Source organism: Sphingobacteriaceae bacterium (assembly GCA_002319075.1).
Taxonomy (GTDB): Bacteria; Bacteroidota; Bacteroidia; order B-17B0; family Aurantibacillaceae; genus Aurantibacillus.
Map to the genome: position 1 here is coordinate 1,899,391 of NVQB01000001.1, position 57,671 is coordinate 1,957,061.

Here is a 57,671-nt window from a genome sequence, read left to right on the forward strand (position 1 = left end):
AAGGAGCTTTATGGTTTATGGGTGCCCGCGAAGAGACTCGAACTCTCAAGGTAATTACACCAACGGCTTCTGAGACCGCAACGTTTGCCAATTTCGCCACACGGGCAGGCTCGTAAAGTTAAGGTTTTTGAAGACTTACAATCATGTTATTGAGAGGAAATGCGTTTTGTTCACTTCTCAACTACGCACAAGCCAGCTTTAAATTCCACTGGATGTTAATTCTGCCCGAAGTGACATCTGAAAGGCGATGGGAATCTTAAGCTGTATATGAAGGTACTCCCCCTCATTCGCTATGCTGCGACGGGACCCCTTAACCCCACAAAAAAACCCGCTGTAAAAGCGGGTTTGTAAAAGTGCGGATGAAGGGACTCGAACCCCCACGCCTCGCGGCGCCAGATCCTAAGTCTGGTGCGGCTGCCATTACGCCACATCCGCAAATTTAGGAGGTCAAATATATGAAATCTTTACCATCTGACAAAATAAATTTTTAGCCTAAATTGTTATAACGAGGCGTTTTGTGCCTGAAATTTCCATATTCCAGGCAGATTCCACTTCTTTTAAGGGCACTGACAGTGTATCTATTTTTATTTTACCTTCCGCTGCAAGATGAAACATTTGGGGCAAAACTTCTGTGGTATAACGTCGCATATCCTCTTGCGAAAGACTTCCAATGCCTGAACCTAACAGTTCAATAGCAGAACTCCTTAAAATGCCTGAATCTAATTTAATACTGGCACCTGCCATTTCTCCCACGGTTACAATACGTACCGGACGGGTAAATTTGCTGGTTCCTGTACTTTTAAAAACTTCCAACAGTAGCTCTACCGGTCGGCCCCATAAATAGTCAATTACCAGGTCGATGGGAGTTGCTGCATGAATTTCCTTTAAATTTTTTAAAACCTGGTCTTCTTCCTGCTTCAGTGAAATAATAGTATCTGCGCCTAAACCTAAAGACTGTTGAAGTGCATCCGCATTTCTTCCGGTAACAATAATTTTAGAAGCCCCGTAAAACTTCGCGACCTGAACCGCCAGTTTACCCGTAACACCTGTTGCACCGTTGATAAGCACTACGTCACCCACCTTAATTTTTGCGCGACCCACAAAGGCCATCGCCGAACCAATAAGTGCATTCGGCAGCGCGGCCGCAGTAGCATCGTCCAGGTTATCTGGCAGCACTGTATAACTGTTCTGTTGAATCAGGGCTTTTTCGGCTATCATTCCGGTTAATCCTGATGCATAAACTCTGATCCCATTCTCTAAAGTGCCCACACCGTCTATACCCACAGCTGTTGGAAAATCGGAATAGTTGGCATAATGCGTTCCAGCCACACGCATTTTATCTATATTCTTAACCGACGCTGCGGTTATGTTCATTAAAATTTGTGTTTCGTTTTGCGGAACCGGATCTGCAATGTCTTCGTATTTTGGAATACTTCCCAGTTTATGGATTACTGCTGCTTTCATAATCAGATAGTGTTGTTTTGTTTGGCTACAATTACATTCATAAGTAGATTTTCAACCTGCAAAGTTAAACTTCGGGTTTTAAAAGCCTGATAAGATTTGTTAAGAAAAGTAAGAATAAATGATTACTCAGGGCCGAAGAGCACTGTAAGACTTGAAGCAGGATCTTCTTCCATTTCTTCAAAACTATTTTGCGCAAGAAAATAATTTAGAGAAATGCGATTTGTGGTTTTTACATAAAAGAAGTTTTCATCGTGATACAGATTAATTTTCGCAAGGCTTTTACCTTCTCTTAAAACATCTTTAATCGTCTCCTGCAGACTAAATTTATTTTCAGCTGTTACAGGATGTTTTTCACTTTTATACCACCAGTCCATTACTATGTAATGTAGGTATTAAGAACGAGCAAAAACATTTTTGAATGTTAAATATAGCTTATCCTCAAATTACTAAGCTCTTTTCCGTTTCTGCTTTTTCAAAACAGGAATACTGAGGGGATCGGCAATGATGCCGAAGCTTAGAACCCGAAGTGCATTTACATAATACAGGTTATAATAATCAGGACCAAAGTAAGCGCGCGTAAACACAGAAAAATCGGATAGCTTATGAAACGGCTTTATCGCTAAATAAAGATCAACCGAATGACGTGTTCCAAATTTTTTAGTTCCAAACATAAAACCATAGTTAATGTATGCTTTTATTTTCTGAGAGTAAATGATATGACTTTCCAGCGTAATCTTATTGTAGTAATAAGTGTTTTTTAAATTCTCTTCCCGCAGGAAATCGAGTTGCCGTTCGTAAGCTATACGTCCATTCATAAATGCTTTACCAATGCTTCCCGAATCTATTGTTGACCAGCTAAAAGCCACTTCAAGTGCGTTGGTGGAAAAATTTCCATTGGTAAAGTTTACACTATCTCTGTTAACCGTGTAATAATTGCCGTTTTGCCCATTCGAATGGTGACTTACTCTATAAGTTATAAATGCCAGCTGATCTTCTGATTTAAAAAACTTAAAAATTTTTCTGGTAAAAGGTGATTTTATCTGGTGATAAAAAAGCAAGCTGGGCATATAACTTGGAGTCTTCACCGGAAAACTTTTCTCATTGTACATGCGCACAACGATCTTAGGAAAAAATGCAAAACCCGTCGTTCTGTTTTTAGAAGTTAATAAAAAGTCGGGAGATATTTGTCCTTCAAAAAGTAATGGATTTAATTTTTTAATTCCTGAAGCGGTTTTATAATTGCCAAAACCTTGTCCGAATGAAACATACGTTCTATCCGAAGTTGAAAAGATGGCTTCGTCAATATTAGCTAAGGCTGAAGGAATTTGGGAATGAACACAAACAGAACAAATAAGAAGAAAAAAGAAACTAAGAACTCGTGAAAAAGAAAAACACTTCATTATTTTATAATAACCTCAATACACCCCGTTTAAATGCGAGGCATCAAATATAAAGCTTCTTGGTTAATTCTGATGCATACATCCTTTTTTGACACGCGCTTTTTAAAAGAAAAAACCCCGATCAAATTGATCAGGGTATACTCTTTATTCTTGAAATTGCTTTTTAGTTCCAGCCACCACCAAGAGCTCTGTAGATATTAACCCTTGCGGTCATCTGTTGTTTTTTAGTTTCAATCAGTTCAAATTTAGATTCCAGAGCATCACGTTGTGTTAAGAGAACCTCCATGTAATCTGCCCTTGCCGATTTAAATAAATTTGTAGAGATGGTGATAGATTGATTTAAAGCCTCCACTTGTTGCGTTTTTAAATCGTAGCTTTTTTTCAGATTACTAATATTAGAAACTTCATTAGCCACTTCGATGTAAGCATTTAGAATCGTTCGCTCATAGTCGTAAACAGCCTGTATTTGCTTCGCGTTAGCGCTGTAATAAGTGGCTTTGATCGCGTTTCTGTTAATTAACGGGGCAATTAAATCTCCAGCTAAAGTGTAGATCAGCGATTGTGGAGACTTAATAAGATAAGCCGCGTTAAATGCTTGATAACCTATACCACCACTGATATTCAAAGAAGGATAAAACCTTGCCTTTGCCACTTTTACATCTAGCTTAGCGGCTGCGAGATTACGTTCTGCCCGTTTAATATCGGTACGATTCTGCAATAATTGCGCCGGAACCCCTACGTAAACAGTGTCGTTTGGTAAGTCTACAAAAGTCTGCGAAGTTCTTTGAACCGGCTGCGGAAATCTACCCACAAGAAAATTAATCTTATTTTCTGTCTCCGTAATTTTTTGCTGAATGTCAAACTGCAAACTCCTTGTATGATATACCTCCGCTTCAAACCTGCGCACTGCCAGCTCTGTAACACGTGTTGCGTCTTTTTCCAACCTTACGATTTTTAACGCGTTGGTTTGAATATCAATATTTTGTTTGACGATCTCCAGTTGATTGTCGAGAGCAAGCAGTTCATAATAAGAGTTTGCGATCTCAGAAATCAGTTTCGTTACCATAAAGTTTTTTCCTTCAATGCTTCCCAGAAACCTGTTAAAGGCTGACCTTTTAGCGTTACGTAACTTTTGCCAGATATCTACTTCCCACGAAGCGTAAACGCCAAACATATAATTTGGCAGCACCTCCGGAGTTGGTTTTCCGGGCGCGATATAAGTTATAGCGTCACTTGCACCCTGCGAAGTATTTCTTCCAACCTTGTCTACACCAGCATTAGCACGCGCACCAATAAATGGAAGGTATTCTCCTTTGCGGGCTCTTACTTCATTTTTGGCCACCTGAATTTCCTGCAACATAATATTGAGCTCTTGGTTATTCTTTAGAGCAGTATCAATGAGCGTATTCAGGTTAGCGTCAGTGAAGTAACGTTTCCAGGTGATTTTAGCAGTATTAGAACTGTCCTGCGAATTATAATAACCTGCAGGAAGCGTTTTATTTTCTTTTTTCTGAGTCACAGAAGAGCCGATACAACTCGTATAGAAAAGGGCAACAGCAGTTATCCCAAGTCCAATAACTATTTTTTTAGTGCGCATGATCTTCATTGTCTTGTTGTGGAAAATTATCTATTTGATGAACGATTTGTTCTGTCAGTGAACCCTCTTCTTCGTTCTTAATGAGCTTGCGTCCTTTAGCCAGACTTCCGAAAATATAATATAAACCTGGCACGATGATTACTCCGAACAGCGTTCCAAAAAGCATCCCACCTAAAGAGGATGAACCAATGGTACGGTTACCAAGGGCGCCGGCCCCATGAGCAAACACCAGTGGAATTAAACCCGCTATAAAAGCGAACGAAGTCATTAAGATAGGCCTGAAACGCACTTTTGCTCCTTCAATCGCAGCTTCCAAAACGCTGAAGCCTTGTTTCTGTTTTTGAACGGCAAACTCCACGATCAACACTGCGTTCTTACCCAGCAGCCCGACGAGCATTACCAGCCCTACCTGTGCGTAAATATCATTCGCAAGACCCATTCCTTTAATCATCAGAAACGATCCGAAAACCCCTGCCGGTAGCGAGAATACAACTGCCAAAGGAATAATGAAACTTTCGTATTGTGCGGCTAGAACAAAATACACGAACACCAGCACAATAATGAAAATATAGATAGCTTCATTACCACGACGTGTTTCATCATAAGAAAGTGCAGCCCAATCAATATCAAACCCATGAGGTAATGTTTTTGCTGCCACTTCACGCACAGCTTCAATTGCTTCTCCACTGCTGTATCCTTTTGCCGGTGCGCCACGAATACCTGCCGTGTTGTACATGTTGTAACGGTTGATTTCATTGGCTCCTTGTTTTTTTACAATTTTCATGAAAGCAGAAAACGGAACCATTTCGTCACGGTTATTTTTCACATACAAATTCATAATATCGGTTGGAAGCCTTCTGAATTCAGGAGCTGCCTGCACAAACACTTTAAAGAAACGCTGGTATTTAATAAACCCTAACTCGTAGGTACTACCCACAAAAATAGAAAGCGTATTCATAGCATTACCAATGGTAACACCTTTTTGCATGGCAAGTTCATTATCAATTTCAATTTCGTACTGAGGATAGTTTGCACTGAAAAAAGTGAACAAACCACTTAGCTCTTTACGTTTACCAAGGTCGCGCATAAAGTCTTTTGTAACTCTATCCAACTGATTGTAATCTCCCGAATTGGTCTTATCCAGTAACTGTAATGCAAAACCACCAGCCGCTCCAAATCCCGGTACTGCAGGAGGATCAAAGAATTCAATAGTAGCGCCTGGAATGGCTTTTGATTTTTCCTCGAGCTCATAAATGATTTCCTGCACCGTATGTTTACGTTTCGACCAGGGCTTAAGGTTAATTAAACAAGTTCCCGCATTCGAACCACGACCCTCTGTCAACACCTCATAACCAGCAATAGAAGAAACCGATTGCACGCCTTCTACTTCCTGGATAATCCCCACCAGTTTATTAGATAGATCATTTGTTCTCTCCAAAGTTGAACCAGGAGGAGTTTGAATGATGGCGTAAAGCATCCCCTGATCTTCACTTGGAATAAATCCGGAAGGAAGGTTGTTGCTTATAAGCACGATGCCGACAGAAAACGCAACGAACATGGCAATGGTAACAGTTTTGCGATGAGCTATTAATCTCAACAGTGAAACGTATCTGGCAGTAAGTTTTTCAAAGCCTCTGTTAAACCAATCTATAAACCGGTTTAATAAATGTTTCTTCCTCACTTTTCCATGATTATTTTTTAAGATCATTGCGCAAAGCACAGGAGTAACGGTTAGAGCCACAATACCCGACAGTACAATGGCCGACGCCATCGTTATAGAGAACTGCCTGTAAAACGTTCCTACGGGTCCCGACATAAAAGAAACCGGAACAAACACCGACACCATGAGTAAAGTAATGGCGATTACGGCTCCGCTGATCTCACCAATTACTTTTCGTACAGCGTTATAAGGCGAAAGATGTTCTTCCTCCATTTTAGCGTGTACGGCCTCCACGACGACTATCGCATCATCGACGACTATACCAATCGCCAACACCAACGCAAACAAAGTAATCATGTTAATCGTTAATCCGAATATCTGGATAAAAATAAACGCGCCAATCAAAGAGATAGGAACTGCCAGTGTTGGAATAAGCGTTGAACGCCAATCGCCAAGAAAAATAAATACAACGAGGGCCACTAAGATAAAGGCATCTCTTAAAGTGTCGATTACATTTTCGATAGAAGCATCAAGGAAATTAGAAACGTCGTAACTGATTTCATAATCCATTCCAGGAGGAAAAGTTTTTTTCAATTCATCCATTTTCTCTTTCACTTTTTCGATAACCGCACTCGCATTACTTCCATAGGTTTGTTTAATTACCATGGCAGCAGAGGGATGTCCGTTCATACTGGAATAAATATCGTAATATTCACTTCCCAACGAAACGGTTGCAATATCTTTCAAACGAAGCATTTCACCATTGGGATTTGCTTTGATAATAACATTCTCGTATTGTTTCGGATCGTTAAACCGGTCAGAATAAGCCAATACATATTCTAAAGCCTCAGCTTGTTTACTGTCACCACGACCAATACGTCCGGGTTTACCAATAATACTTTGATCGCTTAAAGCCTCCATAACCTCATCTGGTGAAATCTGGTAAGCCCGCATACGGTCTGGATTTAACCATACACGCATCGCATACTGACGACTTCCTAAAATTCTTACCTGACCAATGCCGTTGATACGCTGCAGTTCAGGTACCATATTAATACCGGCATAGTTAAAAAGAAATTTCATGTTGGCATTTTTATCTTTACTATAAAGATTTACATACATCAACATACTTGGAATAACCGGAGTAATGATAACCCCTTCTCTTTGTACCAGAATTGGCAACCTGTTTGTAACCTGCTGCACACGATTAGAAACCTGAACCAAAGCCTGGTTAATATCCGTGCCCGGATTAAATACTACCTGGATATTTGCTTCGCCCGCGCTGGTAGCATCGGAGGTCATATAACGCATTCCCCAGGCGCCATTAATAGACTGCTCGAGAGGAATGATAACTGACTCAGCAAGTGATTTTGCACTTGCCCCTGGATAGGATGCACTCACCATTACTACAGGTGGCGCCACCTCAGGGAATTGAGATGTAGGCAGCGTTTTGATCGCTAACACACCCATAAATAAAATTACGAGCGAGATAACAATGGCAAGTACGGGCCTTTGAATGAATTTACTAAACATCTTTTTTTGATTTAAATTTTAAATTACTCAACGTATACTCTTAATTTAGGAAGTACCAGTTTTGGATCTTCATAGGTATACTCAATTTTATCTCCGTCTTTTACTTTTCTTATTCCTTCAAGAAGTATTCTTTCGTTTTCGTTAACACCGTCTTTGATAATATACAGATCGGGCATTTCAGAAGCGATATTAATTTCTCTTGATCTTACCACATTATCTTTACCTACCACAAAAACATATTTCTTTTCAAGGATTTCATAAGTGGCTTTTTGAGGAATGATAACGGCATTTCTAAGGGGAATAGTCATTTGAATGTTACCTGTTTCACCGTGACGAAGAAGTCCTTTCGGATTTGGAAATGTTGCCCTGAAAGCGATGTTGCCCGTTTCATTATTAAAATCGGCTTCAATCGCTTTTACCACACCCGACTGATCAAAGAGTTGATTGTTGGCCATCATCAGATTTACATTTAAATTTTCTTCTGTGGCGTGTGTTTTATAATTCAGGTATTCTGCTTCAGGTACATTAAAATAAACCCACATTTCGCTATTGTCAGAAAGTGTAGTGAGCAGATCGCCTTCGTTTACAAGACTTCCCAACCTTACCTGGAAATGATCCATAATTCCATTGAACGGCGCCCTGATCTCCGTAAATCCAAGATGCACCTGCGCCAAAGACAATTCTGCTTTTGCTCTATCTAATTTAGCTTTGGCCAGAGCCAGTTCATTTTTAGACACCACGTTACTATCTGTAAGTCTTCTTGTGTTTTGATATTCAATCTCCGCAAAATTAGCTTCTGCCTGAGCTTTTTGTTGCTCTGCCTGATACATCATAGGCATAATCTGGAACATCATCTGCCCTTCTTTCACCGACTGACCTTCATCTACAAAGATTTTTTGCAAATACCCTTTTTCCAGTGCCCTCAGCTCAATGTGGCTGATGGCATGGATCTGGCAAACATATTCTCGTGTAATTACTGTATCTTTTCTCAAAGGACTTGTAACCAGGAATTTTGTTTCTTTCTCTTTTTCTTCTTTTTTAGAATCACAGCTTGTCGTGCAAAGCACCGCAAACAAACTAATAAACATGAGCGACTTCCTCATCATAATGTTATTCTTTTTAAACGATTTTTTGTTGTTGATTTTTTGGGTCTTTGGCATGCAAAGTACCCGGTTGTAGCTTAAGCTAACACGAATAAAAGATCACAAGATTAAGAGCTTAAGATTTAAGCTCCTTTTGTATCCTTTAATAAAATAAAAATCAGATTCTGAAAACCTGTAAGGCTATATACCTGTTGGATTCTGTAAAAGAAAAATTCCGCTGCAAGGGCAGAATTTTTTGAAGCTCACTAACTACATTTATTCCTATTAAAGAATAAAGCACATTAACAAGAAGAAAGGGATTGCTTTTTAATTGAGTTTCCTCGTTCGAATCTTCCTCGCAAATTTCTGCCGAATATTCAGCATTATCGCACGAACCGGAACTTTGCACGCTCGTGGTTTTGGTTTCAAAAGACGCCTGGGTTTTTGCTAAAGGATTTGTCTTGCCGTTTAAAGAAATTACAGCATTTACTACCAATAATTTTAAGATAAATGCTGCGCAGATAAGAATAGCCGTATTTACTTTAAAACTCTTGAACATGGTCTGGATTAGAAGAACAAAAGTACTCAGCTTTTACAGATTACGAAACACTTTTGTTAAAATTAACAATTAAAAACGTTAAGCTTTAGGAAAAGATTTGCTGCGGCACCTGCGCAAGCTTTGCTAATTCAAGATTCATCCTTCATTCCACGAATCAGGCCAATTCCCGAACCAAAGAAGAGAAGCCCCAAAATGCCATAGATTATGATCGCCTTTATATCCTGCTTTCCGCCCTGCGTGTCTGCGAATAAAACTGCGCAATAAATCAATCCTATAATGCCTAGCACTGTGAGTATTGAACCGAAAATCCTTTTGATGTTCATGCTTCTTTTTTGATAGTAGTTACACTCTAAATCTATGCCAGCAGTGGCACTAATATTAAAAACAAAAAAAAGACGCTTTACTACTCAACAATTAACTTACCACTTGCGTGGGTCGAATTATTTAAGGTAAGCCTGTAAAAATAGATTCCGCTTTGTTGGTTAAGTTCCACCACGTTACTTAGCTGCATTATTTTTTGTTCAGAAACAATTTGTCCTAATTGATTGAAGATTACAAAAGTCAAATCGCCTTCAGGCAGCACCGGCAATTCTAAAATGAATTTTTCTTTGCCCGGATTTGGGAACACTTTAAATGCTGATAGGGGGAAATTATCAGAAGCGAGTGAAGTACACAAAGAGACTGTAATTGTTTTCACAGCTGTTGTCGAACAATTATTTACATCCTTACCGGTTACAGAATATACGGTGTTGGACGAAGGGGTAACAACTATGCTCGTGCTGGTAAATTGTCCTACACTCCAACTATAGGAAGCAGCTCCGGATACTGTTAAAGTAGCAGAATGGCCTTTGCAAATTACGTTTGAAGCAGTTAAGAGCGTTAAAGTAGGGGTGTTAAAAACCTGAATAGAAACTGTAGCGGTGCCGGTGCAATTAAATTCATTACTCCCCTGAACAGTATAAACAGTTGTTGTTTGTGGGTTTACAGTGTAGCTGTCGTTAACCGGACCTCCCGTCCATGAATACGTTATGGCGCCAGACGCTGTAAGGGTGCCAGAGCTAGCTTTACATTGAGCTGTAGGACCAGAAACCGCGATAGTGGGATTAGGATTTACTATAAGGGTAACAACAGTGGTGTCGGTACAATTCAATAAACTAGTGCCTACAACCGTGTAATCCGTTGTTGTTTGTGGGGTTACTGTATAGGTATTTCCAACAGGTCCGCCCGTCCACGAATAACTCGCTGCCCCGTTTGCCACGAAAATACCAGAATTGGAGATGCATAAATCTGTTGGTCCCGCCACGGTGATTGTTGGTGAAGGATTTACGGTAACATCAATACTGGCACGTGGCGACAAACTGCAAGAAGAAACCTCAGCATAATACGTATAAACTGTAGGAGTAGTTCCAGTATACAAATTAGATGTGTTCAAAGTTGTTCCTGTTGCTACTGCCGAGCCCAAACTTGCAGTTAGGTACCAGTTAACAGATGAGTTTATACGGTGAAAAGCTGTTAGGGTGGCCGTTTGGCCATTGCAAATACTGGCTTGTGGAGCAGCAACGAGACTATCTACGGTACAAGGCAAAGAGATTCTCCAAAGGTCTTGCATATTATCAGTCAGAGAATTCGACGTACTGTCCAGCCCTTCGCCGCCAAGTAACCAGCCTTCACCCTTTGAAGTCGTCCAGTAAGTATTATAGGTTCTCGCCCCCGGAATAGTTGAAGGAGAAGACAAACCCATGGTGCCATTTGTTCCATCAATATAGGGAAGGTTTGGACCTTTCACCCAGGTAAATTGATTGGTTGACAAATTATATTTAAAAACATCATTTAATAGGCCGATGGTAGTTGATGAAAATCCATCACCACCAAATATCCACAAATCACCCGAAAGATCTTTCCAACACGCTGCAGCCTGCCTGCATCCAGGCAGAACAGTTGAACCGGCTACACCGAGGGTTCCGTAATGTCCGAGCTGATTTGTAAGATTTGAACCTGCAATCCACGTCCAAACACCTGTAGTGGGATCGTACTTCCACATATCATTCAGCCAGCCAACCGAGGTTAACGAACAATACCCTTTACCGCCAAACATGTAAAACATGCCATTGTGCTCCCATGCACTGGCAAACTCCGCAGCCCCCGGCCTGTTTGTACTTGCTGGCACATTTAGTGTGCCATTAACAGCATTTTGATTCCCGAAATTTGCTCCACCCATCCAGGTCCATTGATTTGTGCCGATATCAAATTTCCAAAGATCATTCAAATATACAAGTGACGTTGTTGTTGCGGCATATCCATGCCCACCAAACATCCATAAGTTACCATTGGCATCAACCCAACTGGCAGAAGCACGTCGCGCTCCCGGCATGTTACTAGACGAAGAAACTCCCAAAGTGCCATAAGATCCCGCGGTTACTGTAGCTGTAGTTCCCTTTACAAAGGTCCATTCGCTGGTAACAGGGTCAAATTTCCAAAGATCAGCAAGGCATTGTGCATTAACCTGCGGTGAAGTATTACCAAAACCATCACCTCCAAACAGCCAGAACTTGCCCTGTGCGTCTACCCACGAAAAAGAAAATTCACGTGCACCAGGATTATTTGTAGGTGAAGCAACACCTTGAGTGCCGTAAATGCTAAACTGGTTTGGAGACGTGCCTCCTTTTATAAAGGTCCATTCGTTAGTACTTACTGTGTACTTCCACAAATCTGAATGCCAGTACTGGCCTGGTCCTTCACCACCAAACATCCATAAATCACCATTGCTATCAACCCAGGTGTTAGCTCCATGCCTGGTACCCGGTTCATTTGTCGGTGCAGAAACTCCAGGCGTACCAAAAACGCTTGCTATAGACGCGTTCAGGGCGCTTCCTCGCATCCAGGTAAAATCCTGAGCCAACAGGTTTGTATTAATTACAATAAATGTACAAGCAACCAGCGTTCTGAAAATGTTTTGCTGAAAGAATAATGTCAGGGTGAATGTTCTTTTCATCTTATATTTTTTAGGTATAAGATAAATGTAGTAATTTTTTAAAGAGATTAGTGTGGAAATGATGTATTAGAACCGCATTGTAAGTCCATTACAACTAAATATTCCATAGCACAGTCATTTTTATTTTGGCAAAAGAATGCCAGCAATTTCTTCTTGCCTGTTTAACACCATCCAGTGCTGTGCATCTTTAATTAATACAATTTCAGTTTGCGGGCATAATTCTTTAAACGCATAAGCATGACTAATAGAAAAATGTTTTCCCTTTTCAGCCCAAATTAAACTAACCGGGCATTTTATATTTTTGTAATACTCCGGAAGCTTTTTTAACTGCGCACCATAGCCTGCACACATGCGAACGATATATTGCCTCACTTCCCTTTTTTTGAAATGTAACCATAAATCGTTTTCCAATTCAGTGTCAATCACCGAAATATTGCCTTCAACAAAAGTGCGCTTTGCTCTTTGGAAAACCAATTGCGGCAGATAGTTCAACACAAATTCATTAAACCTGAATTTTCGCAGCAATGTTATTTCCCACGATGTTTTTTCGCTCCACATTAACAGCGAATTCATCACACAAACAGATTGCGTATCTTCTGGATAGAGTGAAGCGAAGACCAGTGCCGCTTGACCGCCCATATCCTGCGCGAGTATATTTATTTTTTTTAAGCGAAAGTGCTCTGCTATTTTTTTTAGGCGGTTCGCCATTACCACTGGTGTCGCCCCTCCTGCCCATGCTTCGCTGTTGCCCATGCCGGGCCAGTCGAAACCAACAACATAGTAGGTCTTTGCTAAAAGAGGAGCTAATTTATGCCAGATTTGCAGATTGTCAGGATAGCCATGCAACAAAACAAACACGCTGTTCTTTTTATCACCCAGTTCAAAGTAACGCAGCCTTTTGGTCTCTATAACACTATAGTTTGTTTTAAGAAGCACTTACAGATCTTTTATGAGTTGATTGGAAGCTAATATTCCTGATATAGCGCAAAAGCTTACCCATTGCCCGGGATGCGTTGAACTGCCGCAAAAATACAAACCTTTAAAATACGGGCTTTTGTGATGCATCCTTCCCATGCGCATAAACTTACTGGTCATAACAGGGTTCATACTTTTGTTGTATAAAACAAATTTTTCAGACCAGGTGCGCGGGGTATTGTAATCCAATACTTCAAAATCTGTAATACCAGCCTTCCACCAACTTTCTTCTAAAACCGCAGCAATCATTTTTTTACAATCCGTATCGCTCAATGTCAAAGTAAGTTCGTGCGGCAGAGGAAAAACCAAACGCGCGTTCATCCATCCATCCATGTTTTTTTGAGTAATACTATCCGGCAAAATAAAAGACTTACAGTTCGGAATATCTTTTTCTAATTTAAACTTTATATAACTTCCTTGGGGCTGTCCTTTAACTCTTAAAAACACGCAAATTCCCGGAGATTGCAGAGGCAATGTTTTTATTTTGTTTTTGAAAGCAACAGGCGTCTCTTCAATTAAATTCAGGTAGGTATCTATAGCACTGTTATTGGAGATCACATGCGTGCATTCTAAAAAATCGTTATCGTTATACTCAATACCGCTTACGCACTTATTCTGAATGCGGATCTTTTTTACTTTAGTGTTAAACATAAATTTTACTTTATGCTGAACACATTCCTGAAAGAGTTTATCCGCAATACTACCAATTCCCTTTTCCGGATAATAAGCACCAATATGATGGATCAAGCTGGGAACAAAAGACATTGGACTCGGAGCTTTGTCAAGAGACTGCGCGGCAATATGTGTCCAGATCCCAATTCCGTTTTTTATGGGATCATTTAACGCAAACCTATTTAATACTTTTCCTAACGAACTTAGCAGAAAAGGAATGAGGCTTAGTTTGCCACTTTTAATAATTTTTAAAGGGCCGGGAGTAGAAAAAGTAAAAGGAATAAGTTGCCTGTATTTTTTGTAAGTCTTAGTTACGAAATCAGCGTAACGTTCACCCTGCTTATCCCATTTCGTATTTATTTCGGCTATTGTTTTATTAAAATCTGAATAAATAGTAAAAACACTTTCATCCGTTTCAACAGAATAAACATTTTCAATACGCATTAAATTTAAAGATCGTAAATCCAATCCTACTTGCTCGAATGCCCATTCAAGACCCGGTTTGTCAAGCAGAATGTAGGGACCTGCATCAAACGTATTTCCTGACACGGACACACTTTTTGCTAAGCCCCCCGGTTTATCAGTGGCTTCAAAAACAGTTACCTCAAATCCTTTTTTGGCCAAATTTAAAGCCGCAGATAAGCCACCAATGCCGGAACCGATTATTGAAATAGTCATGATGAGATAAAGTGTTTGTCTTTTTTATACGCCATACCTGGATAATCTTTTGTGGGAAGCGTTCCGAAAATTCTATCCCAAAATAATGAACTGGTTCCGAAAACTTTATCGGTTTCAACAAAGTGATGAATGTAGTGATACCTGGTTAGTTTTGGAAAATACTTAGACAATCTTTGATGATGAATAAAATAGTGAACGGTTATATACTGAATAACACCAATTTCTAATCCGAAAAAAAGCAGAAAGGCATAGTGAGTAAAAAAAAATTTAAAAACCACCAGTGTGACTACTTGCACACCTACACGTAAAAGCAGAGGCACAAACAATGTTTTGGCAGGTTCATGATGATGAACACCATGTAAAATGTACTTTATAAATACTATATTTTTATTGTTAGTTTCAAGATGAAAAACAAAACGATGCATCATGTATTCGCTAAATCCCCAGATAAACCAACCGGTTAAAGGCAACGTTAAAATCAGGATAAGGGAATGATTGTAAAAGGATTCGAAATACAAACATACACCGAGCAGTGTAACACTCAGTATGTAAGAAAGCAGTGGGGATGTTTTTGAAACCCAATTCAAATATTTTTTTTGTAAAAAACTTAAAATCAAATTCTTACTATTAAATAAGTGTAAATTTAGGGTAATTAACGTAAGCTTTATAAATAATGGGGAAGATTTATGATGAGTTCGTAAATGAACTAAATCAAATTGCCACAAAATATAAAAGTCAACCCGACCGGGAACTGGACAAACTCTTGCAACTAGCATTGGAAAGAGAAGAACTCGTAACTACGGCTTACCGCGCAAGTTTTTTACACAAAAATATTGAAAGACTCCACGTAGATGAAGATTTAAAAACAATTTTCAGACAAGCATTCATCTGGATATGGAAGGACGAAGACATGCACACTATTTATACCCGCGGCGCTCTTCTTAAATCCGGTAATTATTCACACAAATTTAAAACATTCATTAGCCAGTTCCAGGGCTTTATTGGAGGCTGGTCGGGCTCCATCATTCAACATCTCAGTTGGAAAGAGGCTCCCGTTTCTTTAGCCCTGGCCAAATGCATCCTCTCCTTCGGAAAAATATCAGGAAAAATTCCCAAAGAAATACGAAATGAATTAAAACACGGATCATTTAAAAACTTCTGCGCGTTTAATATGGATGCAGAAAATACAGCCCGCGTTTGTTGGGAAAGAATTATCGCCCTGGCAAAAAAAGATCCGCGTTATGGTGAGGAGCATCTTAAAGATTTTCAACGTATTATTTTTGACGAAACCAGGCACGAAAATGTTTTCCGAATTATTTTCGAGAATCTAACACAAGAAGATAAATTAATTGAGGGCTCCGTTAAAGAAGATATTATTTCTCAACTCAAAAATGTCAGCGATTATTTTTTACCAATCAAGTTTCGCAATAAAACCAGCAATCCTGTTGGCAGCGGAGGCAAAGTATGGGTAGCAGAAAATAATAGTAGCCGCAACAAATACGATTTTTTTATTGACGAATTAAAAAAAACAGAATTAGTATCTGCATTAACACAGAAAGCAAAGGCCAATAACCAGGCTATTGAAAACTTAAAAATAGTGATTAAAGTTTCTTTCTCAATGGGGTACAACAAAGAAGACTTATCTCCGATAGCGGATGCTGTTTTGCTTAAAAAGTTTGCAGAATATATTTACAACCTTGGATTCAAAACCATTAAGGTAATTGACATAGACTCTATCTACACTAATTTTTATTATAACAGATCCGTTGCTGAGCTTGCCAGGTATTTTCAGTTTGAATCTGAATATTATCAAATTGTAAATGCTACAGAAGAATTGGAAGAACACCATTTTACACGTGGTATCGGAAATTATAGAGTTTCAAAAACCTGGAAGGACTCAGAGTTTAGAATAAATTTCGCCAAGATCAAAAGCCATCCCAGCGAATTGGCTCTTTTATCCATAAGCAATTTAGAATGGTTAACGGGCAGCGCCAGGGAATTTGTTTTTGTTGATCGCACTGTAAATAGAGAAACTACTACTTGCATGTTATTGGATGATTTTCCACCAAACTTCACATTGGTAGAAGCCTATGATTTAGTACCTATTGGCATCTTAGGGGTTATGGGCTGCAAAAGGCCTATAAATCCCAGGAGGTTTTATTTTGGAACAGATCTACTATCGGTAGATCTGGCACTTGCCAAACATTTAAAAATAGTTCCGATTCCTGAAAAAACATCTCTGCGAAATACGCTCTACTGGTTTGGCATAGAAAGCCTGGACTATAAAATTGAAGGAGAAGACTCTGTCATAAAAGAATGGAAGTCTCCCACCAAAAATTATTTTTGGGCTTTTTTAGGTCTTATATCATTACCGGTTTATCAGCTACTAAGCAATAAAGGACAGTTGTTTGTACCAAAAATGGATACTGCAAATTTTCCAGCCAAAAACAAGCCTGGTATAATTTCAGTCCTCAGGCTGGTAAATAGAAAAATAACTAATCTTCCTTAGGTAAGGTTGCAAGATAAAAAAGATTGAACTTCTCTTTCATAGGCGAATTTGCCTTTTTTATTCAACTGGCCTTATTATCTTTCCTTTCGTTACTAAGTTTTTTGCTTGTGCTAGCGTGCTTGGTTCTCCCTCATCAGTTAACATAAAACCACCTTTCACAAGCCATGCAATTCCAAAAGGAACTAAAGCAGAAACTTCAAGCCAATACGTCGATTTAGGAGGGATCTGTATGTGACAGGCCTCCATAATAGCAAGCGCAGCAACTGTAAGGATACTTAGAAATGTAATTACGCCGCACCAGATGTAAACCTGATTTCGCCTTACTTTCCATTTATTCTCTCTCCAGTTTTTATCATTAGTTCTCGTAAAAATGCAAACACTCATGTATGAAAATATTATCAGCATACTTGCCGCTGAAAAATAATGTATACCTGCTCTTATATTAGAATCGGAATACTGAAAAATTGCACAAGAGTCTGTACTATTTGAATTAGTAGGAATAAGAGAAACACAAATAGCAAATATGCCTGAAATGCTCGTTAAAGTGCCGTCAAGTTTTGGCCTAAAGACTCTGCAAATACGCCATGAACATGCGGAAACAGGATTGCTTTTGGGTTTTGGTGTCGGATAAAAAATAAGAACTAATCCTAGTCCCCACAAGATACCAATGAACCATGGCGCGGAAACCGTAAAATAATAATGACTTATTGAGTCTTGTAAGCAATCGCATTGCCCGACAAGGCGTGCCTGAATAACAACAAGGGATGGTAATGCAAGGCCAAAGAGACCAATACAATGTCTTAGACTCTTAAATTTTATGTCTGCTATATCGTCTCTGTTTTCCATTTGATATGAGAATTATTTATCAAATATAAAATATCAAATTGGATAATAAAGGCCGGTAAACCGCCCTTTTTTTGTGCTGAAATTCTTCTACTTTTATCTAATAAAGAATCAGAAAACTAAAAGTATGAAAAAAACAGTATTCTCAGTATTTACACAGGATCATAATAACTGCGTACCTATAGCTCTAATAAAGGCTGCCGTAGATAAATTCGGTTTATATGGCGTTTTTAAAAAGGTGCATTACCAGAACAACAGTATTAGGGTACTAATGAGAAACAACCGCAGCATAACTATCGCTAATCAGGAGTATAGCAAGATTATTGAAGGCTCCTTTATAAAATGGTTAATCAAAGCAGCCGACATTAAACCAGCTACCGTTGCAATGATGAACCAGGTTTTACTGCTCTATGCCGTGATGATTAAGTGCGGAACTAAAATCGGATTCATATATGAAAATGGGGAAGTGGAATCGATGACCCTGAAAGAATCTCTTTACTGCATTACTAAAGAGGGTCTCTGTGCTGACCATGCGCACCGCTATCTGGGATTAAAGAGGAAAAAGATCGAAGATTTTGATAAAAATTCAATCGGAAAAATTCCTGCCAAAGGAGTATTGGCTTATAACGAACACCATACTGTAGCCGTTAGAAATCGGTGTTTCGATCATTACGGGAGCTTGAGTTCCCTCAAAAAAGATCCTAACGATGAGGCTCTTTGTTGGTATTATCAACTTATATGATAAAATAGCTACTTTTTGTGGTTAAACAAGCGTTCAAAGTCTATTGGATTAAAGTACAGGGCAATATATAGCTTAAACGCTTCAAGGCGTTCTTTTTCATGAGGGGCATAATTGGTCCTTTGATAATTGATTTTCTGGAGGTAATAATCAAAATAAGAGAGCTCTTTAACCGAAATCAATCCATTATTAAAATAATACGACAATCGTGAAAAAAAATCAAGTATTTTGTCAGCCTCACGCCTTAACATTAGCTCATCATCGTCAACTATTGCAGCAGTTTTATGATCTCGGAAAGTCTGTTTGAGATTATAACAAGGTAGAGCATCAATTTGACTGTCAATGAAGTTTTTTATAACAGCATTAGGTCGTTTGCTTACTATGAAATCATCTAGTAGCCGTTTAGACCTGAAATATGTTTTAGAATCAAATTCGCTTGCCAAAGATTTTAGAAACTCTGCTCGCTTCGTTTTGTTTGCAGCCGAATACTCCCAGACCCCCTTCGTAAATACAATAACTCCACCGATAAAGCTGCCTACCTCTAAATAGTCTTTTACATCCTGATCCATATTGTCGATTTTTAATTATTTTTGACTGTTCAGTCTACTGTTAGACAAAGTACACCTTCAAAAATAAATAATTTTATTTACAAAAATGGGGCGGTAAACCGACCTATTTAGGAACAATTCATAATTTATAAATCGCTTGTAGGTGCATTCCGGTCTCTTAATGTTTGAAATTAATTAAACTACTTCTTCCCCAAAAGGGCCAGAATTTTCTATCGAAATTCCGGAAGAGTTTTAAAATTATAAAGGTTCCGCGCTGTTAATAAAGTTTTAACACCTTCTTTAACAATGCGGACAGGTGTTCCAATAAATCGTTTATCTTTCGCCTACCTAAAGCAGAACTTCCTAAAAGCAGAAATTAATTAGCTTTAGGAATGATATTCCCTTCAGGTCAGGCAAAAATGAAAACGGCATTATCACACCTTCCAGAACACAAGCAGGCTGAGCTAAAGGCCATTAAGGAGGCATTGATCCCACGCTATGCGGAGATTGAAATGATCATCCTGTTTGGAAGCTACGCGCGTGGAACTTTTGTGGAGGATAAATACGTAGAAAAAGGCATTACTTACGAATACAAATCAGATTACGATTTGTTGATTATGATGAGTAAGAATGGCCATGCTAACAGCGACACCTTAACTTCATCTATTACAGGAAGGATCGAAGAACTAAATCTGCCTACGCCGGTAAATCCAATTTTTCACGGGGTGGAATTTGTAAACCATGAACTACGTGAGGGAAATTATTTCTTTGACGAGATCAAGCGTGATGGTGTTTTACTATTTACGACTAACCGTTACCAACTTGAAGAGAAGCGAGAATTTAGTGCGGAAGAAGCTCAGAGCAAAGCAAACGAATATTTTAATGGGTGGTTTGAAAGTGCCAACAACTTTTTCAAAGGTTATAATTTCTATTTAAGTGAAGGAAATAATAAGGAGGCTGCATTTTCACTTCACCAAGCGACAGAAAGGTTCTATGGTTCAGTTCAATTAGTATTCACGGGCTACAAACCAAAAACACACGATATTGAAATTTTAGGCAAGCTGGCAAAAGCAGTTGATATGGAGTTTGGGAAGGTATTTCCTCGTGCCACTGTACAAGAGCGCCAGCGCTTTTCTTTGCTCAAAAAAGCTTATGTTGAAGCGCGTTACAATATGGATTACACCATTAGCAAAGCCGACCTGGAATATTTAAGTGAACGTGTGCAATTGCTTCGTGATTTAACAGAGAAGATCTGTAAACAAAAAATAGAGAGCTTTACAAAATAATAAATGGCAGGCAGTGCCTGCCGAATTAAGAAATAACAGAAAAAACAAACCATAGCTTATAATTGAATCGGGTTGATCAAGAAGATTTTTAAATCTAAAAATCAACTCCATGAAATCAACAGTAAAACAACTCTCAAAATTAAAAGGCCTGGGCGATATTGAAACGCCTGAAAACAATCCAATACTACTTCATTTCCTTAGCCCATTGGAGCTTGCGGCCTATAAAAACAAATTCCAACCATTCAAATACAACCTCGATGGCGTGATTCTCGACATTGAGCCAAACATGAGTAAAGAGCTATACTGGCAATCGAAACGGCGCGCCACAGCCATTCGCCAGCTTTTACAAAAAAGTAAACAAAAAATTCTGAAGCAAGATCCCGAACTCAAACGTTTCTTACACAAACCTCTCAAACATCATAATCTTCCCACACGCATTTATCACGTTTTAAAAGGCAACGGCTGCTATAACATGGCGGAAGTAGCTCAGAAAGGTGAAGCAGGACTAAAACGGATGCGCGGCATGGGTAAAGTTCAAATCGCCCACATCATGAAGCTGTTTATGGATAACGGGTGCGGAGATCTGTTTTTATAGCGATCATTTTACCAATATCAGGAAAATACTTTTTAAGCTATTGAAACTTAAATCCGTCAAAACGTTTTGACGTTTTAGGTACTCGGTATTCTACTGGATGAGGCTAAAAAGCGGTGGTGTAAAACTCACCAGCTTTATACCCGCTCCCTGGTTCCTTGCACAATACTCCCTACTTACCCCGTACATATCCCGTCTTTTAGTACGAAACACATCCATTCACTCAGCTTCTCATACACCTTCCCTCAGAGGTCAATACACTCTTACTCATTCGTCAAATTTTCCGTCCAATTATGAGGTATCTTTGTATATGGCATTTCAGGTTGGTGATATAAAACTCTCAGGTACTGTAAATGGTATTTCTTTCTACCACAGTGTCTTTGGCTGGCTGGCCAGGTGCAAAGGCGGGCCAAAGCGGAAACAATTCAAAACCTCACCGGTATTTGTCCGATCAAGAGAGAACAGCGAGGAATTCACAACTTGTGCACGGGCTGCTGCTGCTCTGCGCCGCCTGGTAATAGCACACACTGCTCAAAAAGACAAAAGCCTTTACCACCGCCTCATGAAGTTGATGCGCCTGCTCGCAGATAACGATAAAGACTCCCTTCGTGGAAAGCGCGATCCAATGAAAGGGATGCAGACAATCGAAGCCCTGGCACTTTTAAAGGAATTCAAAATAACCCAAGATCTTTGCCTGTACGATCTTCTGCTCATAAAAGGGCTGATTAAAAAATCTCATGAAAAAGTGAACGCATGCAACCCACCTATTATACTTTCAGCTGCTATAAAACGAAGACGAACCAGAAAGCCATCGCCTTTTTATCCTCTTCCCAAAGCCCTGCCGCCACACTTATCTTTAAGCCAGAAACAAATACAGGTTAACACCGCTTTCGGTTAAAGGGGCAGATAGAAAGCTATTTATAGGTTTAGCATCTGCACTACAATCAAACTTTATTTTCTTTCCCACAGCTTTTGAGCATGATCCGAAATCACTTCGTGCTTTCACTTCGGGACACCACTGAAGTGAAAAACCCCTCCCGAAATAAATCGAAAGGGGTTTTCTACTTCAGTGGTCCCAGTGGGAACTATGTCGAACTTTGACCCTGAGGATTTAATTAAGATTTTTGAGTTTTTGGAAATGGTCGAATTAAATGTCGAACTTTAATAACATACTGTGTTTTTAATCTGAAATGATATCTTCGATAATATCTAAAGGCTTAAGAGTTCCTTTATAACCCAATTTATCCAGAGTCCCTATCAACATTAGCTTTATTGCTTTTTTGCCCATTGTAGTTTTAAAATATAATTCTCGCTTCTTTGCATCTTCTTTAAAAAGGTAAAACTCACAAAAAATTAATTCCAATGGGCCTCGGTATGATGTACTCTTCGTCCCGCCGGAGTTGTGATCTTTAATTCTCGCTTCCAGATTTGAAGTATATCCTACATATAATTCAAAATCTTTCTTACTAAAAAGTATATAAACACAATACGGTAGAGGCATAGTTATAAAAATAAGGAAAATTCTAAAGTGGCCCCGAAGTAGCAATCACTTCGTGCTTTCACTTCGGGACACCACTGAAGTGAAAAACCCCTCCCGAAATAAATCGAAAGGGGTTTTCTACTTCAGTGGTCCCACTTGGAATCGAACCAAGCACCTACTGATTATGAGTCAGTTGCTCTAACCGAATGAGCTATAGGACCAATATTTTTCCTCACAGAGGATTGCAAAAATAGATAATTACCCCATATTTGCAAAATAAATGCGGGAAATTAAAAATATCATCTTCGATCTGGGCGGCGTGATCATTAATCTTGACACAAGCCTTACTATTCATGAGTTTAATAAAATCAGCGCTATTCCTTTTGAAGAGGTTTACACACAGGCAAAACAAAGCGAGCTCTTTAACAGTTTCGATAAAGGTTTAATTTCCGATTTTGAGTTTTTTTCGCAACTCAGAAAAGAAATTCGCTATGAAGGTCAGGAAGCAGATTTACTCTTTGCCTGGAATGCTATGTTGTTGGACGTTCCGGAAAAAAGACTGGATTTGCTCGTAGAAATGAAACAAAATTACAACACCTATTTATTGAGTAACACCTGCGAGCCACATATTGCAGCTTTTGAAAATGACCTGTACCTGGAACACGGTGTGAAAAATTTCAACGACTATTTCGATAAAGTTTATTATTCCTGCAGAATGGGCATGCGTAAACCTGACAAAGAAATTTTTGAATTGGTATTAAAGGAAAATGATCTTGTGCCTGAAGAAACCGTTTTTATTGATGATTCAGCACAACATGTAAAAGGCGCGGGTGAATGCGGGATTAACGCCTACCTGCTTCCAAAAAACATGGAAGTTGGTGACCTGCTAAAAGAACTTAAGTTGTTGTAAACTGAACAACCGTCTCAAAAAACTCTTTTGGTTTTTCTGCATGTACCCAATGCCCTGCTCCATTTAAGATAACAAGAGTTGAATGCGGGAATCTTTTTTTAAGATCATCTTTATCTTCATCACTAATGTATTTTGACAACTCCCCTTTAACAATGAGTGCTGTTGTTTCACTTACAAATTCAGGAACACCCACACAAACATTTTCATACTTTTCTGAAATAACTTTTAAGTTAAAGCGCCAATCCATAAGATCTTCGCTATTATCTTTCCAATAAATATTTTTCAGGAGAAATTGTTTGGTTCCAAAATCTTTGATGTGTTCGTTCAAAATGGCCTCAGCTTCTTTACGTGTTTTGATTTTAGAAAAATCTACAGCGTTTAATGCAGCTAACACATCCTGGTGATGAGGGGGATAAGCCCTTGCGGAGATATCAGCTATAATAATTTTAGAAGCAATACCTGCATACTTCAACTCAAAATACATCACCGTTTTACCACCCATGCTATGTCCCAGCAAGATGGGATCTTTTAATTGGTGATCGTCGATAAACTCTTTAAGATCTTCCGCCATTGCTTCATAAGTCCATTCATCGCTGTGCGGCGATAAACCATGATTGCGCTGATCTATAGTAAAAACACGAAAGCCTTTTTCTGCAAAGCCTTTTGCATGTGTATTCCAATTATCGCTTTGTCCGAATAATCCGTGTAATATAACAAGCGGCGGCCCTTCGCCAAATTCTCTGAATGCTAATTTCATATAGTTTTTTTAGATCATTTCGAAAACGAAATGATCGTTTAGATTATTTTAATTGTTTCAAATAAAGTTGAACGGTATTTTCTAATCCAAAATACAAAGCATTACTTATCAATGCGTGACCGATAGAAACTTCTAACAATCCGGGAACATTTTCCTTAAAATATTTTAAATTTTCAAGACTCAAATCGTGTCCGGCATTCACCCCTAAACCCAGTTCAGATGCACGTTGCGCTGCCTTCATAAAAGGAAGGATGATTTTTTCTTTTTCTGTAGAAAACAAACGTGCGTATTCTTCTGTATATAATTCAATACGATCAGTTCCGGTCTCCTTCGCCCCTTCTACCATCTCTATACTTGCGTCTACAAAAATAGAAGTCCTGATTCCCTGCGCTTTAAAAACTGAAATGATTTCTTTCAGGTAGTCTTTATTTGCAACAGTGTCCCAACCGTGATCACTGGTTATTTGTCCTTGTACATCGGGCACCAGGGTTACCTGTGCTGGTTTTATAGCGAGAACCAGATCTACAAATTTTTTTTCTTTAGGATTGCCTTCTATATTAAATTCTGTTTTTAAAACTGGTTTTAAATCGTAAACATCCTTGTAGGTAATATGTCTTTCATCGGGGCGTGGATGAACCGTGATTCCCTGAGCACCAAAGCGTTCGAGATCCATCGCCGCTTTTACAAGATCAGGAATATTTCCACCTCGTGCATTACGAAGAGTAGCAATTTTATTGATGTTTACACTTAACTTAGTCATATCCTTTTAAACAAAAATTATGTTTTGTTTTTACAAGGTAAAGCTAATTATTTTACTACTTTTGAGAAAATTAAATGTTAGCAGGTGATTTAATAACAGATGAGATCCCGCCGTTAAAAGTAACGGACACTGTAGAAGTGGCGCTGGATTGGATGGAACAATTTAAAGTTTCACATCTCGCTGTGGTAAATAACAGGGAATTGATTGGTGTTGTTTCTGAAACAGACTTGCTCGATTACGAACATCCAGACGAGCAAATTAATGTAAGTAAATTGCATTTATCACGCCCCGCTATCCATCACTACCAGCACGCTTACGATGTGGTGCGTTTGATGAGTAGTTTAAATCTCACACTTATTCCGGTTATAGACGAAAAAGAATTGTACAAAGGATGTATTACCTTAAAAGGAATGGTACAGAATCTAAGTACGATGATGTCAGTACAAAATCCCGGAGGTGTTATTGTTCTTGAATTAAATCCAAACGATTATTCCATCACACAAATTGGAAACATTATTGAAAGTAACGACACCAAAATTCTAAGTCTGCACGTTTCTTCAGAACCTGAAAGCACTAAGATGGAGGTTACCATTAAAGTAAACCGTGAAGACCTTTCCGGAATTTTGCAAACCTTTAACCGCTACAACTATTCTGTAAAGGCCAGCTTTCAAAACGGCGATTTTAACAAAGGCATGGACGATCGTTTAAACGAATTTCTGCATTTTCTCAATATTTAGTTCTGGTTTTTCATAGTTTCACGAGGCTGTTAAATTCGGCTTAGTTTTTGTATTAACGATTTTTAATACTTAATTTAATTCGCTCGAAAATCCAACAACCTATGAAAAAAACCGCGTACCTGTTAGCTCTCTTATTTGCCAGTTCTTCACTGGTGTCTGGAAACTGGAATCCATCCGAAACTGTTAAGTCAACAAACCCTTTTACGGCAAATCTTGGAACGGCAAGCGCTCCATTTGAAAACCCAAAGGCTTTTAAAAGTCCTGCTACTCCGTCTTATAAAAGTAAAATAGGATTTGAAGAAAACAAAGGACAGTGGCCGAACCAGGTACAGTTTAAATCAGATCTTGGAGATGGGAAACGCGTGTTTTTCGAAAAAAACAAATTCACTTACACCCTTTATAATTCTGAAGAAATACATCAGCAACACGAAGACTCACATACAAAAAATAAAAAACAAGCCACTACTTTTAAGTCGCATGCTTTTGAAATGGTTTTTATAAACTCCAGCCTTTACACAGAATTACAAGGCAGCGAGGTAAATGATTTTCATTACAACTATTATATAGGAAACGATCCTTCTAAATGGGCGTCAAACGTTTCTGTTTACAAAAAACTTACTTATAAAAATCTTTATGAAGGAATTGATCTTGTAGCTTACGAGCATGAGAATAATTTTAAATATGATTACATTGTTAGAGCAGGCGCTAAAGCGGCAGATATTCAATTAAAATTTAACAGCGTCAACAAACTTGAAATTCACGGAAAGAACTTGAGTATTTTCACTTCAGTTGGAGAAGTTGTGGAAAGTGTTCCTTATGCTTACCAAAAAATTGATGGAAAAGAAGTAGCTGTGGCGTGTGAATACAAACTTTTAAGAGACGGTCAAACCGTAGTTTTCAGTTTTCCTGAGGGCTACGACGAGCGTTACGAATTGATAATAGATCCTGTTTTAGTTGCTGCAACTTATTCAGGCTCCACTACCTCCAATTACGGTCACTGTGCTACCTATGACAATAGCGGAAATATTTATACAGGCGGAAGAGCATTTGGAAACGGATATCCTGTTACAAGTGGAGCAGCGCAATCCACTTTTGGAGGGAATACAGATATTTGTATCAGTAAGTTAAATCCCACAGGAACTACATTACTGTATGCTACCTATGTAGGAGGTACAGATGCCGACTACCCTCATAGCATGTTTGTAAATAGCAATGGAGAACTTTATGTTTACGGAAGTACAACCAGTACAAATTACCCTGTAAGCAGCGGTGCCTATGACAATTCATTTAACGGTGGATCTTATGATATGGTCGTTACAAAATTTAATTCTACCGGAACATCGATGCTTGGGTCTACTTATCTCGGTGGTTCTGGTGACGATGGTATCAACCTGGGGGCAACAACTAACTTTAATTATGGAGATAATTATAGAGGTGAAATTATCGTTGGCCCTGCAGGTGATGTGTTCATTGCCGGCACCACTACATCAACCAATTTCCCTGTGAGCAGCGGGGCTTACGATGTAACTCATAATGGTAATCAGGATGCAGTAGTTATAAAAATGAACAGTGCACTGACTTCATTAACATGGGCGACTTATTTAGGTGGCACCGGCGAGGAAACGGGATGTAGTCTTCGCTTAAGCCAGGCCGGTGACGTTTATGCTGTTGGACTTACGGAAGGCGGTTTTCCGATCGTATCCGGAGCCCTAACCTCTACTTACCAGGGTGGAACCAGTGATGGTTTTATTGCGCGTTTAAATTCAAGCGGAACCAGTCTTGTTAATTCAACTTATATTGGCACAGGTTCCACGGATATCATTTACTTTTTAGACATCGATGTTTTTGGGGACATCTATATTTATGGTATTAGCCAGGGTACTTTTCCTTTAAGTTTTGGTACTTATTCTAATCCCAATAGTTTAAATTTTCTTCAAAAAATTAATCCAGCTTTAGGTTCATTAATCTATAGTACCATGCTTGGAAACGGAACAAAAAACAATTTTTCTCCAACGGCCTTGATGGTTGACCTTTGTCAGAATGTATACATGGCTGGCTGGGGAAGCTGCACTGGTTATACAGTTACTACAAGCGCTATTCAGGCTACTACTACCGGAAGCGGTTTTCACCTTATGGTACTTGGGCCGGGCGCCAGTAGTTGCGTGTATGGTACTTTCTTTGGGCCGGGTGGTGAACACGTAGATGGCGGCACAAGTCGTTTCGATCCCACGGGAGTAGTTTACCAGTCTATTTGTGAAGGTAGTGCAAGCTTTCCAACAACTTCCAACGCTTACTCTCCCACAAAACTTTCCGGTGGTTATGATATAGCTGTTTTTAAAATAGATTTCCAGTTAAATTGTAATCCGCTTTTTACCAATACAATCATGTGCCTGGGCAAAACGGCTACTATTAGTATTGTGAATGTTAATACGCTTTTAAATCCTACCTATTCTATTCAACCCGGAGGAACGGTTTCAAGCTCACCTTTCTTTACCGTATCGCCTTCTACTACTACTTCATATTCTGTATACGTTACTGGCACCAATGGTTTTAATGCTATTGTTACAAATTCAGGAGTTTCAACAGTTAGTATTGCTCCTTCGCCTCAGGTTATACCAAGTGTTACACAGGCGGTTTGTTCGAGCACCTTTAATGCGTTTAATCTCAACCTCAGCTGGATACCAACCGCAAGCACTCCAAGCTACGCTATCTTTTGGCAACCTATTCCAAATGCTGTTTCAAATGTTACTCAAACGTCAGCCACTGGCATAACGCCCGGAGTTTACAACGCCACTATTACCTCTCTCCCCTGGGGCTGTAAAACCAACACCAGCTTTACCATTAATCCTATCCCCACTTCGGTGTCCTTTAGTTTGACCGGGCCAACGATGATAAATTGTTTTAATTCCTCGGTTACAAGAAGTGCGTCACCGGCCACCTACTCTTACACATGGCTGGGACTCACAGGAAATTACTCCGGCAGCTCAGCTACATTTACACTTGGCCAGGCAGGCAGCTGGACTGTGAATGCGACCGATCCAAGTACCGGTTGCTCAGGTACCCAAACCTTTGCAATCACACAGGACATTACTCCTTCAACTTCTACTGTTACGCCATTGACACAAAACATTACTTGTTCAGTCACGTCTATCATAACCGTAACGGCAACCAGTAACCCTTCTGTAAATATCAGTCATTATTGGATTGCGCCTTCCGGGGGAACTTTAACAATGAATAATAATCCTGCTACTTTTGTCCCAGGATTTCCGGGAACCTACACACACGTTACCGTTAACAACATAAACGGTTGTTTGGTTTCAAAAGAATTTACGGTTTCATCCACCGCTGGCTTCCCTACGTTTAATGTAACGAGTCCGCAAAACTTTACCTTAGGCTGTAGTTCAAAAAGCCTGGCTGTTATTAATATTGTAAATGCGCAAACTGCACCTACACCAGGTGGTTCTGTATCGTATACACTCTTAGCTCCTAACGCAACTACAAATTATATTACGTCTATTCAGGTAACGTATACTGTAAGCGTACCAGGAACTTATACAGTGATAACAAAAGACAATACCAATTTATGTGAAAGTAGATTGCAGGTATCAGTGTTGCAAAACACCATTGGGCCAAATATTAGCGCCAATGTGCCATTAACAAGACTTACCTGCTACACTCCAAGCGTTGTACTCGAGGGTATTAGCACAAATACAACGCCAACTTCTTTTGTGTGGTCTTTCCCGGGTAATCCTGGAAATGTGGCAAGTAACACCATTGCGGTAATCTCTAATTCAGTAGCGGTAACCACTACGTTAATAGCTAATTACACGCTAACGATTACTGACGATAATAACTCTTGTAAATCCACCAGCGTCATTGCCATGGAACAAAATCTCTTCCCTCCCGTTCCACTTATCTCAGGCGCCAGCAGCATTACTTGTAACACACCTACTCTGGTACTTACAAATCAAAGTACAAGCAGCATCCCGGCAATTTTCCCGCATCCCTTATTTGTTCAGGGTTACACTTGGGACGGTCCTAGTCCGCAAGAAGAGCAACAGCTTACAACCACCTATGTAGCCGCAACACCCGGCACATACACGCTAATTGCGCGCGATCTTAACAATGGATGTTTTGCCGTTGGCACAAAAACAATAGATGACTTCAGAGATTATCCGGAAGTAACAAGAACGGTAGATCCCTTCATTTTAGATTGCGGCGATAATGCGCGCCCTATTTTTCCTGATGTTATTACGCAACCAGGCTTAACTTACAGCTGGACAACAGTGCAAGGTTCAACAGTTAGCTCTACAGGTTCAAAAACACTTTCTGTTAACAGATCAGGACAATACAGTATCGTCATTACAAACTCTCTCAATGGATGCTCCACAAGCGCAGTTGTTGAAGTAATAAGCGGCTCATTACAAGCGGCCTTTGTATCAGATCCTATTACAGGCTATGCGCCACTTGCTGTTACGTTTACAAACACTTCTTTCTCTTCTTCAACGCTTACACCAAATGAAAACATTACAACTTACTGGAACTTTGGAAATGCAACTTCTGCTTCGAGCGTGACGCAAAACGTTGTAGGGCCGGTTGTGTATACTCAGCCAGGTACTTATACCACTACCATGTACGCAAGAAAAGGAGAGTGTCTTGACAGCAGTATGGTGCGAATTTCAGTGGAAATTCCTTCAACTTTAGAAATACCAAACATTTTCAGTCCTAACGGTGATGGCAGTAACGACTTGTTCTTTTTAAGAGCCAGCAATCTTTCAGCAATAGATATAATGATCACCGATCGTTGGGGAAATGCGGTTTACGAACTCAAGAGTTCAACAGGAAATGTTGCCTGGGACGGAAAAAACCTTTACGGAAAAGAAGCTGCTAGTGGCGTTTACCTTTATACGCTAAAAGCAACAGGTACCGATGGCTCTAAATACGATAAGAAAGGAACCATCACCCTGGTTAGATAAGTTGAGAATCTAAAAACAAAAAAAGGTCCGGTTCATATAGAGCTGGACCTTTTTTTTAAATTGCTTTTATCCTAAATCGTCAGAAAATTTTTGAGGTGTTACAGCATCCTTTAAATTAAAAGAACCTATACGGGTGCGGCACAAGTTAGTGAGGTGCGCACCGCTTTTTAAAGCTAAACCGAAATCACGCGCTATGCTGCGTATATAGGTGCCTTTGCTACACACAATTCGGAAATCTATTTCGGGAAAACGTATGGCGGTTATTTCAAATTCTTTTAGTTCAATTTCGCGGGATTTTAATTCCGTCTCCACACCTGCCCGTGCCAGTTCGTATGCGCGTTTGCCATCTACCATCACCGCACTGAATAATGGCGGCACTTGCTGCTGAATACCCATGAAACTTTTTGCAGTTTCGAGAATAGCTTCTGTGGTAATATGCTCTGTGGGATAAGTATGATCAACCGGCTTCTCCAGATCATAACAAGGAGTTGTGGCACCTAAAAGAAAAGTTCCTGTGTATTCTTTCTCCATTCCCATCAGGTCGTTGATGGTTTTTGTTTTTTTTCCCGTACAAACAATCAATAAGCCTGTAGCCAGGGGATCCAGCGTACCTGCATGACCGATCTTAGGTTTTATCTTTTGTCCATCAACCATAAACGAAGGATGGTTCTTAATAGCATGCTTGAGTTTGTTAACCGCCTGAAAGCTGCTCCAGGTGTAGGGCTTGTCGATAAGCAACACTTCACCACTATAAAAATTGTAAGTCATTAACAGATCAGAACACTGCTTTAGCCACAGCTTTAGTGGTTTCAGAAGCACCCATGGTATAAAAGTGTAAACAAGGCACATTGGCTTTTACCAGTTCTTTACTTTGCTCAATACACCATTTTACTCCTATTTCTTTAATTTGTTTATCGTCTGTACATTTTTCAAGCTCCTCATAAAAAGGTTGGGGAATATCACACTGAAAAATTTTAGGAAGTGCCGTAATTTGTTTTTTACTGGTTAAGATTTTTAATCCTGGTATAATGGGAACCGTTATGCCGTGTTCTCTGCACAGGGCTACAAATTCAAAATATTTTTTATTTTCGAAAAACATCTGTGTTACCACATATTCAGCACCAGCATCTACTTTCGCTTTCAGATTTTTTAAATCAGTAATGATATTCGGTGCTTCAAAATGTTTTTCGGGATAGGCCGCAACTCCAATACAAAAATCAGTAGGGGCTGCATCCGTCATGTCATTATCGATATAATGACCTCTATTCATTTCTCCAATTTGTTTTACAAGATCCAGTGCATACTCGTTCCCTCCCGGTTCTGGCACAAACGACGCTTCTGTTTTTATGCTATCGCCACGTAATGCCAAAACATTATCAATTCCTAAAAACTGAAGATCTATCAAAGCATTTTCGGTTTCTTCTTTCGTGAAGCCACCACAAATTATATGAGGCACCGCGTCAACATTGTATTTATTCATAATCGCAGCACAAATTCCAACAGTGCCGGGGCGCTTACGAATACTCACTTTTTCAAGATAACCGCCCTCGCGCTTTTTATAAATGTACTCTTCCCTATGATAAGTTACATCTACAAATGCCGGGTTAAATTCCATTAAAGGATCAATACCGTCGTAAATACTTTGAATACTTTTACCTTTTAATGGTGGCAAAATTTCGATCGAAAAAAGAGTTCTTTCAGTTTGACTCAGTTTCTGCGTTAATTTCATAATTCTTCTGTATGCTGAATGTGCCGTCTCTAGGGAAGACCGCAGGAGGATTAATTTACGGAAATAATACTTTTAATTTCTGGAACGGCACGCCTGATGGTTTCTTCAATGCCTGATTTCATAGTCATGTGACTCATGTTACAAGTTTTGCAGGCACCCTTTAATTCTATCCTCAATATCTGATCAGATGTAATCTCAATAATTTCCACATTGCCTCCATCTGCTTCCAGGTAGGGACGAATGGTATCCAGCGCATCTTCAACTTTACGGTACAGCGTATCCATCTTTCTAAATTTAGGCTTAAAGATACGAGATAAGAGGGACTTAACAAAAAGCTGTAAAATCCTTTCAATAATAGGACACCGAGGCCTTATAAACCTTTTTAAGCTTCGATTTTTTGTAATGGTTGATTGTAAATTCCGTGTCTTTGGAAAATACATACTCTATTTTACCATACTCTTTGTTGTTCTTGCCGGTTTGCAAACAAAAATGGGGTAAACCACGATCATCAAACGATTCCGTGCGCGCGTAAGTGCTCTTACCGGCTTTGTCTAAATACCGGGTTTCTTTATTTTTTATAAGTTTTCGCGTGCTGCCGTATACCGAATAACCGATAATTTCCTGATGTACGAGATTTCCCTTTTTGCCGTAGATCTTAAAACTTCTGTAGGCCTCCAGGCTATCGGGCTCATGAACAGAATAAAGAAGTACTTCGGCTCCTTTTTTTATGCTGTACATGTGATATTCACTTAGTACATCTTCACCAGTCGTCTGATGATAATAACTCACCCTTTTAGTAACCTCCTTATCCGATCCGGTATTATATTTCGTAACAATCTTTCTTCCTTTATTATCATAGCCTTCAGACGTGCAAATGGTTGTTGTGTCTTTCTTAGCGATCTTTCCCCGCTCGTCACAGCTATAGTTCCAGGTATACTTTAATTTGTCTTTTTTATAAAATCTGGCGCTCGCTAATTTTTTATCTTCAGTATAAGAATAGAGATAGTACGACTTTAATTTTTTAATACCCTTTTCAAAATAAAAATTCTCATTTTTTGCTAGTGTAGAATCTTTGTTGTAAGAATAAATTGTTTCCCGCTCGGGCCTGCCCTTACTACTACTTTTTACTGAACTGAATTGCCTGGAATTGTAGTAAGTCCAGCTCTGTGAATACATCAACTTATTTTTAGGGTTAAAGTGTTTGGTTTCTACTAAATTATCCTTTGCATCGTAAGCATACTCATGAAGATAAGATTTGTTTGTGCGATACACAGCTTTGGTAACTAAACCCTTTTCATTAAAATAAAACGCGTCCTCTTGTTTTCCTTTGAGAACTTCCGTAAATGTTATCTGCTTGAGTTTTTTTGTTTCTGTAAAGTTCTCTAACCATGGATACGTCCATCTTAAATAACTTATGTGCGTAAAATCGCCAACGGTTGCGGCATTCTGTTTTTCCTGGCTTTTTGTAAAACCAAATGAAATCAGGCTGATAAAAAGAATAAGTTTCTTCATATTATGGGTTTGTGCCGTTATAATTCAAGGTTATTAAAATGGTTACAAAAAAAAGCATTTTTTTCTATTTGTTTAATGGCTAAAATTTGATGTACTTTGTTTTAATGGAAGAAGAGAATTTAATATTTGGCACGCGCGCAGTTATTGAAGCCGTGGAAGCAGGAAAAGACATTGAAAAGATTTATATTCAAAAAGGATTATCCAACGAACTATATCATCAGTTAAGAAGTGCCCTTAAGGGGCAGGCGGTTCCAATTCAAATCGTTCCTCCTGAAAAATTAAAACGCATTACCGATAAAAATCATCAGGGTGTAGTGGCATATTTAACGGAGATAACCTATTACAGTGCAGAAGAGCTTTTGTCAACAGTTTTTGAAAAAGGAAAAATACCACTAGTTCTGATTCTTGACAGAGTTACGGATGTACGAAATTTCGGCGCTATAGCCAGGGGAGCAGAATGTGCCGGTGTAGATTTTATTATTATTCCAAGCCGTGGTGCCGCGCTGATAAATGGCGATGCTATTAAAACAAGCGCCGGAGCTTTGCACCGTTTAAAAGTTTGCAGAGAAGATAATTTAAAAGTGACTTTGGAATTTCTAAAAGAAGCAGGTCTTCAAATCATTTCCTGTCACGAAAAAACAGACACTCTTATTTACGATGCTGATTTCACAAAACCTACCGCAGTTATTATGGGCAGCGAGGAGAATGGAATTAGCAACGAATATTTAAAACGCAGCGACATGCAGGTAAAAATTCCAATGATCGGAAAAATTGCCTCCCTAAATGTTTCCGTAGCCTCAGGCATTGTTTTATTTGAAGCAGTGAAGCAGCGATTGTAAATTCAACTTTCTTAATCTACCTTATTGGCTGCCCTCTCTGTCTCAACGTACCTTTATACAGCGATTTTTCACAGATCTTGTGAAGAATCAGAAAGGAAAAAATACAATGAAAACTTATAGAGAAGTAAAAGCAAGTATCATGGCACCTGAGGTTCAAATGGGCTCAACAACCTTACGTCAGGCTTTCCCGGTTAATAGTTTAGAGCAGGTAGATCCTTTTATTCTATTACACCATTTTGATTACACAAAAGGTCCTCACGAACATGATTTTAGTGTTCCGCCTCACCCACATCGTGGTTTTTCGCCTATTACTTTTATTTACGAAGGAGCAGTGCAACACACCGATTCGTTAGGAAATGATCGTGTTATTAATGACAACGAAGTACAGTGGATAAACGCCGCGAGGGGGATCATTCATGGCGAAAAAATAGGAAAAGAGTTTGCTGAAAAAGGCGGCAGATTTCAGGGCATTCAACTGTGGATCAATACACCAAAGGCTCATAAAATGGATCCGCCGTCTTATCAACCCATTACCAAAGACGAAATAGTATTGGTTGAAAAAGAAGGGGTTGAATTCAGAATTGTGTCTGGTACCTATGAAGGAAAAAAAGGTCCTGCCAAATCGGATGTTTTCACTGCTATGTTGCGTATGAAAGCAGGCAGCAACTTCAACCTAAAATTTCCTGCTACTAACAACGTTGCTATTTATGTTTTAGAAGGACAATTAAGAATCAACGAAGAACGTTTTGCTGCGCAACACCAGTTACTTCTTTTTAAAAATACAGAAGGCGAAATTTTAGTGCAGGCCAATGAAAATGCAAAATTATTAATCATGGCTGCAGATCCAATTAATGAACCCCTGGTAACACACGGACCTTTTGTGATGAATACACAAACAGAAATTTTGGAAGCCATGCGTGATTATCAAAACGGTAAAATGGGGTTTCTGTATTAGCTAGTGTTTGCCGAATAATTAAGGCGCCACGATCACTTAGAAATTATTGGACGTAGAACCAATTTAGTTGAAAGTAAACTAAAATAAGCGTTCCAACTGTCCTTATTGGCTAAGTGTCTAAACTTTCGTTACAACACTATTACCCTTTCAGCCACCCTGTAATACTCAGGCGTGGCTGATTGGTTTTAAGAACTTCATGAATGAGCTCATTACTTTTAAAAAAAACTGTTTTACCCTGTGTTGGCGAAATACTTTGATTTGTTTCTGATTGTTGAATGACTAATTCTCCCCCGTCTTCTTTTTGCCAGTTAGCATTTAAATAAGAAATCATAGAATATTTTCTGCCTGAATTATTTAAAAACTGATCGCGGTGTTTACTGTAAAATGCACCTGGAGCGTAGAGCGAATAATGAAATTCGTAACTGGTAATTCCCGCGTAACAACTTCTGTTTAGAAATTCAACAAAATCTTCCACCAGATCAAAAAACTCATTCTCGTAAATATTGTTGTGGTCGCGGTCAAGCCAGTAAATTCTGTCGCTCCGCGTGTTTAAGTTGTGCTGAAGCGTTTTGCTATGCCCGGTTGCTGCCGCGGCCAATAGATTGTCCCTTTCCAATAAAAGCAGGTTTGCCTTTAAATTGTTTGCAAGGGCTGCACTTAGAAAACTCTCCGAGATTCCAATATTGGTTTCAATAAAACTTGTGATCAGGTTTTCAAAATCTGTTTCCATGGCGCGCGGCCTGAAATGACAGACAGTTAAAGGTAGTCTAATTAACGGTTATAACACTTCGAAAATTCCCTTCCTTTCTATTTATCGCAGGTAAATCAAGTAAAAGAAAGAAACTCAAAAAGCGTAACAGGAATATAGCGCTCTAAAACCTCACCCGGTAAACGTCCATGGAATTACGCTTTATTCCCTTTACTTCAAAACCACCTTCCTGCGGAATTATCTCTTTAAGGTCGAAAGCCGTGCAACCTCTGCTCAATCCTTCAAAAATGAGTGTAAATCCTTTACCATCATTGAGTGTCCATTGGGGTGCAAATGAAATATTAAAAGCTGTAATTAATTGAGCGCGTTTACCTGTTCCTTGTTCTATTAAGAAAGTAGAGGGCCATACTCTGTAGGCGTAATCGTCTCCGCAAGTGCAGTGTACAATGGTTTGACGTTCCTCGTCCTGTAGTGTTTTTACTTCAACTAATTCCTCTGTTTCTGTCATCAATGCAAAATTACAAATTAAGTAGTGATAGAATTAACAGAGAAGCTATAAAAAACGTTCAGGGGAAAAACAATTTAAAAACATTTTCTTAGAAATTTCCGGAGCTCTTTATTCACAATTTTAGAGGATTCTAAAAAGCCAAAATGGCCGTCGTGCTCGAGGTACAGAACACTTTTATTTTTGATGAGATGGGTTTGTTCCAGCAATTGTGCATAAGGTAACACATTATCTTGTTCACCAATCACCATCATAATGGGATATTCTACCAAACCCAAAATAATGTCTCTGCCTGGTCTATCACGCATACCGTGCAGTGCTGCCACTATCCCTCTTTTTGTTGTTTCTTTAGCGATTTTTGTTGCAAAAGAAATTTCTTCGCCAAGGTATTTTAAGTTTCTGGTAGCAAATAAATTACGGATGCTAGTCTTGGTATATACTGTTTTATTCGAGCGAACTAAATTTATGGCGCGTAAACGGTCTGCTTTTTTTTCTTCACTATCTGCGTAAGCCGTGCTGTGAAATAAACAAAGTCCTTTTAAATTATCAGGAAAGAGATCGGCGAAGGCAAGTCCCACATATCCTCCCATACTATGACCAACAATCACATACTTTTTTAATTTTAAACTATCCATCACCACTTTCACGCATTTGGCCATGAGCTCCATGCTGTGCACATAGCCGTAGCACGGACTATTACCGTGACCGGGCAGATCGATTGCTATAACACGGTAAGACTTTGTAAGATCATCTGCTGTCGTTTTCCAGATTTCATGTGAGCCTAAAAACCCATGCAGGAGAATGACCACTCTGCCCTTTCCTCTATCGGAAAAGGTTATTTTTTCTTTCTTAAAAAAAGCGGTTTTAAGCACAAAGATCTTCTTAATTCTTGCCTTAAAGTAATAAAGAAAAATTTATCCCATAAAAAATCTTTACAAACTATTAAGATGCCGGAAGGCAATGATCAATAGCAGCACCAGGGGTTGCCCCAGATATACTGATGAACCTGGCCAGCTAGGTTCTCTGAAATAAGGCAAAAAAAGCTCTTAAAGAACCGTTTTTTATCTATAAATCAAGCTTTTTCAGCTTTTAAGCCTATACACTTCTATAAATTAGGCTTAAGCTGCATACCTTATTTAGGGTATACTTGACTTTTTATTAATTCCTTAACTTTGAGGTATATGATATTATCCCTCGCAGATCTAAAAAAAGGACAAAAGGCTATGGTGAAATCCTTCACCAATGATGCTTTGAGTTCAAAATTGATTGAAATGGGCTGTATGCCCGGCGAATCTTTTATTCTTTCAAGGATAGCACCCCTGGGTTGCCCGCTTGCGATTAACATTGCGGGTTACGAATTGAGCTTACGCAAAGAAGAAGCAGCCTCGGTGTTGATTGAATTAGTCGCTTAATCATTTTTGCCTCCTTTAAAACAAAATACTCATCTAAAGATTGCTCTTTTGGGTAATCCCAATGCAGGTAAGTCCAGCTTATTTAACGGACTTACAGGTTTAAATCAAAAAACAGGAAATTACGCCGGTGTAACTGTAGACCGCCAGGAAGGGACCACAAGCTTTTCGCTGAGTGATCGGAAATTTACTTTTTCCATAATTGACTTGCCAGGCATATACAGCTTGTTCCCAAAATCCAATGACGAGGAAATAGCTTGCAAGACCTTACTTGACCCGAAAGAAAAAATTGATGTGATTGTGATTGTTGCCGATGCTACAAATTTAAAACGCAATCTTTTACTGGCCACGCAACTTATCGATCTTAAATTTAAAACAGTTGTTGCTTTGAGTATGATGGATGAGGCAGAGAGCCAGCATGTTCTTATTGACATTAAAGGTCTTGGTGAAACCCTTGGCGTGGAGGTATTACCCGTGGATTCACGTCACCACGTTGGTTTTTCTAAGTTAAAGGAAGCCATTGTTTCTGCTCAGGCAAGTAATAGTTTTTTTTATGATTTAAATGCCCCTTTTTTACAGAAAGAACATACTTACAAGGAATTTATTGAGGCCTCTTTAAAAGATAAAACCGGCACTCAGGCGCTTGAAAATGCTGATAAGATCTATCGCTTCAACACCATTAATTACATGGTGGCGCGTTATGTAAAAAGTCCCGAGCAATTATCACGTAAAGAAATTACTTCCAAGATCGATGCAATTACCACGCACAGAGTTTTTGGTTATGTTATTTTACTTGCCGTTTTATTCTTAGTTTTTCAGTTTATATTTTTCATTTCAGAAACACCTATGAATTGGATTGAAAGTGTGTTTCTGAATTTTGCCGATTATGTAAAAAACCACTTGCCACCCGGCCAATTAAATGACCTGCTTGTAAATGGCGTTATCGTTGGCATTAGTGGTGTAGTGATGTTTGTTCCACAAATTGCATTTCTGTTTCTATTTATTGGTTTTCTCGAAGACTCAGGCTATATGGCGCGTGCGAGCTTTATCATGGACAAGGTGATGCGTCGTTTTGGATTAAATGGAAAATCCGTCATCCCACTGATCAGTGGAACAGCCTGCGCAGTGCCATCTATTATGGCAACACGTTCTATCTCGAATTTAAAAGAAAGGCTGATCACCATTTTTATTTTACCACTCATTAGCTGTTCGGCGCGACTTCCGGTTTACACTTTACTTATTGCAGTGCTTTACCCGGACAGTAAATTTTTAGGCGTTTTTAATTCGAAAGGCTTAGTACTCTTTTTATTATACATGCTTGGCTTTGTCGTAACCCTTTTAACCGCCTGGGTTTTAAAGCGTGTTGTGAAGATTAAAGAAACATCTTTTTTTGTAATGGAACTTCCTGTATACAGATGGCCTCAGCCTAAAAATATTGGGATTATGGTTTACACGAAAGTGAAAGTTTTTATCAGGGAAGCAGGAAAAATAATCCTGGCGATCTCTATAGTGCTATGGTTTTTAAGTTCGCATGGCATAAGCAAAACTTACAAAGCATTAGAGGCGCAAAAAACAGCTTTGGAAAATTCTGCGCCATCACAAGAAAACACAACTCTTTTAAAGAAAATTGAAACTCAAAAATTAGAACATTCATTTATTGGAAATCTCGGTCATGTAATAGAACCTGTTATTCGTCCACTTGGTTTTGACTGGAAAATTGGCATTGCTCTTATTACTTCCTTTGCAGCCCGCGAAGTTTTTGTAGGAACAATGGCAACCATCTATCAAAATGAAGATGATCAAAATACAGAGGGTATCAAACAAAAATTGCTTAACGAAAGAGATGAATATGGCCATGTAAAATACACAGCTGCTGTATGCTGGTCTTTACTTTTGTTCTATGCTTTTGCTATGCAGTGCATGAGTACTATCGCCGTTGTTAAACGCGAAACCAAAAGCTGGAAATGGGTTTTTGCTCAACTTGCATTTATGTCAATACTCGCCTATTCCTCTGCATTCGCGGCGTACCAGCTTCTTTCTTAAATTGTTTCACAACAACCGTCTTGTAAAGGATCACCTGTTAATGCAGGATCATCATTTAATGTTAAGTTAACATTGATTTGGCTTAGGCTTAAACTTAAAAGTTAAACTTTACTTTCTGTGATGAGTGTGAACCGGTCAGCCATAATTTTTGTAGATAATTCTATTAACGGAATTTTTAAAACCGTGGAGGGCCTAAAGCGCAGCTTCGAATCAATTTCTATTTTTAACCAGGAAAAAGATTTCCTGGAATTTCTCGAAACCAACCGGGCAGATGTTATTTTTTTAAATCTTGATCTTCAACCCAACGATGCCGTTGCGCTTTGTAAAGAGATCCGCCAACGTAATTTTGAAGCTAATCCGTTCATTGTTATTTATACGGATAAGCAGGATGACTTCGTACAAGAACTTGCCTTTAATTCGGGTGTGGATTCTTTTATTAATTTCCACAACAAAGTTTCGGTAATGGAATTGTTTCTCAAAAATCTGTTACGGAGACGCGTAAAAATTAAGGACGATCTTAAAAGAGAAGTTGTTATAGATAACGAACGCTACCTGATTTTTAAAAATGGTGTAGCTTTCCAATTGCCCCGCAAAGAATTTAAACTCTTCGAATTACTTTATAACAGCTCTGAGAAGTTCTTCAGTAAAACTGAAATTGCCTCCAGCATCTGGAACGATGAAACCATAGCCAACAAACGTACAATCGACGTTCACGTTTATAATATCCGTCAATTTTTCGGCAAACGCATCATTCAATCACAAAAGGGAAAAGGTTACAGGATCAACAAAAAACTTATAGGTTAAACACCAAGTTTTATTCCTAATCCAATACGTGTAAAAAAATATTGTGTTGGCCAGAACATGGTTCTATCATAGCTTATATTCATACCTGCCTGAACATTCATATAAAACTTTGTTCCAAAAAAATTCTTTGCAAAAAAACAAGGTTCAAAAGAAGTGTTTTGCTCAAATCCAGAAAAATCGTTGATTTGTTTCTTTGCGGAACTTAAACTAACATATTGATCCCAGAAAAAGTTCTCCTTTAAAGAAATGCCAGCCATCCAGGAGGGGTCGGATGAATCATTCGTAAAAGCGAAATACACCTGCACCATTAATTTTTGAAAATTACCGTTAGTTCGCAGTGTTAGGGCTACCGAATCTACAAACTGCATATAGTCCCAGTTGTAAGCACCCATGCCATAACCGGTATTAAATCCATAAACGCATTTTTTCCTGGAACCGTAAGTGCCTAAAGCCAATTCACAATTACGCTGAAAATTACTCTTGTTGTTTGTATATGGAAGAACCTGCACATTAGCCATAAGACTAAAGCGGTTGAATGGAGAATACGCTATACTGGCACTTGCAGACTTTAATCCAACAGCTGTTTCTCCTTCAAAATGTTTAGCTTTTGTTATAGAGGGAACAAAATGAGGTGAGGGCGTGTGGAGCGACGCGCAGGAGTATAGAAAAAAGGATGCTAGCAGTCCCAGATATTTTCTCATGCTTAGCCTAATGTATAGATATCTTTTCTACTAACTCCAGCTCAGGGGTTTTATTGTGCAGAACTTTATTTTTGATTGATAATGAGCTTTTTCAGGACCACAGACGCCTCCGAATAAATTTTCACAAGATAAAGTCCACTTTTAAAGGCTGAGAGATCCAGGACATAATTACCCTCCCACGCCTTTGGAAATTCCTCGCGAAGAAGTTTTCCTTCTGAAGAAAACAACTCCATTTTTTGAGTATTATTGGTCTTTTGCAGGATAAATTTTCCATCCTCTGATGGATTTGGATAAAGATTTATGCTCGGGTTTTTTTGTTCAGACAAGACTCCCACTGTTGAAACAGAATTGGTTAGCGAACCTATAAAAGAAAAATTATCTATCGCGAAACTTCCCCCGGAGGACTCTGCATTCCAGGCGTAAATACGAAACGTAACTTTATTAGTAAGCGCATTAAAAGCCGTTCCAAACTTAATTTCACTGCCTCTCTGGTCTGACGACGCAGAAACTGAATCATAATTCCAGGAAAAAATATCCCCTGGAATAACAGAGAGTTTTGTTGTTGTTCCAGTGAAAGCTGCGAGATTATTGATATAATTATCCTGATCTGACCGCATGCAATAGTGCCTGATTCCCGTTCCTGATCTACGGATGGTAAAAGTTGCCGAATTCAAACTTAAAGTATAGCCTTGATCGGGCGTTAAAGTTACTTCATAATAAACAGTAGGAGAAAGCGCTCCAGTAAAATTCGAATAGTCATCTGTTGCGTTAATTCCTCCCAGGGGCCAACCGGTAAAAGAAAAACGCCCCGAGGCACTCGGATTTAACGAAGTTCCATTGGCCGAAAAAGAACCACAACTTAAACCGCTAAGTGTTGGCGTAAAACTTGGATCCACTGTTCCACTGCTGGTAGTTACTTCCGGAAAGCCATACGACACCACAAAATTTTGAGCCAGTGTAGAGACTTTAAAGATTGTTAAGCAGATAAAGACTAAATTTTTTATCATGGCAATAAGTTTTTAAATTTATGGAAAAATAGACAATAGCCAAGCCCATGTTAAACAAAGTCACTACAGTAGTTCTATTTCTTTTTGTACTTACCATTTCCAAAGCCCAACATGAAGACGGTCTTGTAAAATGGTTGACCTTAAAAGAAGCGCAACAAAAAAACAAAGAAGTTAGCAAACCTATACTTATTGATATTTATACAGATTGGTGCGGCTGGTGCAAACACATGATGAAAACCACTTACTCCAATGAAGGGCTTGCCAATTACATCAACACACATTTTTATCCCGTAAAATTTAATGCCGAAACAAAAGACACCATTGAATACAACGGCAAAATATACAAACCTCTTTCTCCCGATCCTAAAACCCCTCACGAACTAGCTGTAAAATTTTTAGGTCAGAAGTTAAGTTATCCTTCTACCATGTTTGTTACCAATAATTTTGAGTTTAACCTTTTAGCTCAAGGTTATCTTGAAGATAAAAAAATAGAACCTATGCTCATCTTCCTGCTGGAAAACACCTGGCAGACCAGTGTGTACGAAGAGTTTAACAAACATTTTACCAATACGTTCTACGATACCGCTTTTCCAAAAACAGCCGTTAAGGTTTATAGCATAGAAGAAGTAGAAAAATTGCAGGCTAAAAAACCAAAAAAAGTTCTGGTTACATTTAGCGCCGAATTTTGCAATACATGCACGGTGATGAACAAAACAACATTTGTTGACACGAGTATTGCTTCCTATATCAACAAGAATTTTTACCTGGTTGAATTTCATGCAACACGCAAAGACACCGTTATGTTTAAAAAAGAAAAGTACTTTCCTGTTATAGTAAATAATTTTCCGCTTCACAGTCTGAGTTTAAAACTCACCAATAACCGTTTGGCATTTCCTTCCCTTTGTCTTTTAGATGAACAGTTAAATACCATTGATGTCTTAAATTTTTACCAGTCACCTGAACATATAAAACCAATTTTGACTTATATTGCAAGCGATAGTTATAAGACAAAAAAATTCAACGATTTTATGCAGGAGTATTTGAATCCAAAAGCCACTAATACAAAGAAAAAATGAAGCCAGCCACCATTCACCATTTGAATACGGGCCTGATTATTTTCTCTTGCCTTGTTTCGTTTTTTATTCCTTTCGAATTATTTCTTTTCTCGTACGGTATTCTCGGTCCACTGCATTACCTAACAGAAATAGGATGGCTTCACAAAAAAAATTACTTCACTAAAGGAAAGTATGATTTTCTCTTTTTAGTGGGAGCCTGTGTTATACTGGTTTACTGGAATTATAACCCTCCAAAAGATTTTGGAATTTCCGCCGATATTATCTTCCTGAGTTTATTTTCGTGTATAGCTTTTGTTTTTATAAAAGACTGGCTTTACCGTTTTGTAGTAATTATTCTGGCCTTTGTGTTTACAGGCTTTTTAAATAATTCGCCACAGTTTTTTACCTGGGTAGCGATCTTTCTGCCTACCATCATCCATGTATTTATTTTTACATGGGCATTTATGCTTTTCGGTGTTATTAAAGAACGTTCCATTCCCGGATTAATTTCTATTCTTGCATTGATCGCATGTTCTGTTTTAATCATCATGATTCAACCTACCAATCTTTATTACACGGTTAGCGATTACACTCAAAAAAGCTACCAACGTTTTGGTGATTTGAACTATCAGCTGATCAATTATTTTAATATGGATCAGTTGACCAACATCCGGCAAATTTTTACCACGAATGCCGGCTTTGTGATCATGCGCTTTATAGCCTTTGCGTACACCTATCATTACCTCAACTGGTTTTCTAAAACTTCAGTTATTAAATGGCACCAGGTTCCTAAAAATATTCTGTTCGGCACACTTGGCTTGTGGTTGATTTCCATTTCGCTTTACATTTATGATTACAATCTTGGTTTACAGGTTTTATTCTTTTTGAGTTTTTTACATGTTTTTCTGGAATTCCCGTTAAATGTTGTCTCCTTTACGGGCATTGGAAAAGCGGTGGTTTCACTGGGCAAGAAATGAGATCTCTGAATGCGCGTGATTAATCGATCAACCGGAAGGTTGCGTCGATCAGTTGAAATTTTGTTAAACACAAGCAGATTTACAAAATTAGAAATTACTTAATTAACACTCCCAACCTTAAAAACAGGGGCGTTGAAGTTTGATTTGATGTGTTTTTTCGTTAACTTTATAATTCACATCAATTTTTTTCTATTCATGCGTAGTGTATCTCTCATCCTGGTTCTCTTATGTTCCACTGCCCTGTACTCTTATCCCATTGATGATTCTCTGGTAAAGAAGTCGAATTTGCGTGTTGTATTTGACGGCACAAATGCCCGTGATTACTGCAAGAGCATTGTAGGAGTTCTCAATCCACAAACGAATTGTACTGAAAATTACATCTTCGATAAATCTATTTATAATTTAAAAGTAGATACCCTGCCTCAAATAAAATTCTGGCGCGACATTATGAATATGCACCAGGATACAGCCTTGATCTGTGTTGCCAATTCGCGTTGTATTCTTCAAAAAATATCCTTAAAAGACTGGAATGCAAAAAGTGATTCCGCAAAAAAATATTATAAAGACAGTGTGCGCCTTACGAGAAATCTTGATACCACTAGTCGTATTCTTCTGACTTCGGGAAAAAAATTCTTCTACGACTTTGATAAAACCTCTGTAAATTTTGATAAAGGCATTCGTTGTTTTATGCAGAACGACGTTGATCCCTGGTACGCCCAGGCTATTCTTCTTATCGAAAGTCCTAACAAATTACAAAAATCAAACGTTGGCGCGTATGGATCGTTTCAGTTAATGAGAGACGTGGCCAAAATGTACGGACTCAAAGTAAATAAAACCATAGATGAGCGTGCAGACTTTGAAAGAAGTGCCTATGCGGCCAGTTCATTGCTAAAATACATCTGTATACCAAGAGCTCGTCGTATGTTGGATTCGTTGCGCATTAACAACTATGATGAGCAGGATCTTTGGTTCAGATTATTGGTGATGCACGTTTATCACGCTGGTGCCGGCAATGTGCAAAGGGCTTTATTTTCTTTTTGTCCTACAGAAGGTAATATGGATCTGATCTATACACTATGGAGAACACAGGCGGGAAAATTTAAAAGCTCTTCACAAAATTATTCTCAACTGGTATTGGCTGCTATGCTGGAAATGAACGACAGAAATCCATCTCTGGATAAAGCTGTTTTTCTGAACGCTTCGCTGGAAGATCAGCTGAAGTTTGTGCCTTCGAAGAATTAGCAACGAAGGCGGCAAACTTTTCTGAAGGCACTGACGCTTAAATGCCACAGATTTCTCTGATGAGGGCTTCTAAAAACAAAAGAGTTTTTTTGTTAATCTCTGGTATATCCAGATTTCACAGATCAGTAGGCAAAACAAGGCTGATTCAAATAGAATTGTAATGATTTTTATTTGTGAAATCTGCTATCCTGATAGCTATCGGGAGTGGCAAACATTTTCTTAACTTCGCAGTATCTATGATAAATTTAACTCACCGTCCCCGCCGTAACCGCAAGAGCGCCGTTGTAAGAGATCTTGTACAGGAAAACACTTTAACGGTAAACGATCTTATTTTTCCTTTATTTTTAATTGAAGGAAAAAATAAAAAAACCGAGGTCAACTCTATGCCCGGTATTTACCGTCTTAGCCAGGATCTTCTTTTAAAAGAAATTGAATCTTGTATGAATTTAGGCATTAGAACTTTCGATATTTTTCCAGGACTTTCTGAAAAATTAAAAGATAAAAAAGCAACCGAATCTTTAAATAAAAAAGGACTTTACCTGTCTACTTTACGTGAAATAAAAAAGAGATTTCCTGAAGCTCTTATTATGACAGACGTTGCGATGGATCCCTACAGTAGTGATGGTCACGATGGTTTTGTTAAAAATGGAGAGATCTTAAATGACGAAACTTTAGAAATTCTTGCAAAGATGGCAGTGGCGCAGGCTGAGGCCGGTGCAGATATAATTGGTCCGAGTGACATGATGGACGGCCGCGTGGGCTTTATTCGCGAAGCCCTCGATGACAATGGTTTTAGTAACGTATCAATCATGAGTTACACGGCTAAATACGCAAGTGCTTTTTACGGTCCGTTCAGAGATGCATTAGACAGCGCCCCTAAGTTTGGCGATAAAAAAACCTACCAAATGAATCCTGCAAACAGCAAAGAAGCCTTACTCGAAGCAGATCTGGACTTTAATGAAGGAGCCGATTTTCTCATGGTAAAGCCTGCTTTGAGCTATCTGGATGTAATAAAACTATTGAATGATAATTTTAACATTCCAATAGCGGCTTATAATGTAAGTGGAGAATATGCCATGGTGAAAGCTGCAGCAGCAAAAGGTTGGATAGACGGTGACCGTGTGCGGGACGAAATTCTTTTAAGTATGAAAAGAGCCGGTGCGTCGGTAATTTTAACATATTTCGCCAAAGAATTTGCCAAATCAATAAAATAAGTATCTTTATTCTCCTTAACCCGCTGTGTCAGCGTGTTTCGTTCCCGGAACTTATTTATTTATTTTAATTCTAAAAAAATGAGCACGCTAATAGAGAACCTGCACAACAACAACGTTATCTTCAGTTATTACGGTTTTATTGATGATAAAGTTTTGGGTGAAGTTTTACAGATCACCAAAAGTAAACTCGAAGGCAACAACGAAAATCCACAAGTAGTGACGCGGGTACACGATGCAATCAACGAATGCGTGGATAACGTGATCAAACACAATTTTTACCCGGATGATGACCATGTGCGTTATAAATCCTTGTTAGTGGTATCTAAACAGGAAGACGATTACCTGATTGATACTATTAATGTTGTAAACTCACTTCAGAAAGACAGCATCAACGAGCAGCTTAACTTTCTAAATACAAGGAGTAAAGAAGAATTGCATGCACTTAAATCTAAATCACTGATGACAGCTCAACACACGCCTGTTGTTGGTAAAGGTTTAATTGATCTTGTTTTGAAAGCTGATAATTGCGATTGCACTTTTAAGGATCTTGAAGCAAATTTTTTATTCAATATTAATTTTAAGATTAATTCACTGAACTGATCTCGGCTACGCACAAGCTGGCCTTAACATCCACCGGATGTTAATCCTGCTCGATCTGACACTCGAATGCTCTCGATCTGAGACTCCTGGCACGATTGCTTGCATTAACATTTGCTGGAGGTTAATTCTACTCTATTTGATATTCGCTGCGCTTCATCGCCCTAAAAACCGATCTTTTGCCGAATTCTATTAACGCTCTTGTTATTGATCTCACTTTCGGTTATAGTATATACACAAATTTAACTGGTGCCATTTTGCTTTGTTGTCACATCAAGCATGGTAGAGATGAGGACGACGAAAATTTCCGTATCTTTCGCCTATTAGCAACAAATGAAACTTAAACAACACGTATTCTTAACCGGCTTTATGGGAAGCGGAAAAAGCACTGCCGGCAAGGCTCTCGGTACTTTATTAAAAACCCGCTTTATCGACCTCGATGATTATCTCGAAAAAAAAGAAGCCCGCACCATTCCTGAAATTTTTGAAGAAGAAGGGGAAGAAAAATTTCGCGAGCTTGAAAAAAAATACTTACTGGAACTTCTGAAATTAAAAGACCCACATGTTATTTCTTTAGGCGGAGGAACCATTTGTTTTTACGATAATTTAGAGACCGTCAAAAAAAACGGGCAGCTTATTTATATTGATCTTCCTACAAATATTCTGGTGGATCGCATTAAAGAATCTTCTACTACGCGCCCTCTCTTGAAAGATTTAACTAATGAAGAGCTCACAAAAAATATTGATGAAATCCTTTCTGTAAGAAAACCTTTCTACGAACAGGCCCATATCATTATAAACGGCTTGCTGTTAACGCCTCAACTTATCCAACAGAAATTACTTGGCTCTGTTAAAGAACATACGAAGTAGTTTTCTTTTTTTGCTTTGCAGTTTTGCAACGTTGCATGCGCAGGAATTTCCTGTAAAAACAGATCAACTGGGTTTTAGCGCGGGATTAAACCTGGCTTTCGGAACACATTTTCAGCGTCTGGGTGTAAATTTTAATTTTTATTATGTGTTCGATCATGTGCAGGCTAACTCTGAAATACGTGCCTATTTCAACTTTAAAGGCTTAGGACCCAAACTGCGTTATCCTGAATTAGTTTTAGCCCAGGGCATTGTTTTTTCTGCGGGTCGGGAAAAAGATTATTTTAATCCTTTTATTTCTTCGGTTTCTAATCAAACCAAGTATGAAAACGCTATAGCCTATTCGTATAATGCCTGGTTTAATAAAATAAAAACAACGCAGCAAACCGGTATCATTGCAATACAGGTTCAGAACTTCAGTCTAATTACAGAGAATGATATTCTTGCAAGACAGATGTTGGATCGTTTTAGAACCGCAGCCGCATTAATTCAATACCAATATAAAGATCAGTTCCAGGCAGCTGTGAGCTGCGCCATGTGGACAGGCAGTATGGGACGCAGGCACGAGATCAGACGCAGTGAATTTAATTACGAATGTTACATGGATACTGCAGGTGCAGTTTACGGAAACACTTCGCATGGTTTATTGAGCGCGCAGATCAAATACAATTTAGGCTATTCTCAAAACGCACAACTTAATCTTGGCATCGATGCGGAACAAGTACGAAACGGCGTGCAAAATAAATTTATTCACGATATGCGCTTTATTCCCAAGAAATGGAATAAGGCAAAGAACTGCCACATTCCTATGTTAGATGAAAATAACAATGCATACCTCTATCAGGAAGATCAGAAAATTCGTAAAGCGAAATTATTTCTCAATGCTTTTACGAATGCGAATGTGTTCTATTGATCTAAAATCAAGCAAATTCTCACTTCAACTTCTCATTATCCAAATGCCGCGTGCTATCGCGTTGCGTTTTTTTATCGAGGTTCTTTTGAAGGGCTTTTTCAAGGTCGATGTTAGTTTGGTTGGCGATACAGATCAATACAAACATAACGTCTGCTAATTCGTCCTCAAGACTTTTTTGTTTGTCGCTCTCTTTTTCGCTTTGTTCGCCGTAGCGGCGGGCCATAATGCGGGCCACCTCGCCTACTTCTTCCATAAGCATGGCAGTGTTGGTGAGCTCATTGAAATAACGAACACCAAATTTTTTGATCCAGTTATCTACTAGTTGCTGTGCTTCGGAGATTTTCATGCCGTGCAAAATTAACCACATAGGTACAGAGTTTTCATAGAATATCCAACTATGCATAAACCACGCCGAACGCTTAAAAGAAACTATAGATACGCTTCGCAAGCGAAGTTTCTGGGAGGCAGAAATACCGGACACCGAATTCTTTGATCCAGTCGTCGACTAGCTTTTGTGTTTCAGATATCTTCATGGTACAAAGTTAAACTACATAGATACATCGTCCCGCTAGTGACCGGGCATAGAATATACGAACCACTAAAAGGGCACACAGGGTACCATAGCTATCGGACCCGCAAGCGGAGTGTGTCACGAATATTTGAACTCTACTTCAAATTCTTAGTGTACTGAAATAAGCTCACAGCATATAAACCTACGCTGCCTATGGTTCTGCGTTTTTCAAACATGGAAGAGTGGTTCAAACAAGGCCCATGCTTAGGCGTCCTTCTTTGGCGTTTGTCCCAGTTTTATTTCGTTAGTCTCAAACGCCATTTTAAACTCACCATAAAGTTCACTTGTTAAGTCTGCTGAACTTTCCGGTAAGCTATAGGGCCTCACGTTCATGATAACCGTGCCGTCGGTTACCTTTCCAACAGAAACTGCCGGAGCGGGTATTTTTAAAACTTTTTCGTTTTTATTCAGGACCTCAGCAATGATTTGTCTTACGTGTGCAAGATTGTTGTCGTTGCTAAGCGTCAGAACAATGTCAAGGCGCACGTCGCCATGGCGCGTGGAATTGACAATGGTTCCGTTAGAGAGCGGACCGTTAGGAAGAATAACCGTTTTATGGTCGGCAGTAAGAAGGATGGTGTTAAAGATCTGGATCTCTATCACTTCCCCAGATTGTCCACCAGCCTCGATAGAATCGCCCACTTTAAAAGGCTTAAAAATTAAAATAAGAACTCCCCCCGCGAAATTAGACAGCGATCCTTGCAAGGCCAAACCTACAGCCAATCCGGCCGCTCCCAGAATAGTGACAAAACTTGTAGTACCAATGCCAATCATTCCCGCCACAGTAACGATAAGAACGATCTTTAAACCAATACTCATTAAACTTCTCAAAAAAGTACGGAGACTCACATCCAAGTCCCTTCTTACCATGGCTTTTTCGGCGATCTTACTAATACGTTTTATAAGCCACATGCCAATAATTAATACAAGAACGGCCGAAACGATGATCGGCGTGTACTCAACCACCGAATAAACCATACGGTCGAAATAAGTCGTAATTCTATCCTCGCGTACCTGCAAATCTTGTTTAATCACGTCCACCGAAGGGATGATTTTCTTAAGTCCGTCGGAGCTTTGTAAATAATGTAACATAAAGCTTTTCAAAAAAATTAATACCTTCACAAAGCTAATTAAAAAATGAAATACCCCCTTTTATTCTTGTTTTTTGCAGGCACTCTCGCAGCACAAAAAAAGGCGGCCTGGGACACTACGCGGTATCAGAAGTTCAGTTCTAATTTAATGGTAGGTATCTTTCAATCGTACCGCAATTTCAATAACGAATTCCAGCAATTTACCATCCCCGATTCCCTGGGAATATCGAAACATAAATACGTGGCAGAATCTAACCTTACTACGGGCATTGAAGTCAATTACGACAAGTTCAGCTTAGGTTTCGCTGTTAAATCAACCCCCAAACAAAACCATAATGCCCGGGGCAACACCAAAACAGTGAGTGCCAATTTTAATTTTGGCGGTAATAGGTGGATGCTTGAAAATTCGATACGCTATTTTAAAGGCTTTTACGACGCGAATACCGCAAACTATGACACTACCTTTAAAGAAACAGGAAATTATTATTACCAACCCGATTTTACGAATACACTCTTCCGCAGTAAATTCTTATACTTCACCAATCACAAGAGGTACTCTTTCCGTTCGGCCTATGTTTGCAATTACCGGCAGTTAAAAAGCGGAGCTACCTGGATCTTCAGTGGCAACAGTACTTACAATTACCTCCGCAACGACAGTTCTTTTTTTCCGGCAGCTACGCAAGCCTATTATGGCGATTACGGGGCCATGAACGGAATGAAGGTTTTTGCTGTTTCTTTGAATGCCGGAGGAGCCGCAAGTCTCGTTATATGGAAAGCCTTCTTTATCAATTTTATGTTTATTGTGGGGCCCGAACAGCAATGGCGAACGTATAATTACACAGACGGACCTTCGAGAAACCTCTCCTATTTTTCTTTGTCGGGCGATGTGCGTGGCTCGATCGGCTTAAATTTCAGACGTTTTTATTTTATGTCTTTCTCCCGAAACGATTTTGCGGTTTATAATAGTAGCTTTGTTGGACTCACCAATAGCTCCATTGGAGGCGGATTTATTATGGGTTGGCGTTTTAATTCGAAGACTCCGGAGTTTTATAAAAAACTTCAAAGCACAAAACTTTATTCATTCTTCTAATTGTATTTTATGACCTACCAAAATTTAAATGATTGTCTTGCTGACCTTGAAAAACAAGGCTATCTCGTGCGTATTAAAGAAGAAGTAGATCCAGCGCTGGATATGGCGGCCATTCATCTAAGAGTTTTTGCAAATGGCGGGCCTGCCATTTTATTTGAGAAAGTAAAAGGCAGCAAATACAGAACCGTTAGTAATCTTTTTGGCACTTTAGAACGCAGCAAATTTATGTTCCGGAACACGCTTGCTACTATGCAGGAATTGGTTCAGCTGCGCAACGATCCTATGTCTGCATTAAAAAAACCCTTAAAATACGTTTCTACCGGAATGGCAGCGTATAAAGCCCTTCCCAGGAAAGCGTCTTTCTCGTCAGCAGGATTTAAAGAAATAAACATTTCAGATCTTCCTTTAATAAAACACTGGCCAATGGACGGCGGGGCATTTGTAACCCTTCCACAAGTTTATACCGAAGATATTGATAAACCGGGCGTAATGGCTTCCAACCTCGGGATGTATCGCATACAGCTAAATGGTAATGACTACATAACTGACAAAGAAATCGGTCTGCATTACCAGATTCACCGGGGTATTGGCGTTCACCAAAATAAAACAAATAAAAAGAATATTCCGCTAAAGGTGAGTATTTTTGTGGGCGGTCCACCGGCCCATACCCTGGCTGCCGTTATGCCTTTGCCGGAAGGAATAAGCGAGTTAACTTTTGCAGGAGCTTTAGGCGGCAAACGTTTTCGTTATGCTTACAAAGACGGGTATTGTATTTCGCTCGACGCAGATTTTGTTATTACAGGAGAAGTATATCCTAATGAAAATAAGCCCGAAGGCCCTTTTGGAGATCATCTCGGTTACTACAGTTTAAAACATCCATTTCCTTTAATGCGTGTGCATAAAGTGTATGCTAAAGAAAATGCGATCTGGCCATTTACAGTGGTAGGAAGACCTCCACAAGAAGACACCGCGTTTGGAGCATTGATACATGAAATCAGTGGAAGCGCTATTCCGAACGAAATACCGGGCGTAAAGGAAGTACACGCTGTAGACGCGGCCGGCGTGCACCCCTTATTATTAGCTGTGGGAAGCGAGCGCTACACCCCTTATTTAAAAAACAAACGTCCCGCCGAACTATTAACGCAGGCGAACCGAATTTTAGGAACCGGACAATTGAGTCTTGCCAAATATTTATTTATCAGTGCTGATGAAAGCAAAGACTTAAACTGCCATGACATCCGCGAATTTTTCAGGTATATTTTCGAACGCATTGATTTAAAAAGAGATTTACATTTTTACACAAAAACTACCATAGATACGCTGGATTACAGCGGTGATGAAATTAACGAAGGAAGTAAGCTCGTTGTAGCGGCTTTTGGAGACAAACTGAGAGAGTTGAAAAAAGAATTACCTTCTGCTTTTACTTCCTCGGCTTTAATTTCAAATGCAGTAATGTTAATGGAAGGTGTTGTAGCATTAGAATTAACAAGGTTTACAGATTACAAGCATGCCCGAGAAGAAATTAAAAATCTGGCGAAGGAGCTTGAAACCAAAATACAGGAACTGGAAGGTATTGTGCAAATTATTATTTACGATCAATTTACTTTTAATCCTTCCACCGGAAATTTAAACGACTATCTCTGGATCACTTATACAAGAAGTAATCCCAGTCACGACATTTACGGAGTGGGAGAAATTACTGAAAACAAACATTGGGGCTGCAGCGGACCTATGATCATAGATGCGCGGAAAAAACCGCATCATGCGCCCGAGTTAAAAGTAAATTCCGAAACACAAAAAAGAATTGAACACTTATTTTCAAAAGGTGGTCCGCTTGAAAAATGGGCTTAATCATGCAAACAGGCGGCGGAAACGAAGATAAATTACTTTCTTTAAAAAAGGATTTCGTACTTAACGCGGCGTTTGTGCTTTTAATTTTAGTGATTCTACTGACGCGTGTTTTAATCTTTTTTAAAGTCAACCTTCCCTGCATAGACTCCGACCAACCCTTTATGTGGGCCGGAGTGAAGGATTATTCAGAAGGTAAATTTTACGAACCCAGGTTTTACGGACAAGATTACAATACCTTTTTAGAAGCATTGTTTGCTGTACCACTTTATTGGCTTAAGGTTCCGGTATATTATGCTTTGCCAATTGCGACGCATTTTCTATCGCTCTTTCCATTTCTTTTTACAGCCTTTTATTTATTTTTTCATCAAAGAAAAGAGAATGCTTTACTTGTGCTTGCTGTTTTACTTTGTCTGCCCCTCGGCTACGATATTATGAGTGGTATTCCGCGCGGTTTTGTATCCGGACTTTTTTTTAGCAGTTTTTTCGTCATCAGTATTTTAAATCCGCAGAATTTAAAATGGCTATTTATAAACTCTACATTAGCGCTCACGGGTTATTTTGTAAATCCTAATTCCGTTTTGGTAAGCATTCCACTCCTGTTTTATTTCTTTTTAATGAATTACAAAAATTCGAAGTATTACGTAGTAAGCTTAGCGGCCTTATTGTGGTTCATTCCCCTCTATTTTATTTTCGATTATTTTTATAAAATCCACCCCGAATATGTTGTACTGGATTTACATTACAATTTCACAACTGCCTTTTTCTGGGATATTCTAAAGCATCTCGACCGTCACTTTGCCCATGTAAATTTTTTCGTGGAAGAAAAAGCAATATCCGTTTTGTGCGTTTTACTCCTCATAGCAATTGCGTTATTTAAAGAAAATAAAAGAGCTTTTTACGCCTTGCTTTGCTTTTTGGTTGTAATCCTATTGTCCTTCTTTTCAGCCAAAACTAAAGATGGTGTTGTTTGGCCCTTTTATTCTTACAGTCGTATTTTCCTGGGAATTCCTTTGTTCATAGCTTTTGCATCGCTTATGATTCATTTGCGCTCAAGAATCATCGCACTCTCCATAATAGTGGTAAGTTTAGGATTCTCGGCTTACAAGTTTTTTGATTTCGACCGCGCATTAGATTGTCACACAAAACACGTCGAAAAATGGAATGGCGTTCACCTCATGTCTATAAATTCTGTTTTTGAATCGCTCAACTTTTTTAAAAAAAAATGTAAGGAAAACAAAACGGAACACTTCCTTATCTCGAACACTTTCTGGCTCTGCACTTACATGAACTACGGAGGTGCTGTAATTATGAAAGATTTTCCCTCCACCGAAGAAACCGCGGCAGAACGACGCTATTGGGTGCGTGAAGGAAATAAAGATAAAGTTTTTGAGAAATTTATTTTTCTCTCCGCCAAATTTGATTTTGACAAACGTCTTTCCGGAACAGAAAAGTTTACATTAAAACGTTTAGATGATTACGGTTTATTTCTTGTAGAAAATAATAAAGTCTCTAACAAGGATTTTTTATCACTTGTTAGAGACCTTGAAAGAAAATAGAGCTGAGTTTAGCCTTTATTACCAAAAACCTTCTTAAGAAGATCTGTTACACGGGCTGCAGGGTCTTTACGGATTTTTATTTCTTCGTCAGCTATGAGTATCATTAAGCCGTTAATAGCTTTATTGGTAACATAATCATTCAGGTCGGGATTTTGTTTTTTAACCATCGGAATTTTATTATATGCTGTTACCAAAGGATTCCAGTAACTTGTAACATTTACTTTTTCAATTGCTTCTTTTACAACAGGGAGAAAATTGGTTTTTAAGGGGGTGTAGGTTGTTTTACGCAAATAATTGGTGGCCGCTGTATCAGCACCCTGCAAAATAGCAAAACCATCCTGAACGCTCATATTGGTAACAGCGTCCACAAAAACCGGAGCTGCTTTTAAAGCAGCCTCTTCTGCCGCACGATTAAGACTTGTTTCAAACTCTTCAATCTGTTTGGTAAACCCCATTTTTAATAAACGCGCTTTCATTTCAGCAGCCTCGGGAGGCCACGGAATAAACAAACGCGGATTTTTATAAAAACCATCCAATTTACTTGCCGTAGAAGAAGAATTATTTGTTCCTACGGTTAAAGCTTCTTTTAAACCCTTTACCACTTCTTCATTACTAAGGCCTCCTTTAGCGGTTTTTGTTTTTTCGGAAATGTTGTTTTTAAGCGTTTTTAATTTTACTTGCGCTGTGCCAAAAAGTACACCCAGGCTTAAAAGTGTGAGAAGGATCTTTTTCATAATTTAAATTGTGTTTAATAAGATTGGAACTTTAGATGTTTATGTATCTATTCATAAATAATCTGTAAAAGCTGTTTTCAAAGATAAACTAATCGCTAATTTTATCCCTTTAAAAAATGTGAAATTTGACTCGCCCTTTTTTCAGAGAAAGGTTAACACAAAGAATAAATTAATATTATGAAAGCGGAAATACTTACTATAGGAGACGAAATTTTAATAGGTCAGATTACCAATACCAATAGTGTTTGGATTGCTCAACAATTAAACCTTGCAGGTATAAGAGTAGTGCACATGGCTAGTGTTGCCGATGAAGAGCAGGCTATTATTAAAGCGTTTAATGACGCGGCAGAACGTGCTGATTTTGTTTTTATAACAGGAGGTTTAGGTCCGACAAAAGACGACATTACCAAAAAGATCTTCGCCGATTATTTTAATGCGGAGCTTGTTTTAGATGAAGAAGTATTGGCCAACCTTGATAATTACTTCACAAAACGTGGCCGCGAATTAAATGAAATTAACAGGAAACAAGCCTTTTTGCCAAAGGGGTGTACTGTTATTAAAAATACCAATGGCACTGCGCCGGGTATGTGGATGAAAAAAAACACTACCGTTTTTATCAGTATGCCGGGAGTTCCTTATGAGATGAAAGGCATGATGAGCGATATTATTCTTCCAAAAATTATCAGTGAAAATACTTTATCACAAATCTATCATAAAACCGTTTTAACACAGGGTATTGGAGAAAGCACCATTGCCGAGATTGTGGAAAGCTGGGAAGATGCGCTGGCTGCAAAAAATATAAAACTGGCTTACCTTCCACAGCCGGGCTCGGTAAGATTACGTTTATCTTCTTACGGCGATAGTATGGAAAAACTCCGGAACACGGTTGATGCCGAAGTAGCAAAATTAGAACCGCTCATTGGCAAATATATTTTTGGGTATGAAAATTAC

53 protein-coding genes and 3 tRNA genes (1 of these 56 running past the window's edge) are annotated in these 57,671 nt (G+C 38.9%); 24 read left to right on the forward strand and 32 right to left on the reverse strand.

Translation table 11 applies throughout. From position 1 onward, the window contains the following. Positions 1–19: 19 nt before the first annotated feature. The 14 genes from CNR22_08365 to CNR22_08430 form a co-directional block, all read right to left on the reverse strand. Positions 20–106 (reverse strand) — tRNA-Leu (locus CNR22_08365). Between the two features lie 248 nt (positions 107–354). Beyond that, positions 355–435, reverse strand: a tRNA-Leu gene (locus tag CNR22_08370). A 57-nt stretch (positions 436–492) separates the two neighbouring features. Beyond that, on the reverse strand, positions 493–1,464 hold the full coding sequence (locus tag CNR22_08375) for an alcohol dehydrogenase (protein PBQ31782.1): 972 nt from the start codon (positions 1,462–1,464) through the stop codon (positions 493–495). Positions 1,465–1,586: 122 nt separating this feature from the next. After that, entirely contained in the window at positions 1,587–1,838 is a 252-nt protein-coding gene (locus tag CNR22_08380; GenBank protein PBQ31783.1) for a hypothetical protein, read from the reverse strand. Positions 1,839–1,910: 72 nt separating this feature from the next. Then, the gene (locus CNR22_08385) at positions 1,911–2,864 is read right to left on the reverse strand and encodes a hypothetical protein (GenBank protein PBQ31784.1); all 954 of its coding nucleotides are present in this window, start codon (positions 2,862–2,864) and stop codon (positions 1,911–1,913) included. A gap of 163 nt (positions 2,865–3,027) precedes the next feature. Beyond that, complete coding sequence (locus CNR22_08390) at positions 3,028–4,461, reverse strand: RND transporter (GenBank protein PBQ31785.1); 1,434 nt, start codon at positions 4,459–4,461, stop codon at positions 3,028–3,030. Next, positions 4,451–7,654, reverse strand: coding sequence for a hydrophobe/amphiphile efflux-1 family RND transporter (locus CNR22_08395; protein ID PBQ31786.1), 3,204 nt, complete (start codon positions 7,652–7,654; stop codon positions 4,451–4,453). Before CNR22_08395 ends, CNR22_08390 begins: the two co-directional genes overlap by 11 nt. Positions 7,655–7,677: 23 nt before the next feature. After that, positions 7,678–8,757, reverse strand: coding sequence for an efflux transporter periplasmic adaptor subunit (locus CNR22_08400; protein ID PBQ34856.1), 1,080 nt, complete (start codon positions 8,755–8,757; stop codon positions 7,678–7,680). A 157-nt stretch (positions 8,758–8,914) separates the two neighbouring features. Continuing rightward, a complete protein-coding gene (locus CNR22_08405; protein PBQ31787.1) occupies positions 8,915–9,295 on the reverse strand; it encodes a hypothetical protein in 381 nt (126 codons plus the stop codon). Between the two features lie 128 nt (positions 9,296–9,423). Further along, on the reverse strand, positions 9,424–9,618 hold the full coding sequence (locus tag CNR22_08410; protein PBQ31788.1) for a hypothetical protein: 195 nt from the start codon (positions 9,616–9,618) through the stop codon (positions 9,424–9,426). Between the two features lie 80 nt (positions 9,619–9,698). Then, entirely contained in the window at positions 9,699–12,287 is a 2,589-nt protein-coding gene (locus CNR22_08415; GenBank protein PBQ31789.1) for a hypothetical protein, read from the reverse strand. Positions 12,288–12,407: 120 nt separating this feature from the next. Next, positions 12,408–13,223: a hypothetical protein gene (locus tag CNR22_08420; protein PBQ31790.1), complete on the reverse strand. Its 816-nt coding sequence runs from the start codon at positions 13,221–13,223 to the stop codon at positions 12,408–12,410. After that, positions 13,224–14,612, reverse strand: coding sequence for a hypothetical protein (locus CNR22_08425; GenBank protein PBQ31791.1), 1,389 nt, complete (start codon positions 14,610–14,612; stop codon positions 13,224–13,226). It abuts the gene before it with no gap. Next, positions 14,609–15,388, reverse strand: coding sequence for a hypothetical protein (locus tag CNR22_08430; protein ID PBQ31792.1), 780 nt, complete (start codon positions 15,386–15,388; stop codon positions 14,609–14,611). The genes CNR22_08425 and CNR22_08430 overlap by 4 nt, the downstream gene beginning before the upstream one ends. Between CNR22_08430 and CNR22_08435 the strand changes: the two genes are divergently transcribed. Further along, on the forward strand, positions 15,388–17,121 hold the full coding sequence (locus CNR22_08435) for a hypothetical protein (GenBank protein ID PBQ31793.1): 1,734 nt from the start codon (positions 15,388–15,390) through the stop codon (positions 17,119–17,121). The genes CNR22_08430 and CNR22_08435 overlap by 1 nt on opposite strands. Before the next feature lie 57 nt (positions 17,122–17,178). On the opposite strand, the gene CNR22_08440 is transcribed toward CNR22_08435, so the two are convergent. Beyond that, positions 17,179–17,967: a hypothetical protein gene (locus CNR22_08440; protein ID PBQ31794.1), complete on the reverse strand. Its 789-nt coding sequence runs from the start codon at positions 17,965–17,967 to the stop codon at positions 17,179–17,181. A gap of 124 nt (positions 17,968–18,091) precedes the next feature. On the opposite strand from CNR22_08440, the gene CNR22_08445 reads away from it, so the two are divergent. Continuing rightward, a complete protein-coding gene (locus CNR22_08445) occupies positions 18,092–18,706 on the forward strand; it encodes a hypothetical protein (GenBank protein ID PBQ31795.1) in 615 nt (204 codons plus the stop codon). Positions 18,707–18,714: 8 nt separating this feature from the next. Here the strand turns inward: CNR22_08445 and CNR22_08450 are convergent, their stop codons facing one another. Continuing rightward, positions 18,715–19,272 (reverse strand): hypothetical protein, encoded by a 558-nt coding sequence (locus CNR22_08450; GenBank protein ID PBQ31796.1) that lies wholly within the window; start codon positions 19,270–19,272, stop codon positions 18,715–18,717. Positions 19,273–19,643: 371 nt separating this feature from the next. On the opposite strand from CNR22_08450, the gene CNR22_08455 reads away from it, so the two are divergent. The 3 genes from CNR22_08455 (at position 19,644) to CNR22_08465 (ending at position 22,027) form a co-directional block, all read left to right on the forward strand. Then, complete coding sequence (locus CNR22_08455; protein PBQ31797.1) at positions 19,644–20,537, forward strand: hypothetical protein; 894 nt, start codon at positions 19,644–19,646, stop codon at positions 20,535–20,537. Between the two features lie 109 nt (positions 20,538–20,646). Continuing rightward, positions 20,647–21,132 carry a hypothetical protein gene (locus tag CNR22_08460; GenBank protein PBQ31798.1) on the forward strand — a complete coding sequence of 162 codons (486 nt, stop codon included), beginning with the start codon at positions 20,647–20,649 and terminating at the stop codon, positions 21,130–21,132. A 307-nt stretch (positions 21,133–21,439) separates the two neighbouring features. Then, positions 21,440–22,027: a hypothetical protein gene (locus CNR22_08465; GenBank protein PBQ31799.1), complete on the forward strand. Its 588-nt coding sequence runs from the start codon at positions 21,440–21,442 to the stop codon at positions 22,025–22,027. A 282-nt stretch (positions 22,028–22,309) separates the two neighbouring features. On the opposite strand, the gene CNR22_08470 is transcribed toward CNR22_08465, so the two are convergent. Both CNR22_08470 and CNR22_08475 read right to left on the reverse strand, forming a co-directional pair. Continuing rightward, on the reverse strand, positions 22,310–22,630 hold the full coding sequence (locus tag CNR22_08470; GenBank protein ID PBQ31800.1) for an excinuclease ABC subunit C: 321 nt from the start codon (positions 22,628–22,630) through the stop codon (positions 22,310–22,312). Positions 22,631–22,756: 126 nt separating this feature from the next. Next, positions 22,757–22,830 (reverse strand) — tRNA-Met (locus CNR22_08475). 59 nt (positions 22,831–22,889) lie between these two features. Here CNR22_08475 and CNR22_08480 point away from each other — a divergent pair. After that, complete coding sequence (locus CNR22_08480) at positions 22,890–23,519, forward strand: haloacid dehalogenase (GenBank protein PBQ31801.1); 630 nt, start codon at positions 22,890–22,892, stop codon at positions 23,517–23,519. Here CNR22_08480 and CNR22_08485 read toward each other — a convergent pair. Next, entirely contained in the window at positions 23,506–24,276 is a 771-nt protein-coding gene (locus tag CNR22_08485; protein PBQ31802.1) for an alpha/beta hydrolase, read from the reverse strand. The two genes, CNR22_08480 and CNR22_08485, sit on opposite strands and share 14 nt — an antisense overlap. 43 nt (positions 24,277–24,319) lie before the next feature. Continuing rightward, positions 24,320–25,036: a pyridoxine 5'-phosphate synthase gene (locus CNR22_08490; GenBank protein PBQ31803.1), complete on the reverse strand. Its 717-nt coding sequence runs from the start codon at positions 25,034–25,036 to the stop codon at positions 24,320–24,322. 74 nt (positions 25,037–25,110) lie between these two features. Here CNR22_08490 and CNR22_08495 point away from each other — a divergent pair, with 74 nt between their 5' ends. Next, positions 25,111–25,773, forward strand: coding sequence for a CBS domain-containing protein (locus CNR22_08495; GenBank protein ID PBQ31804.1), 663 nt, complete (start codon positions 25,111–25,113; stop codon positions 25,771–25,773). Between the two features lie 101 nt (positions 25,774–25,874). Then, entirely contained in the window at positions 25,875–30,749 is a 4,875-nt protein-coding gene (locus CNR22_08500; protein PBQ31805.1) for a hypothetical protein, read from the forward strand. 66 nt (positions 30,750–30,815) lie between these two features. Here CNR22_08500 and truB read toward each other — a convergent pair whose 3' ends face one another. From truB to CNR22_08520, 4 genes are all read right to left on the reverse strand, one after another. Continuing rightward, positions 30,816–31,517, reverse strand: a complete 702-nt coding sequence (gene truB / locus CNR22_08505; GenBank protein PBQ31806.1) for a tRNA pseudouridine(55) synthase TruB — start codon at positions 31,515–31,517, stop codon at positions 30,816–30,818. Positions 31,518–31,524: 7 nt separating this feature from the next. Next, a complete protein-coding gene (gene metF, locus CNR22_08510; GenBank protein PBQ31807.1) occupies positions 31,525–32,478 on the reverse strand; it encodes a methylenetetrahydrofolate reductase [NAD(P)H] in 954 nt (317 codons plus the stop codon). Between the two features lie 50 nt (positions 32,479–32,528). Further along, positions 32,529–32,762 carry a hypothetical protein gene (locus CNR22_08515; protein ID PBQ31808.1) on the reverse strand — a complete coding sequence of 78 codons (234 nt, stop codon included), beginning with the start codon at positions 32,760–32,762 and terminating at the stop codon, positions 32,529–32,531. Positions 32,763–32,826: 64 nt separating this feature from the next. Continuing rightward, positions 32,827–33,990: a hypothetical protein gene (locus CNR22_08520; GenBank protein PBQ31809.1), complete on the reverse strand. Its 1,164-nt coding sequence runs from the start codon at positions 33,988–33,990 to the stop codon at positions 32,827–32,829. Between the two features lie 104 nt (positions 33,991–34,094). Here CNR22_08520 and CNR22_08525 point away from each other — a divergent pair, with 104 nt between their 5' ends. After that, the gene (locus tag CNR22_08525; protein PBQ34857.1) at positions 34,095–34,829 is read left to right on the forward strand and encodes a 23S rRNA (guanosine(2251)-2'-O)-methyltransferase RlmB; all 735 of its coding nucleotides are present in this window, start codon (positions 34,095–34,097) and stop codon (positions 34,827–34,829) included. Positions 34,830–34,908: 79 nt separating this feature from the next. After that, the gene (locus CNR22_08530) at positions 34,909–35,784 is read left to right on the forward strand and encodes a pirin (GenBank protein PBQ31810.1); all 876 of its coding nucleotides are present in this window, start codon (positions 34,909–34,911) and stop codon (positions 35,782–35,784) included. A gap of 139 nt (positions 35,785–35,923) precedes the next feature. Here the strand turns inward: CNR22_08530 and CNR22_08535 are convergent, their stop codons facing one another. The 3 genes from CNR22_08535 to CNR22_08545 all read right to left on the reverse strand — a co-directional run bounded on the left by CNR22_08535 (position 35,924) and on the right by CNR22_08545 (position 37,912). Further along, the gene (locus CNR22_08535; GenBank protein ID PBQ31811.1) at positions 35,924–36,514 is read right to left on the reverse strand and encodes a proline hydroxylase; all 591 of its coding nucleotides are present in this window, start codon (positions 36,512–36,514) and stop codon (positions 35,924–35,926) included. Between the two features lie 142 nt (positions 36,515–36,656). After that, positions 36,657–37,001 carry a hypothetical protein gene (locus CNR22_08540; protein PBQ31812.1) on the reverse strand — a complete coding sequence of 115 codons (345 nt, stop codon included), beginning with the start codon at positions 36,999–37,001 and terminating at the stop codon, positions 36,657–36,659. 74 nt (positions 37,002–37,075) lie between these two features. Then, entirely contained in the window at positions 37,076–37,912 is an 837-nt protein-coding gene (locus CNR22_08545) for an alpha/beta hydrolase (GenBank protein PBQ31813.1), read from the reverse strand. A 267-nt stretch (positions 37,913–38,179) separates the two neighbouring features. Between CNR22_08545 and CNR22_08550 the strand changes: the two genes are divergently transcribed. The 3 genes from CNR22_08550 (at position 38,180) to CNR22_08560 (ending at position 41,254) form a co-directional block, all read left to right on the forward strand. After that, complete coding sequence (locus CNR22_08550) at positions 38,180–38,410, forward strand: ferrous iron transport protein A (protein ID PBQ31814.1); 231 nt, start codon at positions 38,180–38,182, stop codon at positions 38,408–38,410. A 6-nt stretch (positions 38,411–38,416) separates the two neighbouring features. Next, a complete protein-coding gene (feoB, locus tag CNR22_08555) occupies positions 38,417–40,450 on the forward strand; it encodes a ferrous iron transport protein B (protein ID PBQ31815.1) in 2,034 nt (677 codons plus the stop codon). A gap of 120 nt (positions 40,451–40,570) precedes the next feature. Next, complete coding sequence (locus tag CNR22_08560) at positions 40,571–41,254, forward strand: hypothetical protein (GenBank protein ID PBQ31816.1); 684 nt, start codon at positions 40,571–40,573, stop codon at positions 41,252–41,254. Here the strand turns inward: CNR22_08560 and CNR22_08565 are convergent. Both CNR22_08565 and CNR22_08570 read right to left on the reverse strand, forming a co-directional pair. Further along, positions 41,251–41,955, reverse strand: a complete 705-nt coding sequence (locus CNR22_08565) for a hypothetical protein (protein ID PBQ31817.1) — start codon at positions 41,953–41,955, stop codon at positions 41,251–41,253. The genes CNR22_08560 and CNR22_08565 overlap by 4 nt on opposite strands. A gap of 65 nt (positions 41,956–42,020) precedes the next feature. After that, positions 42,021–42,962, reverse strand: coding sequence for a hypothetical protein (locus CNR22_08570; protein PBQ31818.1), 942 nt, complete (start codon positions 42,960–42,962; stop codon positions 42,021–42,023). Positions 42,963–43,009: 47 nt separating this feature from the next. On the opposite strand from CNR22_08570, the gene CNR22_08575 reads away from it, so the two are divergent. From CNR22_08575 to CNR22_08605, 7 genes are all read left to right on the forward strand, one after another. Next, positions 43,010–44,038: a hypothetical protein gene (locus CNR22_08575; protein PBQ31819.1), complete on the forward strand. Its 1,029-nt coding sequence runs from the start codon at positions 43,010–43,012 to the stop codon at positions 44,036–44,038. Then, the gene (locus tag CNR22_08580) at positions 44,035–44,994 is read left to right on the forward strand and encodes a hypothetical protein (GenBank protein ID PBQ31820.1); all 960 of its coding nucleotides are present in this window, start codon (positions 44,035–44,037) and stop codon (positions 44,992–44,994) included. The genes CNR22_08575 and CNR22_08580 overlap by 4 nt, the downstream gene beginning before the upstream one ends. Before the next feature lie 147 nt (positions 44,995–45,141). Then, positions 45,142–46,236: a hypothetical protein gene (locus CNR22_08585; protein ID PBQ31821.1), complete on the forward strand. Its 1,095-nt coding sequence runs from the start codon at positions 45,142–45,144 to the stop codon at positions 46,234–46,236. Between the two features lie 239 nt (positions 46,237–46,475). After that, positions 46,476–47,450, forward strand: coding sequence for a porphobilinogen synthase (locus tag CNR22_08590; GenBank protein ID PBQ34858.1), 975 nt, complete (start codon positions 46,476–46,478; stop codon positions 47,448–47,450). 78 nt (positions 47,451–47,528) lie between these two features. After that, positions 47,529–48,050, forward strand: coding sequence for a hypothetical protein (locus CNR22_08595; protein PBQ31822.1), 522 nt, complete (start codon positions 47,529–47,531; stop codon positions 48,048–48,050). A gap of 330 nt (positions 48,051–48,380) precedes the next feature. Then, entirely contained in the window at positions 48,381–48,917 is a 537-nt protein-coding gene (locus CNR22_08600; GenBank protein ID PBQ31823.1) for a shikimate kinase, read from the forward strand. Further along, positions 48,889–49,827 (forward strand): hypothetical protein, encoded by a 939-nt coding sequence (locus tag CNR22_08605; protein PBQ31824.1) that lies wholly within the window; start codon positions 48,889–48,891, stop codon positions 49,825–49,827. Before CNR22_08600 ends, CNR22_08605 begins: the two co-directional genes overlap by 29 nt. A gap of 19 nt (positions 49,828–49,846) precedes the next feature. On the opposite strand, the gene CNR22_08610 is transcribed toward CNR22_08605, so the two are convergent. Both CNR22_08610 and CNR22_08615 read right to left on the reverse strand, forming a co-directional pair. Next, entirely contained in the window at positions 49,847–50,173 is a 327-nt protein-coding gene (locus CNR22_08610) for a pyrophosphatase (protein ID PBQ31825.1), read from the reverse strand. Positions 50,174–50,602: 429 nt separating this feature from the next. Next, entirely contained in the window at positions 50,603–51,490 is an 888-nt protein-coding gene (locus CNR22_08615) for a mechanosensitive ion channel protein (protein PBQ31826.1), read from the reverse strand. Between the two features lie 45 nt (positions 51,491–51,535). On the opposite strand from CNR22_08615, the gene CNR22_08620 reads away from it, so the two are divergent. From CNR22_08620 to CNR22_08630, 3 genes are read left to right on the forward strand one after another with little or no spacing between them, the layout of a single operon-like run. Beyond that, positions 51,536–52,579: a hypothetical protein gene (locus CNR22_08620; GenBank protein PBQ31827.1), complete on the forward strand. Its 1,044-nt coding sequence runs from the start codon at positions 51,536–51,538 to the stop codon at positions 52,577–52,579. Between the two features lie 9 nt (positions 52,580–52,588). Beyond that, the gene (locus CNR22_08625; protein ID PBQ31828.1) at positions 52,589–54,430 is read left to right on the forward strand and encodes a 3-octaprenyl-4-hydroxybenzoate carboxy-lyase; all 1,842 of its coding nucleotides are present in this window, start codon (positions 52,589–52,591) and stop codon (positions 54,428–54,430) included. Further along, a complete protein-coding gene (locus CNR22_08630; GenBank protein ID PBQ31829.1) occupies positions 54,421–55,986 on the forward strand; it encodes a hypothetical protein in 1,566 nt (521 codons plus the stop codon). Before CNR22_08625 ends, CNR22_08630 begins: the two co-directional genes overlap by 10 nt. Before the next feature lie 8 nt (positions 55,987–55,994). On the opposite strand, the gene CNR22_08635 is transcribed toward CNR22_08630, so the two are convergent. Next, positions 55,995–56,720 carry a hypothetical protein gene (locus CNR22_08635; protein ID PBQ31830.1) on the reverse strand — a complete coding sequence of 242 codons (726 nt, stop codon included), beginning with the start codon at positions 56,718–56,720 and terminating at the stop codon, positions 55,995–55,997. A gap of 177 nt (positions 56,721–56,897) precedes the next feature. Between CNR22_08635 and CNR22_08640 the strand changes: the two genes are divergently transcribed. Beyond that, positions 56,898–57,671, forward strand: partial view of a competence/damage-inducible protein A gene (locus CNR22_08640; GenBank protein ID PBQ31831.1) — the 5' portion only. 489 nt of this gene lie beyond the right edge of the window; 774 of the gene's 1,263 nt are visible here — the first part of the coding sequence; it begins with the start codon at positions 56,898–56,900; the stop codon falls past the right edge of the window.

Bases quoted from the DNA above. Each gene is read 5' to 3' on its own strand.
- CNR22_08615 (PBQ31826.1), bottom strand. From the start codon at position 51,490: ATGTTACATTATTTACAAAGCTCCGACGGACTTAAGAAAATCATCCCT.
- CNR22_08450 (PBQ31796.1), bottom strand. From the start codon at position 19,272: ATGGATCAGGATGTAAAAGACTATTTAGAGGTAGGCAGCTTTATCGGT.
- metF (PBQ31807.1), bottom strand. From the start codon at position 32,478: ATGAAATTAACGCAGAAACTGAGTCAAACTGAAAGAACTCTTTTTTCG.
- CNR22_08625 (PBQ31828.1), top strand. From the start codon at position 52,589: ATGACCTACCAAAATTTAAATGATTGTCTTGCTGACCTTGAAAAACAA.
- CNR22_08380 (PBQ31783.1), bottom strand. From the start codon at position 1,838: ATGGACTGGTGGTATAAAAGTGAAAAACATCCTGTAACAGCTGAAAAT.
- CNR22_08575 (PBQ31819.1), top strand. From the start codon at position 43,010: ATGTTAAACAAAGTCACTACAGTAGTTCTATTTCTTTTTGTACTTACC.
- CNR22_08400 (PBQ34856.1), bottom strand. From the start codon at position 8,757: ATGAGGAAGTCGCTCATGTTTATTAGTTTGTTTGCGGTGCTTTGCACG.
- CNR22_08470 (PBQ31800.1), bottom strand. From the start codon at position 22,630: ATGCCTCTACCGTATTGTGTTTATATACTTTTTAGTAAGAAAGATTTT.
- CNR22_08495 (PBQ31804.1), top strand. From the start codon at position 25,111: ATGTTAGCAGGTGATTTAATAACAGATGAGATCCCGCCGTTAAAAGTA.
- truB (PBQ31806.1), bottom strand. From the start codon at position 31,517: ATGACTTACAATTTTTATAGTGGTGAAGTGTTGCTTATCGACAAGCCC.
- CNR22_08620 (PBQ31827.1), top strand. From the start codon at position 51,536: ATGAAATACCCCCTTTTATTCTTGTTTTTTGCAGGCACTCTCGCAGCA.
- CNR22_08565 (PBQ31817.1), bottom strand. From the start codon at position 41,955: ATGAGAAAATATCTGGGACTGCTAGCATCCTTTTTTCTATACTCCTGC.
- CNR22_08390 (PBQ31785.1), bottom strand. From the start codon at position 4,461: ATGCGCACTAAAAAAATAGTTATTGGACTTGGGATAACTGCTGTTGCC.
- CNR22_08610 (PBQ31825.1), bottom strand. From the start codon at position 50,173: ATGAAAATCTCCGAAGCACAGCAACTAGTAGATAACTGGATCAAAAAA.
- CNR22_08440 (PBQ31794.1), bottom strand. From the start codon at position 17,967: ATGGAAAACAGAGACGATATAGCAGACATAAAATTTAAGAGTCTAAGA.
- CNR22_08500 (PBQ31805.1), top strand. From the start codon at position 25,875: ATGAAAAAAACCGCGTACCTGTTAGCTCTCTTATTTGCCAGTTCTTCA.
- CNR22_08525 (PBQ34857.1), top strand. From the start codon at position 34,095: ATGGAAGAAGAGAATTTAATATTTGGCACGCGCGCAGTTATTGAAGCC.
- CNR22_08405 (PBQ31787.1), bottom strand. From the start codon at position 9,295: ATGTTCAAGAGTTTTAAAGTAAATACGGCTATTCTTATCTGCGCAGCA.
- CNR22_08635 (PBQ31830.1), bottom strand. From the start codon at position 56,720: ATGAAAAAGATCCTTCTCACACTTTTAAGCCTGGGTGTACTTTTTGGC.
- CNR22_08455 (PBQ31797.1), top strand. From the start codon at position 19,644: ATGATATTCCCTTCAGGTCAGGCAAAAATGAAAACGGCATTATCACAC.
- CNR22_08415 (PBQ31789.1), bottom strand. From the start codon at position 12,287: ATGAAAAGAACATTCACCCTGACATTATTCTTTCAGCAAAACATTTTC.
- CNR22_08550 (PBQ31814.1), top strand. From the start codon at position 38,180: ATGATATTATCCCTCGCAGATCTAAAAAAAGGACAAAAGGCTATGGTG.
- CNR22_08600 (PBQ31823.1), top strand. From the start codon at position 48,381: ATGAAACTTAAACAACACGTATTCTTAACCGGCTTTATGGGAAGCGGA.
- CNR22_08540 (PBQ31812.1), bottom strand. From the start codon at position 37,001: ATGACAGAAACAGAGGAATTAGTTGAAGTAAAAACACTACAGGACGAG.
- CNR22_08520 (PBQ31809.1), bottom strand. From the start codon at position 33,990: ATGAAGAAACTTATTCTTTTTATCAGCCTGATTTCATTTGGTTTTACA.
- CNR22_08485 (PBQ31802.1), bottom strand. From the start codon at position 24,276: ATGAAATTAGCATTCAGAGAATTTGGCGAAGGGCCGCCGCTTGTTATA.
- CNR22_08425 (PBQ31791.1), bottom strand. From the start codon at position 14,612: ATGACTATTTCAATAATCGGTTCCGGCATTGGTGGCTTATCTGCGGCT.
- CNR22_08445 (PBQ31795.1), top strand. From the start codon at position 18,092: ATGAAAAAAACAGTATTCTCAGTATTTACACAGGATCATAATAACTGC.
- CNR22_08465 (PBQ31799.1), top strand. From the start codon at position 21,440: ATGGCATTTCAGGTTGGTGATATAAAACTCTCAGGTACTGTAAATGGT.
- CNR22_08560 (PBQ31816.1), top strand. From the start codon at position 40,571: ATGAGTGTGAACCGGTCAGCCATAATTTTTGTAGATAATTCTATTAAC.
- CNR22_08595 (PBQ31822.1), top strand. From the start codon at position 47,529: ATGAGCACGCTAATAGAGAACCTGCACAACAACAACGTTATCTTCAGT.
- CNR22_08430 (PBQ31792.1), bottom strand. From the start codon at position 15,388: ATGCTAGTTGCAAGAGTTTGTCCAGTTCCCGGTCGGGTTGACTTTTAT.
- CNR22_08535 (PBQ31811.1), bottom strand. From the start codon at position 36,514: ATGGAAACAGATTTTGAAAACCTGATCACAAGTTTTATTGAAACCAAT.
- CNR22_08490 (PBQ31803.1), bottom strand. From the start codon at position 25,036: ATGACTAAGTTAAGTGTAAACATCAATAAAATTGCTACTCTTCGTAAT.
- CNR22_08480 (PBQ31801.1), top strand. From the start codon at position 22,890: ATGCGGGAAATTAAAAATATCATCTTCGATCTGGGCGGCGTGATCATT.
- CNR22_08385 (PBQ31784.1), bottom strand. From the start codon at position 2,864: ATGAAGTGTTTTTCTTTTTCACGAGTTCTTAGTTTCTTTTTTCTTCTT.
- CNR22_08580 (PBQ31820.1), top strand. From the start codon at position 44,035: ATGAAGCCAGCCACCATTCACCATTTGAATACGGGCCTGATTATTTTC.
- CNR22_08375 (PBQ31782.1), bottom strand. From the start codon at position 1,464: ATGAAAGCAGCAGTAATCCATAAACTGGGAAGTATTCCAAAATACGAA.
- CNR22_08410 (PBQ31788.1), bottom strand. From the start codon at position 9,618: ATGAACATCAAAAGGATTTTCGGTTCAATACTCACAGTGCTAGGCATT.
- CNR22_08515 (PBQ31808.1), bottom strand. From the start codon at position 32,762: ATGGATACGCTGTACCGTAAAGTTGAAGATGCGCTGGATACCATTCGT.
- CNR22_08585 (PBQ31821.1), top strand. From the start codon at position 45,142: ATGTGTTTTTTCGTTAACTTTATAATTCACATCAATTTTTTTCTATTC.
- CNR22_08570 (PBQ31818.1), bottom strand. From the start codon at position 42,962: ATGATAAAAAATTTAGTCTTTATCTGCTTAACAATCTTTAAAGTCTCT.
- CNR22_08460 (PBQ31798.1), top strand. From the start codon at position 20,647: ATGAAATCAACAGTAAAACAACTCTCAAAATTAAAAGGCCTGGGCGAT.
- CNR22_08630 (PBQ31829.1), top strand. From the start codon at position 54,421: ATGGGCTTAATCATGCAAACAGGCGGCGGAAACGAAGATAAATTACTT.
- CNR22_08395 (PBQ31786.1), bottom strand. From the start codon at position 7,654: ATGTTTAGTAAATTCATTCAAAGGCCCGTACTTGCCATTGTTATCTCG.